Consider the following 57,671-nt stretch of genomic DNA (forward strand, 5'->3'; position numbering starts at 1 on the left):
GAAGTTCACTGAGTCGACGTGACGCATGCTTGGCGCCTTGTCTGCCAGTGCGGCGAAGGCCAGGTCGGCTTTCATGCCGGTGTACTTGTCGGTGTCGCTACCGTCGAAGGCAGGATCGTCACAGTTGACGAACTCACCCTTGTCTGAGCACATTGCCCAGCCAACGAAGGTAAAGGCGGTCTCGCTGTCGATACCGTTGGCACCTAGCTTAAGATCTTTGCTAGTGGTGTAAACCAGCTTGCCATCTTCCACTAGCGCCTTGGCATCGACCACGCCATTTTTCACGGCGTTGATAGAGTCTTTACCGCTATAACCTAGGGTCACATTGTTAGGACCTACGTTAGTCACGATCTCGACGCGCTGTACCATAGGCAGAATGGTGTTGATATCAACGGCTGCGCCGCTGGCATCGACCACTTGAACACTGATGGTGGCAGCAGTGCCTTCGGTGTTGATGGTTGACTCAACATTCAGGCCGTATTGATCGATAAGGGCTTTCTTATCGTTGCCAGCTTGAGTATGCAGCTCGGCAGTCCAGCTCGCGTTATGACAGGCAACACAGTTGCTGTTGTCGTTTTGCTGAGAGTGGCCTTTACCCGCCTCGAAGTCGATGTTGACGTGACAGCTGGTACAGGTTTCCATGGTTGGAATACGTGACCAGTTGCCCCACTCGGTGAGCTCGTCAGACTGAACGTGACAGGCTTGGCAGTTGTCCTGGACAATGTGGTGCGCAGTCTCGGCGCTCTTGTCCATGTTGCGGCCATACATCTTAGCGTCGTTGTGGACGTTGTGGATCAGATGGTTAAAGGCAACTTGTGGCTTACCTTTCTCATCGGCCATCTCTTGGGTGTGGCAAGATACACAGGTCTCTACGCTGGTGTAGCTGTGGTAGATCTTCTGTCCTTCGGCGTGACAGCTGTTACAGCTGGCGGTTGAGACCACATTCTTGGTGTAGAGTGGCTCATAACCTTCACCAGAGAAGTCTTCGGCGATCTCGGTTTGCGGCACCAGGGTGACGCCGTCGAGCAGTGTCGAGGCCTTGGCGACGATATTGTATCTTTGGGTCAGCTCTGGGTTGTAGCCTTCCACTTCGATGGTAAAGGTGTAGTTACCATTCTTGTGGTCGGTGAAGGCTTTTTGTGAACCGATATATTGCCATTCGGCGGCATTACCTGCACCGCTCGCGCCTTGTGGCAGCAGTTGAACCACTTTTTTCACTTCAAGGTCTTTCAGACCGATAACGGGAAGATCTTCCTCGTTGGTCGCAAAGACTGTGATTGTGGGTGTGCCGTTGTCGTATTCAACCTTGGTGACATCAAGGTGAAGTACTTCAATGGCATCGGCCGCTGGGCCACCTGGGTTGCCCGGATTACCATCACTACCGTCGCTGCCACCACAACCAGTGAGAGCCATGGAGACGGCACCTGCTGCGAGTAGCAGCTTAAATTTATTGTGTTGTACGTTCATCATTTTTTTCCCTGCATAGGTTTGGCATCGTCTTAAGTGCATGGCCTGTTAACAGCGCCGATTCTCGTTTATAAGTTGTGCGACCTAAGTCAATGCTGGAAATAGAAATCCCCAAGGAAATGCTAACGTAACAGACGGCTAAAATCTGCCTGACTGAGTCTAATGTGTGACCGAGATCTTTCTATTTCTAAAGGGGTAGCCCGGCGTGCGAAGAATGGGGTGGCTTGGGGGAAAAAATGTTGCAAAATGAAACAGTTTTGCGATTTTTGTTCTTATTTTAGCGTTCACTGTTCTACAGTAAAAACAAAGGGAGGCGAGTGCCTCCCTTCGAGGTAGATGTCGACCCACTAACCTTGAGAGTTAGTGGGTCAAACCTACTAGTGACCGTGCAGTTCCATCACCTTTTCAGGTGTGTGACAGGTCTTACAGGTTTCTGCTGCGCGAGTACGTACGTCATCGGCATCAACACCGTCTAAGATACCGCCGTTGGTCTCGATGTGAGACTTGGCTGCATCGCTCAGGTATTTCTGGTGACAGCTCATACAAGCACCTGCATCGGAAGATACCCAGATGTCTTCACCTGTTAACAGGTTGCCATAGCGCCATGTACGCTCAGGAGCGCGGCCCAGTTCGATACCGCCGTCTGTGTGACAGGTCATACAGTCGGTTTTCACAACAGTGCTAGAACCTACGCCAGCATATTTGAGGAAGTGACCCTCAGCTTCGTGTGCCTTGTAGGCGTAGCTGGTTGGTTTCTTCGCATTTGGATACTGCTCGCTGGCGTTAGCCTTAGTGGTCTTGTCAGAAGTGTGGCAAGTCTGACAGTTGTAACCATTGTTGTAGTGATGGTTTTCCTGGTTGTGGCAGCCCTGACACTTGCTAGGGTCAATGATGTCACGACGCTCAGCAGGTGTTGCGCTGTCGTCGATGGCGCCATCTTTCCAGACGAAGTGCATAGCTTCTTGTTTAGCTTCTACCTTACGTACACCTTCGGTTGCACAGGCGGTAGGCTTAATCTCGGCAACGCCATAGCCACCGTTGTTGAAGCAGACTTTCAGCGCTGACCAAAGCTCGAAGGTCTTGCCGTTGGCATCGGCAGGTAGATCAAACTTAGTACCTGTTAGGGTGTAAGTCTTAGTCTCGGCGTTGTAAACCCCTTCTTCAAGCGCGATACGACGATTGCTATAAGAGGCATCGCTGTAGGCTGGGAAGTCTTTGTCGATATCCCAGGCCACAACCACACGTGATTTCGGATCTAATAGCTCGCCATCCAGGGCGGCGCCATCGGCACCCAGTACCTGTACGTCGAAGACGAACTTACCATTAGCATCAACACCTATGTTGCTGAACTTAACGCTCATCGCCTCGGCATCTTGGTAGGCTTTCAGTACGTCGCCATGACGCTTGAAGGCGCTACCTGTGCCGCCGTATGGTTCGGTGCTGTTGTGACAGGCCATACAGTCTGTGCTGCTGTGGTGAGAAGATGGTTTCTCGCTGTGACAGGCGATACAGGCTGTGTTGCTCAGGTCTGCCTTGTAAAGGTCGGCATTTGCCGGTGCATTGCTGCCCTCGACGTGACAGGCGCTACAATCGGCCGCTGGTTTTTGTGGGAACATCACCTTGCCGTAGTCATGTACGCCGCCGCCATAGCCGATCACCTTGTAAGGTGCAGGCACCTGGTTGCCGTCGGCATCATAGGTGTGACGTTCTTCACCACGGTGAATGGCGTGGATCATGTAAGTGAAGTCGACGCTGTTGCCGGTTTCTGGATCGCCTGAGGTGGCGGTGTGGCAAGAGGCGCAGTTTTCGATGTTAATACGACGGCCACCATGCAGTGCCAGACTCTCTGGCTGGTGACAGGTGTAACAGGTCTCGATAGCAACCACGTTGCGGGTTTGAATGCCTTCAGTCGCGCCACTAGAAGGTTGGAAATCATAGTTGGCGTTAGCCGTGACACTAGGTTGTTCCAGCTCGAGCGTAATACGCTGAGTCGCATCGGCGTCATAGGTCACAGTGACAGGTGAGGTGACGTTGGCGATGTTGGTCTGGAAGGTATAGGTGTAGCTACCATCTTCGTTGTCGACCAGGCAGTCGTCGCACTTGGCGGCCTGCTCTACGTTGGCTTGGAACTGGTTAGACGGATTGATGTCGGTATCGCCCTCAGGTACCCAGTCTGGGTTAGGCGCTTTCTCGCTATTGATATAGGCCTGCCATTGGAAGCCGCGATCGGCGGTTTCGCCATCGGCTTTGGTTTCAACCACATGGGTCAGCTGCGCGACACCAAATCTCAGGTCGTGGTCTTTGGTGAGCCCAAGTACGGCAACGCCGTTTGCATCTTGAAGCTTGAAGTCGACCGTGACTTTACCTGCGTCGATTGTCGCATTGGTAAAGGTTGCCTGAAGGGTAGGTGTAGTGTCGATGTTGACACCAATGACGCCGTCCTTACCATCTTCGCCATCTTTACCGTCGCTGCCGCAACCGGATAAGGCGAGAGAGAGAAGTCCGGCACCTAATACAGCTTTTGTCGCTGCATTAACATTGAACTTTTTCATCATGATTATTCCCTGCAATAGTTTTAATCATCACTAATTGATTGTTCTTCAATAAAAACAAGGACTGAAATTGAGAACAGCATTTGTTTTGTCTACTGAAAACACCCGCTTAGTGTGTGGAATTAATTTCCACCTCTAAGGCTATCGAAATGGCAACTTTTTAGCAGGTGTTTCAGTCTGCTTATGTGATTGAGATCTGACTATTTCTTTAGAGGTAGGCAAAAAAATGCATTTTGGGTGAAATTTTTATTTTCAGTCAAGAAAGTCAGCCAGTTAAATCACATCCTGTTAATTTGCTGTAGCCGAAAATGTGGCGCCTTTGGGGGTATGTAGACCTTGTGTTTCCCTGAGTTTGCTCCATGCGCACCCGTAGTCTGCGGCAGATGGGAGATAAAGTGGAACTGAAAGCGGCGAAAAAAAGAGTGCCAGGCAATGCCTGACACTCTTAGCTTATTTTGAATGGGTCTTTAAAACAGTGGCGTCTGTTCTAGTTCTGCTTGTGCAGCTCGGCGACCTTCTCTGCGCTGTGGCAGGTGAGGCATGACTCGCTGTTTAGCATGGCCGCTTCATAGCTGCCGGCAACGACGCCGCCCATGCTCTCGATGTGAGATTTGGCCGAATCTTTACCACCGCCGATCTCATAGCTTGATGAGACGTGGCAAGAGGCGCACACACCGGCCTGTGGGCTGGAGTAGCTGGCATCGCCCTTGTTCCAGCGCATCGGTGTTGAACGTGCATTCTCTAGACCGAAGTTGAGATCGCTGTGACAGGCTGAGCAGTTGGCACTGCTGACCAGTTGATGCACATCGGCGCGGCCATGGGCTTTACCGAAGGTGCCGTGAACGCGCACCACCAGGCTGTTGTAGTCACCGGCTTCGTGACACTGGGCACAGGTGTGTACGTCGGCGTTGCGGTAGTGCGCGGCGCCTTTACGGGCCACCATGTCGTTGTTGTGACAGCTTGCGCAGTTCTCATAGTCCACGGCGCTGGCACGCACTGCACCAGGCGTTCCGTCAAGCTTAACGAACTCTGTCTTGGCCGCGTTGGCGCTTAACACGCCGGCGCAGTTGCCTTCGCCGTCAAGTTCAACCAAGGTTGAAGACTTGTTCTTAAAGCAGGTGCTAAAGCTTGAGGTGATCGCCAGATCTGCACCATTGGCAATAACCTCTGCCAGTGAAGGTAGGCCATAGTTAGGCTTAGACGCATCGACGGTCACCCTATAGCTGCCATCCGGGTTAGCGGTTGCGCTACCACTGGTGCGCGCCGCCAGGTAGGCGTCAGGTTTAACCGCATCGACGGCGTTAACATACACGGTAACGCGCGGTACATGTAGGCTGGTAACCGCCTCTTCACCTTTATTCAGGTTGAGCGTAAAGCTTAAGGTCGCGCTGGTTTCATCCCAGGCAATTTGGCTGTAGCTAGCACCGACTAAGATACCGGCCTGTGACGCGGCCTGGCTGCTGGCCTGCTGGTGACCGGCGAAGTGACGGAAGGCGCCACCACGGGTATTGCCATCTTGGCTGCTGTGACAGGTGACACAACCTACCATTGTTGCGCCTTCTTCACCCGGCGCCACCAGGTTGCTGCCTCTATGATATTCGCCATGACAGCTTTGACAGCTGGTCACATCTTTATCGCCAAACCAGGCCAGGGCGTGAGCGGTCAGGCCTTCTGGCAGCGTTTCTTCTGTGGTGGTGTAGCTTACATGACAGCTTTGGCAGTTGGCTGTCGAGGCCGGGAAGTTAAGCTCGGCCTTAGGATTGCCTTCGCTATCGAGCGCCGCACCATCAAACTCATAGGTAAAGGCTGGGTTGTTGGCATTGGCGATAACCGAGTTGAACTTGGCGAGCTCGCGGCGATCACTCTCTGTGATGCCTGTGTGCACGGCGTGAACCAGTCCCTTGATGGAGCCATCAAAGTTAAATTCGACCGTGTTGCCTTCACCATCGATACCTGAGCCGCTGTACTGTGTATAGTCTGTGTGGCAGAAACCACAGCCGTCGGCGGTATTACCATAGTTGCCGTGGCGGATATGATCCTGACCTACGTGACAACTGGTACAGGTATCCATCTCCAGCACTTTCTTAGGCGAAGAGACCGACTGCTCGGTCAAAGGATCCCAGTAGTAGGCTTCGACATTCTTTAGCTTGTTCTGTCCCACACCATAGGTGATCAGGTAGATACCATTGATACGGTTGGCATCATAGTCGTAGTCTAGGCCGTTGGTGTCGATGATTTCTGGCGCCGTGACCCGATAACGGCCTTCGCCTAGGTAGCTCAGGCAGCTCAGTCCTTCAGGGCAGTCACGAGTTGGACGCCAGTTGTTGGTGCCAGTCATAGGCACGCCGTTCTTGCTGGCGTTGCGGTAAGAGAGCCAGATTTCCTCGTCGCCATCGGCGCGGCCGGTGACCTGGGTGCCATCTTCCAGGCTGTAAGGTGTGAAGGCCTCGCTGCGGGTGCCTATACGACCGAAGGCGATGCGCAGTGGGTCGGTGAGCGCCTCTAATCCTGTGACGGCGACGCCATTAGGATTGGTCAGGCTAAATTCGAAGCTTAGGGTCTTGGCCGCCGCGTCATAGCTGGCGCTTTCTATTTTGGTTTGGACCGCTGTCGCGCTGTTGATATCGACCGCAATTTCACCAGGCTTGCCATCTTCACCATCTTTACCATCGCTGCCGCCACAGCCGACCAGCGCCAGAGACAAGGCTCCGACACCGAATGCTGCTTTGACTGCGGTACTGATTGAATACCGTTTCATCATTTTTCCCCTGCATGAGAATGAGAGTGATCTCAATTTTTTCTTTTTTGGTATGAACAAGGTGGCCAGAGTTATTGCTATTGCCTCAACAACTTGGCGGCACCTTATGGGCCATATTACTTAAAAGGGGGTAGGTGCAACGGCCCACCTGGCGCAAACGTGAAGCGGATCCATTAAGCTTGGTGTAAATTGATAAACTTGTTAAATCCAATATTTTACATGTACTTACAAGTGTTGCGTGAGGGCGTTTTTACTTCAGTGGCCTAAAAATAAGCCTTTTCTTAAATAAAGCTTAAGCGACAGGGGATTTTTTCATCGCAGTTTTGATCTAACGCAAGCATAGGCATTGGGGGATAGATCAATTTCGCCGGTGAAACACCCGGGTTTGTGGGCGGGATGTTATCGGTGTGTGAAGGGAGCGGCTAGATGGCGTGGCGTTTGGCGTCATGCATTGATGGCATGTATCGGTGTCAGGCGATAAAAAAGGAGGCCGTAGCCTCCTTTTATCAAGCGTATCACTCACCATCTTTTATAAAACGATGCTACTCCTGGTGAATGCCTAACAGCTGAGTCGGCGTATGACAGGTGGCGCAAGTCTCTGCCGCCCGGGCGCGTACATCGTCTGCGTCCATACCGTCTAAGATACCGCCGTTAGCCTGGATATGGGCTGCACCAGAATCTTTAAGGTATTTCTGGTGGCAGCTCAGGCAGGCGCCGGCATCGGATGAGACCCAGATATCGACTCCTGTGGTGGTATCGCCATAGCGCCAGACCCGGTCGCTGGCGCGGCCAAGTGTGATGCCATCATCTGTATGACAGGTGAGGCAGTCTGTTTTGAGCACTGTGCCCGACTGCACGCCGGCATACTTGAGGTAGTGACCCTCTGCCTCGTGGGCCTTAAAGGCGAAGCTGGTTGGCTTGCGGCCGCCGGGATAGCTGTCATCGCCACGAGTCGTCTTATCCGAGGTATGGCAGGTCTGACAGTTATAGCCATTGTTGTAATGGTGATTTTCCTGATTGTGGCAGGTCTGACACTTGCTGGTATCGACGATGGCGCGGCGCATGGCCACCTGGCCATCTTCGGCAACGCCTGTGCCGGACCAGATGAAACGATAGGGCGCCTCTTTGACCGCCACCGAGCGGGTATCATCGCTACAGGCGGTCATCACCACATCGGCAACGCCATAGCCGCCGTGGTTGAAGCAGACCTCTACGGCGGACCAGAGCTCGAAGGTCTTGCCCGTGGCATCCATTGGCATGTCGAAGCTGCTGGCCACTATGGTGAAGGTCTTGCTGGCATCGTCATAGGTGCCTTGGGACAGCCTGAAGCGACGATTGCTGTAGGAGGCATCCGTGTAGGCCGGGTAGTCTTTATCCACATCCCAGGCGACCACGACGCGGGTGCCAAGCTCGATAAATTCGGCAGCCACCGGATTGCCGGCAGAGTCGGTTACCTGGAGATCAAATTTCAGCTTGCCGTCGCCATCCAGGCCTATGTTGCTGAAGCTGACGCCCATGGACTGAGCCAGCGAGTAGGCCTTTAGCAGATCGCCATGGCGCTTCTCGGCGTTGCCTGTGCCCGGATAGGTATCTGTGGCGTTGTGGCAGGCGACGCAGTTGGTGCTTGAGTGATTCTGCGACGGTTTCTCGGTGTGACAGCTGATACAGGCGACGCTGGAGTTATCTGCCTTGAACAGTGCGGCGTCGCTTGGGGCGCCGTCCCCCTCTTTGTGACAGGCCGCGCAGTTGGCTGCTGGCTTCTGCGGGAACATCACCTTGCCATAGTCGTGCAGGCTGCCGCCAAAGCCCACTATCTTATAGGGGGCGGGTACAATGCCTTCAGGCGTGCTGGTGACCCTGTCCTGACCCTTGTGGATGGCATGGATCAGATAGGTAAATTCGATGCTGTTGCCGCTCTCGGGATCGCCTGAGGTCGCGGTGTGACAGCTGGCGCAGTTCTCAAGACTGATGCGGCGGCCACCGTGCAGTGCTAGGCTCTCCTCCTGGTGACAGTTAAGACAGGTCTCCTTACTTACCACATTGCGGGTTTGAATCCCGTCGGTCGAACCCGAAGAGGGCTGCCAGTCATGGTGCGCATTGGCGGTCGCCTGGGGCAGCTTCAGCTCCAGGGTGACCCTGTGGGTGTTATCGCCATTGTAGGTGATGGCCAAAGGCTCGGTGACATTGGCGATGTTTTGCTGAAATTTATAGGTGTAGCTGCCATCGAGATTGTCCGTCAGGCAGTCTTCGCAGGCGCTGGCGGCCTCGACATTGGCCTGATATTGAGGCGAGGGGTTAAGGCCTGAGGTGTCATCTGGCAATGAACCCGGCTGTCTTAGGCTGTTGATGTAGGCCTGCCACTGGTAGCCGCGATCGAAGCCTTGGCCGTCAATTGTCTCTGTTACCTGGGCCAGCTGGGCGATACCGAATCTGAGGTCATAGTCTTTGGTCAGGCCGAGAACGGCCACGCCGTTGGCATTTTCAAGCTTAAAGGTCACGCTGACCTGACCATCTTCTACCGATGCCTGGGTAAACTGGGCCATCACGCTTGGGGTATCTGTGATGCTGACGCCTATGACACCGTCGGGGCCGTCTTTACCATCCTTGCCGTCGCTACCACAGCCCAGTAACAGCGCGCTGCAGCTCAGGGCGATGAGGCTCCATTGATTCACCTTCTTCTTCATATCCATCATAGTGCCTTCCATTTCAGTCAATCTCTCAATGCGTTGTCGAATCGGCGCCAGTGACCTGGCGCCTTGTCCGGTTTATTTGATGGGATGCACCCTCAGCACATCGGCATCGGCGCCTTGTCGGTGACAAGTGCTGCAGCTCTCGGTGCCTGCGGTGGCATCGGACAGAGTGCCGCTGAACACTGCGCCTTGCTGGATCATATGGTTCTTGTTGGTCTCGCTGCTGTGGCAGTCGCTACAGATGGCGGCCGTTGGGCTGGTGTAGCTGCCATCGTCTATGGCCAGCGGTTTCACGCCGGGATCCAGCGGCAGGGCGACCGAGAGCACGCCATCTCTGTCGGCGTGACACTGGGCGCAGTTACCTATGTTGCCCGGGTAGTTGATCCCTTCGAAACCGGTGCGCTGACCACTATGAATACCGTGGATAAGATGCTTGAAGTCCGCCGTGGTGAGGGACGGATTGTCCGCGGCCTCGGCCTGCATGTTGGGGTTGTGACATAGCTGACACTGCCCCTCTAGATCGTTGCGCGAACCGTGGAAGTTCAGCTGTTGATCCCCGTGGCAGCTACCGCAGGTGTCGTTGCTGACCACCACGCGGCGGCCGCTATCGCTCAAGGCCTCCGTGGCGAAGAAGCGATGGCTGGATTTGATCACCACTTCGCTGTTGGCCTCATCACTACAGGCGCCCAGCACGCCGTTGGCGGCGCAGACTCTGCCTTGAATCGCTAGCGTGCCTTTATCCATCTCGCTACCTGCGGGGACCGTCAGCCCGGCTATCTGATAGTTGAAGCTGCCGTTGCTGCCGGAGATAGGCGCGGTTTCATGCACACGTATGGAGCGCGCCGAGCGGGTGGCGTAGTCGAAGCTGGTGCCCCAGTTGGCGTAGACGCGAAGATCGGAGACGAAATCGAGTTGGTCGGCGCTGGCCGTGTAGGGCTGACCCGTCGCAGGATTTTCCAGTGTCAGGGTAAAGGAGACGGTATCGCCGCTGCGCATGGCTTTGGTGATCACAGGTTTGAACTGTGCCAATGCCTGGGCGTTGCCGCCGTCGTTGTGGACGCTGGCGGTCCAATCTGGGTTGTGACAGGCGACGCAGTTGGCGTTGTTGAGCTGCGCCGGATGGCCTTCACCCTTCTTGAAGTCGATATAGGTATGACAGGCGCCACAGGCCTCCATGGTGGGCACCCGTGCCCAGTTCATCTGCTCGGTTAGGGTCTCATCTTCGGCATGACAGGTCTGGCAGTTTGCCAGCGAGCCGGGGAAGCCGGTCAGGTGTTTGCCGTGGATCATCTGCGGGAAGATGTTATCTGGATTGCTGACGCGATCGGCGTTGTGACAGGTCACACAGGTCTCAATCTGGTTATAGTTGCCGCGGTGAAAGGCCAGATCGCTGTGACAGCTGTTGCAGGTCTCTATCTTGATCAGGTTGCGGGTGTATACCGGATCGCTGCTGGTGCCGTCTTTGTCGCCCTGCCAGTCGAAGTGCTGATTGGTGATGGGCAGGCTGGTGCCGTCGGCCAGGCTGTCGCCGCCTAGCTTAACCACTATGCGCTGGGTGGCGCCGGCCTGATAGCCGACATCGTTTAAGCCGTCGAAGGCGGCGCTAAAGGTGTAGCTGTAGCGGCCATTCTTATGATCCACATACTCCCCAGGGCAGCTGTCGTTGCAGCTCTCTGAGGTGAAGTATTGCCACTGGGAGGCATTGCCCGCATTGGTGTAGCCCTGGGGCAGCAGCTGAGCGGCAATAAAGGTGGCGCTTGGGATCCCCACCACAGGTTCGTCATCCTGATTGGTGACGCGGTAGTTCACCGTGGCGACGCCTGATTGCATCTGCACGGGATCGAAGCTGACCACTAAGGAGTCGATCACCATGGCGGGTGGGCCGCCGGGCTCGCCAGGATTACCGGGTTTACCATCGTCGCCGCCACAGGCGGAGAGTAGCGAAACTAGCCCAAACAGGGCGGCATAATGGAAAGTTTTGTTCATCTTCATCATCGCTTCCTTGGCATAGGGGGCGCCAGAGTTACAGCTGGTAACTCAGGGTCACTCCAAAGTAGTGGGCGTTGTAATCATGGCTGAGGTCACCGAAGGTCAAGACGTTGGGGATGCTGTCTGGCATCAGGTTGTCGTTGGCCCAGTCGGCGTCTTGGTACTGCTCGAAGATCCAATCCAGCCGCAGCCCCAGGCTCTCGCTGAGATTAAAGTCGGCGAAAGCGTTGAGATTGTGCCGGGTGGCGTAATAGCTGCCGTATGGGCTGTGCAGACCCTGGCTGACCTCTGTGTCGCTCTGGCCGTCGCTATAGCTGTAGTTAAGGCCTAGTCGCAGACGGTTCTCCATCAAGGCGTCGTAATCGAACCCGGCACCGATAAGGGTCGCCTTATCCTTGGTGGTGGCAAACCAGTTGGCACTACCGAAGTTGTTACTGCCCGCCTGATCGCTGTCGCGCCAGTCCTGATTGATAAACGCGTTGAGGTTAATCTGCTCATTCAGGGCATAGTTGGCGGAGATATCATAGCCTTGGCTATCGACCTGGGTCAGACCTATCTGGGTGTCTGCGTAGTCATCCTGCATCAGGTGCAGGTTGAGCGTGGCGCTGAGTGCCTCGCCGTTATAGCTGGTGTAGAGGCCATAACGCTGGCGCTCACGATCGGCCAGATAGCTGCGCCTTAACAGCGGGTTGTTGGGGCGATTGTTGACGCTCGAGCCCAGATATTCGCTGCCACCGCGATCCTCAAATTCGGCCTTGAGCCAGGCTTGCCATTGGGAGGAGAGTCGATAGTGGAGCTTGGCCGTAACATCTGATGTCTGCAGGCTGTCGCGGTCGAGGGCGTTGTAGTTGTTATGCTCATACTGGTATTGCAGATCCAGATAGAGGCTGCGGGTAAAGCGGTACTTGGCTCCCAGATTCGCCTGTTGGCGGGTACGGTCATAGGCCAGATTAAGCTTATCGCCGCCGTAGTAGCTGTCGGTGATGATCTGCGGGTAACTCGCTATCTCAGATTTGTTGTCGCGATCGCGATAATCGTAGCCGGCCCTGAGGCTGAGCTCTGGGGTGAGACGCCCGAGATACTTAAGCTTCATCTCCAGTAGATCCACCTGGCCGTCGAGATTGGTCGCAGGCAGCATGGGTGAGGGACCGTTGATGGTGGCCGGCAGATAGGCCTGATCTTGGGTCATGCGGCTAAAACCCAGATGCATCAGCACCTGCTGCCCTGGGGCGGAGAATTGGCTGTGGGCCGCGACGCGATAGGCCTTGTTGTCGGGCGCTACAGCACTCTGGCCATAATAGGCGGCGCCAAAGGTGGGGCTGAAGGCGGATTGCCAGTGCAGGGCATTGATATCGTTCTTGTAATGACTGAGCTCTGCATCTATGCCGGTCAGCCACTGATCGCCGCGAAAGTAGAGTTTGCCTTCGATGCGATCGCTCTTGTCGTCGACAGGCTCCGCCAGCATGGTGCTGTTGGTGAGCAGGTTGGCGCTGGCACGGCGATTGCCCTGCCGCTGCTCATGTTGGTAGCCGAGGCTTGCCTCGTAGAAGCTGCCGGTATAGGCGGCGTCGAGACGGTAGCGGTCACGGGTTATCTTAAGCTCACTCGCCAATAGGCTATCGTTTAGGCTGCTCATCTGATCGGTTGTGGCGGCGCTCTGCCATTGGCTGGGGAGCTGCCAAGTAGCGGCCGTTAGCCGATAGGGGGTTAGCGCCGCGTTGTTGTCGAAGCGGGCAAAGCCTCGATAGCTGGCGGCTACTTCGTACTGGCCCTTGCGCCCCGTGGTTAGGCTGGCCGAGCCGGCGTCATAGCCTAGGCGGTCTGCCTTAAATTGGGTCTGGTAGCCAGAGGCCTTCTTGTGGGTTAGATCTGCCTCCAGGCTCGCCACGGCGCCATCTGTGTCTGTGCCCGTGGTGTTGCCAAAACGGCTATCACTGCCGTCGTTATAGGCGACGCCGACGCCTATCTCACCTGTGGTCGCATCTTTGAGCTCACAGCGCTGGCATTTCCAGGCGTCCATCTTCACCTTGCTGCGGTTGGCGGAGGCGAGATCGTACCCCTGGGCCGATGTCAGGCTGCTGAGGATAGAGAGGGTCAGCAGGCTGAGTGGCCAAGCGCGTGTTTGAGTCCCTTTAAGTCTGTTCATCGCTATGCTCCCTCATTAACGTTGCAGTAGTTTGCCCGATGGATGGTTAGAGCCATGCACCTGGTTGTGGCAGTTGAGGCAGCTTTGGCCGCCGTTGAAGGCATTAGGGCTGTTGGCAAATACCGGATTGGCCGCGTGACCGTCGCTGGCGTGGCACTGCTGGCAAAGCTGAGGGGGCTTGGCGATCAACATGGCCTCGTTGACCGTGCCGTGGGGATTATGACAGTTGGCGCAGTTGTCGGTGACCGGTGCATGTTCCCACAGCTTAGGCCCACGTTTCTCGGCGTGGCAGGCGTAGCAGTTGTCGTTGATGCTCATCTGTTTCAGGCTGGCCTCGCCCAGACCACCATGGGGATTGTGACAGTCGCTACAGATCATCTGTTGCCACTTGAGTGGGTGGCTGCTGCGCTTGTGCAGGTCGGCCTTTTGTTGGGTATGACATGTGGTGCAGACGGCGATCTCCTGGCTCTTGTCGCTTATGGGGTCATGACCTGTGTGTACCTGGTGACAATCGCTACAGGCGACATCGGCGTTGTCGTGGTGATTGCCGCTCCAGGCCATGCGCTGGTCGTCGTTATGGCAGCTCATGCAGACGCTGTTTTGTTTCTCGGCTGGCACGGGTGAGTTGGCGCCGAAGGTAATCATAGGCTCCTTGCCGCCGCGATTATGTTTGCCCATGGGGCCGTGGCAGGCTTCGCACTGCAGGTCGGCCATGGGGGAGCCTTTTACCTGGGGATTGCCATGCACGCCGTCAAATAGCGCCATGACTGTTTGGTTCTTGCGATGGCACATGAGGCAGCTATCGGCGCCTTTGGGGGAGTATTGACCTTCGGCGAATTTGCTATCGAGGATCTTCTCCACCTCGTCGGCGGGCATCTCGTCCCAGGGGGTTGCCTGAGCGAGCAAACTAAAGAGAGGGTATAGCGCGAGTAGAGCCGTTAGCCTAAGGGCACGCAGCCAAGTCGATTCCTTTTTCATCATCATCCATCCAAGCACAGTGTGGCGTTTAGTTGTTATCTTTATGAATTACTAATTTACCAAAGCTAAATAATAGGCAAGATTTGTGACGAATGTGTAAATTTTGTGGCGATAAATGACGGGTAAAAATGAAGTATTTGAGCGAATTAGCACTTTATGTGATCTAGATCACATTGCGCTCGTAAGTTGGGACGTAGAATTGCTCGCCAATGAAAATGGTTCTCATTTGATAATCTCGTTTACTGATTGAGATATCTGTCACATAATATAAAATACAATTGAAAATTATTATCGTTTCCAATCATAAATATTGATCTAGATAAAGTTATTGGAAGCCTTGCTCCGTTAGAATCTGGTGTAGTTCAGATTTATCGAGACCTGAAAAGGTAGAGTTGCAATATGAAATTAAGCGAATTAAAGCCTGGCGATAGTGCAGTGATCTCCGAGGTTGGCCAGATTAGCCTGCCTGCGGTGGTGAAACGCAAGCTTTTATCTATGGGGATCACCCCCAACACCTCTCTGACCCTGTTACGACGCGCCCCACTGGGCTCGGGATTAGAGTTGGCCATTCGTGGCAGTAAGTTATGCATGCGTAAGGACCTGGCTGAAGTAATTGAGGTGGAGCTGGCTCATGGCTAAACAATTTCATTGTGTGACCGTTGGTAATCCTAACGCGGGCAAGTCAACACTCTTTAACGCGCTAACCGGTGCCAACCAGCAGGTGGGTAACTGGTCTGGGGTGACGGTAGAGAAGAAGACAGGGGCCTTTACCCTGAACGATACCCAGGTACTGCTGACGGATCTGCCTGGTATTTACGATCTGTTGCCCGCCGGTAGCAGCTGCGATTGTTCTCTCGATGAACAGATTGCCCAGCAATACCTGGCCGAGGCGCAGATGGATGGCATCATCAACCTGGTCGATGCCACCAACATCGAGCGCCACCTGTATCTGACGGTGCAGCTACGCGAGCTTGGCATTCCTATGGTGGTAGTTATCAACAAGATTGACGCGGCCAAGGCCCATGGGATCGAGGTCGATGTCGACAAGATGAGTCAGCAGTTAGGCTGCCCCGTGATCGCCGTCTGCTCTCGCGATATGAATGATATCAAGCAGGTACAGGCCCAAGTGGTCGACCTGTTAGATGGTAAGGTGTCCGAGGCGCCTCTGGTGCTGGACTACGATGTTGAGATCGAGGCGGGTATCAAGGCGCTGTTTGAGCGTGATAGCCAGCTGAGTCGTGGCCGCGCCCTGGCGATGATGGGTAACGGTCTTGGCTGTGGCCAGTGTAAAAATGGTCAGATGCTGTCTGAGGTGTCCCAATGCTCCGAGCGCTTAGCGGCCCAGGGTAAGGATATCGAGATCATGGTGGCCACCACACGTTTCGATTTCGTGCAGCAGGTCTTTAACCAATCGGTGAAAGACAGCGACCAGCTTACCCTGAGCGACCGTCTCGATAAGCTGGTGTTACATCCCATCGCAGGTGTCCCGGTATTCCTGTTTGTGATGTACCTAATGTTTATGTTCAGTATCAATGTCGGTAGCGCCTTTATCGACTTTTTCGACATCACGGCCGGCGCCCTGTTTGTCGATCATCTCGGCGCCCTGATGACTAATATCGGTGCCCCAGCCTGGTTGGTGACCATAGTTGCCGGCGGTATGGGCCAGGGTATCCAAACCGTAGCCACCTTTATCCCAGTTATCGCCGCGCTATTCCTGGCACTGTCTGTGCTGGAAGGCTCGGGTTACATGGCGCGCGCCGCCTTCGTGGTCGATGGCCTGATGCGTCGTATCGGTCTGCCGGGTAAGGCGTTTGTGCCTATGATCGTCGGTTTTGGCTGCTCGGTACCGGCCATCATGGCGACCCGTACCTTAGGCAGCGAGCGTGAGCGTATCGTGACAGGTATGATGGCGCCTTTCATGTCTTGTGGTGCGCGTCTGCCAGTATATGCCCTGTTTGCGGCTGCCTTCTTCCCCGAGTCGGGTCAGAACCTGGTATTCCTGCTCTATATCATAGGCGTGTTAGCCGCGATAGGAACGGGCCTGTTGCTACGTTCGACCTTGCTACCAGGCAGCAGCAGCGCCGTGGTGATGGAACTGCCTAACTACGAGAAGCCGAAGCTTAAGGCGGTGATGGCCAGAACCGGTAAGCGTACCAAGAGCTTTATTCTGGGCGCGGGTAAGACAATCGTTATCGTGGTGACCCTGCTTAACTTTATCAACGCTATCGGTGTCGACGGCAGCTTCGGCCATGAGGACAGCTCTGAGTCTGTGTTGAGTGTGGCGAGCCAGAAGGTCACGCCGCTCTTCTCGCCAATGGGCATAGAGCAGGATAACTGGCCGGCAACCGTGGGTATCATCACTGGTATCTTCGCCAAAGAAGCCGTAGTCGGCACCCTGAATAGCCTCTACTCGACTGCGAGCGGTGAAGATGAAGCCTTGGCGCCACTGTCTGAGAGCTTTAGCGAAGCCTTGGCGACCATCCCTGAGAATCTGTTTGGCATCGCACCTGAAGATCCGCTATCTATCTCGGTTGGCGATATTCAGACCATTGAGACGGCATCGAGTGAGCTGGACGTCGATACCTCGACTTTCAGTGCGCTGCAGAGTGGTTTCAGTGGCGTGACGGCAGCCTTTGCCTACCTGCTGTTTATCCTGCTCTATACGCCGTGTGTGGCGGCCATGGGTGCTCTAGTGGGTGAGTTTGGCCCTCGCTGGGCAACCTTTGCGGCAACCTGGACCCTGGGCCTGGCCTATGGCACAGCGACCGTCTTCTATCAGGCGATGACCTTTGCGGCGCACCCGTTGCAATCTGGTCTGTGGATCGCCTTCTTCCTGGTCGCGCTGGTGGTCTTCTACCTCTGGCTAAAGCGTAAGGGACAGCGTGCTCAGACTATTATTCCGGTGATCAATGTGGTGACCGAGTAGATTTAAGCTTGATGTAAAACAGCTTGTTAAACCGAGAAAAGCAGCGATAAGTCGCTGCTTTTCTGTTTTTGCGCTAAATCATGGCAGTTTTTGCGATTTGGCCGTTGTAACGAAGCGAAATCTGTAGGAATATGCAGGTTTTCTCCCATTAGTCTCGAGCGGCACCTGTGCGCCCGATGAAATAGAGTTCGCAAAGAGGATTTCCATGAGTCATGTGGACACCGAAGTACGTCCCAGTAACTTCATTCGTAATATCATAGATGAAGATTTAGAGAGCGGTAAGCACACCCGTGTGCACACTCGTTTTCCGCCCGAGCCAAACGGCTATCTTCATATCGGTCACGCAAAATCGATCTGTTTGAACTTCGGTTTGGCGCAGGACTACAAAGGGCTATGTAACTTACGTTTTGATGATACCAACCCTGAGAAAGAGGATATCGATTACGTTAACTCTATTCAGGCCGACGTACACTGGTTGGGTTTCCAGTGGGATGGAGAGATCCGTTACTCGTCTAACTATTTCGATCAGCTGCACCAATACGCGGTAGAACTGATCAACAAGGGACTGGCTTATGTCTGTTTTCTCAATGGTGAGCAGACCCGTGAATACCGTGGCACCCTGAAGGAGCCGGGTAAGAACAGTCCCTATCGCGATACCTCTGTCGAAGAGAACCTTGAGCTGTTCGAGAAGATGCGTAAGGGCGAATTCAAAGAGGGCGAATGTGCACTGAGAGCCAAGATCGATATGGCGTCACCCTTCATGTGTATGCGCGACCCTGTGATCTATCGTATCCGTTTCGCCCATCACCATCAGACAGGCGATAAGTGGTGCATCTATCCGATGTATGATTTCACCCACTGTATTTCCGATGCGCTGGAAGATATCACTCATTCGCTCTGTACGCTGGAGTTCCAGGACAACCGCCGTCTGTATGACTGGGTGCTGGATAACCTGGACGATTTCCAGGCGCCAAACCGTACCCGTCAATATGAGTTCTCTCGCCTGAATCTGGAATACACCCTGATGTCTAAGCGTAAGCTTAACGACCTTGTGGTGCGTGGTCTGGTTTCGGGATGGGACGACCCACGTATGCCGACCATCGCCGGTCTGCGTCGTCGTGGCTACACGCCTGCGGCGATTCGCGAGTTCTGCCGTCGTATCGGTGTGACCAAGCAAGAGAATATGGTCGAAGTCAGCATGCTGGACGCCTGTATTCGTGAAGAGCTGAACGAGCACGCGCCTCGCGCCATGGCGGTGATCAACCCGGTTAAGGTGATCATTGAAAACTACCCAGAAGGCCAGGTAGAGAAGCTATCTGCACCGGCGCACCCGACTATCGAGTCTATGGGCGAGCGCGAGCTGGTCTTTGGCCGCGAACTCTATATTGATGCCGACGATTTCCGTGAAGAGGCCAACAAGAAGTACAAGCGCCTTATTCAGGGTAAAGAGGTGCGTCTGCGTAACGCCTATGTGATCAAGGCCGAGCGCTGCGATAAAGATGAGGCGGGCAATGTGACCACCATCTATTGTACCTATGACGATCAGACCCTGGGTAAGAACCCAGCCGATGGTCGTAAGGTGAAAGGGGTGATCCATTGGGTTGAGGCCACAAGTGCCGTGCCAGCCGAGTTCCGCCTGTATGACAGACTCTTTAATCAGCCGAATCCGGCGGCCGCCGAGACGGTTGATGAGGTGCTAAACCCTGAGTCATTGGTGGTTAAGCATGGTTTGGTCGAGCCGGGCCTGGTTAATGCTGAGGCCGAGAATGCCTATCAGTTCGAGCGCGAAGGTTACTTCTGCGCCGATAGCAAAGACTCATCGCCTGAGCATCTGGTGTTTAACCTGACGGTTGCCCTGCGAGATTCTTCTAACTAAGTGAATGCTTGGTATTAAAAAAGGCTTTAGGTGAACCCTAAAGCCTTTTTTGTATCTCGTGTTAGCCTATGCCGTTTACTGGTACATGGGGCCTAGGCCGAAGCTCCACAGGATGACGCTTGAGGCCATCAACGCGACCAATAGCACCAGGCCTGCGGTGACCACCGAGCTGGCATAGATGAAGCCTTTCTCTTCCGGGATATTCATGATGATAGGCACGCCAGTGTAGAGCAGGTACACAGAGTAGGTGAGTCCTACCAAACCTACGACCATTATGAACCAGAGCGCAGGGTACAGCGCCGCTAGGCCGACCATAAAGAGAGGCGTTGCGGTATAGGCTGCCAGCTCGATCGCCTGTGTGTAGCTAGGCTGAGCATCGAAAGTCTTTGCCATCCAGTAGGCCAGATAGGCCAGGGCGAAGACGCCGGCTATTAGGCCGAAATACATGCTGATGGACATCATCATGGCGCTTTGCTTGGTGAGGAAGAGGGGATCGGATACCCCTAGGTTCCAGCCGAACATGGTGGAGGCAAGATAGGTACAGACGGCCGGTATGAGGGCAATTAGCAAGACATGGCTGAGACTGCTTCTCAGCGCTTCGTGGTTTTTCTCAATTGTGTGCCACTCTTCTTTCGGATGAGTGTATAACCCCATTAAGTGATTTAATATCATTATAATTATCCTTGTTCAGCTTTCATATTGTGCTCGCCAAACTTCAGACGAACCCGCATTGCCTGTTGGTCTGCTACCCAATAGACCTTAGGCTCCCAAACAGCCCTGTGAGGACTGACATAGTTTATTTATTGAACATAAACTTAGACTAGTCAAGCTAACTTTCATCTGTTAGGCGGATGGATCTGCCCAAGGCTGGCTTTTATAGGTAAAATAGCCACCGTCTGTCCGTTTAACCCTCGAGTGTGTGATGCAAACCCTACTAGCCCCGATAAAGCAGTTCCTGCAATGTGAAACCCCAGATGAGTGGATAGCGCTCGCCAGTCAGCCGGAGCAGCTTGCTGCGCTGCTTATCGATCACTGTAACTGTGAGCTTAAGGCGGCGCAGACGGCGATGTTCTTGATCCGTAAGTATGCGGTGGATAAGGCGAGTGGCGATCAGCTGCTCGAGTGGGCCAAGCCCTATGAGGAGTTCGTCTATAACAAGTCGCGGGATATCGATGCCTTTTTGGCGCGGGATGTGAAAAAGAATGAGCTGGTGGGGGAATTGACCGCGAAGGATGGGGTCGGTTATGGCCAGGAGCTTATCGCCAAGATGGTGCGCCTGATAAAAGAGGAGTTTCACCATTTCGAGCAGGTGCTGGAGATCATGCAGGCACGGGGGATACCCTATCAGAATCTCACCGCAGGCCGCTATGCCAAGGGGATGATGCGCGCGGTGCGTACCCACGAGCCGGCAACCCTGGTAGATAAGCTTATCGTCGGCGCCTTTATCGAGGCGCGCTCCTGTGAGCGTTTCGCCAAGCTAGCGCCCCATCTCGATGAGGGCCTGAGTAAGTTCTATGTGTCGCTGCTGCGCTCAGAGGCGCGCCACTATCAAGACTATCTAGTGCTGGCCCAGGCGATATCGCCCGAGAATATCGATGAACGTGTAGCCCACTTTGCCAAGCTGGAAGCAGAGCTTATCAGCGCGCCAGACAGTGAGTTTAAGTTTCACTCGGGAAGGCCTGTTGATACAGGAAAAGCTTAACAGACCTTAGTTAGGGCGCACTGTAAACTAACGGGGGATTAGGCTGTTTAGGCTGGCCTATGCCTCTGTTTCACCAAAGGGCAGGCTATGCAGGTTCACTTCCTTGGGGCTAATTTTCAGCACGCTGCCTTGCTCATACCAGTCACCCACCACGATACGCTCAGCGTTATTGGCTAGGCGATGAATATCGGGTCTGTGGGTATGACCATGGATCATGCGCTTAGCTCCGGTCTCAGCCATTAATTGCTCGACCGCGCTCTGCTCCACATCCATGATGCTATAGCTTTTTAGCTGATTGCTCTGCTTACTCTTGCTGCGTAGCTTGTCGGCGATGGCGATGCGTTTCGACTTGGGCAGGTGATTGTAGATAAACTTGGCCCACGCCATGTTTCTAAAGCGGCGGAATCTTTGATAAGCCTTATCCAGGGTGCACAGGCTATCGCCATGGAGCAACACGCTGGGCTCACCATAGAGGTCGATGCTATAAACTTCGGGCAGCAGCGTCATGCCTGAGCGCTTGGCGTACTCTTTACCCAGCAGGAAGTCGCGGTTGCCATGGATAAAATAGATAGGCGTGTGCGCCGAGAAGGCTTTTAAACGCTCGGCGAGCTCGAGAGCGAAAGGCTCGGCGATATCATCTCCCACCCAGACTTCAAATAGATCTCCCAAGATATAGAGGGCGTCGCAATGGCTGGCATCTTGATTAAGAAATTGATGGAAGGCGCTGAGGATATCGGGGCGATCGGCACTGAGGTGCAGATCGCCCACAAACAGGGTGTAATTCAAGAATTGTTTACCCTGTGCTTACTCAGCAACGGTCACGCTTTCGATGACGACGGCTTCTAGCGGTACGTCTTGATGCATGCCGCGGTTGCCTGTGGCAACGGCCTTGATCTGGTTAACCACATCCATGCCTTCGGTTACCTTACCGAATACACAGTAACCCCAGCCTTGTACCGACTCAGATTTGAAGTCGAGGAAGGTGTTGTCGTTGATGTTGATGAAGAATTGCGCGGTGGCCGAATGTGGATCTGAGGTGCGGGCCATAGCTATGGTGCCTACAACATTAGATAGACCATTGTTGGCTTCGTTTTCGATTGCTTCATTGCAACGCTTTTGCGACATATCTTCGGTGAATCCACCACCCTGGATCATGAAACCATCGATTACGCGGTGAAAAATGGTGCCGTCATAGAAACCGTCTTTAGCGTACTTAATGAAGTTAGCGACGGTTACAGGGGCTTTTTCGGCATCAAGTTCAATTTTAATAACACCGTGGTTGGTTTGCATTGTGATCATATGACTGTATCTCATCATGGTTACTTATTCAGATAGCGCCAGATTCTAGCCTATTAACCAAGGCGCATAAAGGGATGGTGTGACTTTTCTCCCCCGGAGCAAGCTTAGCGGCGCGATAAACTCTCGCATTTTGGCCTATTCGACTAAGAGAATGTGCGGGGGCACAAAAAACGCTTTAGATTCACGCAATCACGCTGGAAGCGGCCGTTTGCAGGTGGTAGACTGAGCGGCCTATTTGTTGTCAATTATCTGTAGAGAATATCAATGTTGAAGCTATACAACAGTCTTACCCGCCAAAAAGAGGAATTTAAGCCAATACAGCCAGGTAAAGTCGGCATGTATGTCTGCGGGGTTACCATTTATGATTTGTGTCATATTGGTCACGGACGTACGTTTGTTGCTTTTGACATGATCGTCAGATACCTCAGATATATCGGTTACGATGTGAATTTCCACCGTAACATCACAGATGTCGACGATAAGATCATCAAGCGTGCCACTGAGAATGGCGAGAGCTGTGACGCCCTCACCGAGCGTCTGACCCAAGAGATGTATCACGACTTCGATGCGCTGAACATGAAGCGCCCTGACTTCGAGCCTCGTGCGACTCAGCATATGCCTGAGATCATCGAGATGGTTGAACGTCTGCTAGAGCGCGACCATGCCTATATCGCCGACAATGGCGATGTGCTCTTTAGCGTCGCGTCCTTCCCTGAATATGGTCGTCTGTCTGGTCAGAACTTGGATCAACTTCAGGCAGGTGCCCGCGTAGAAGTGGACGAGAACAAGCGCGATCCTATGGATTTCGTGCTGTGGAAGATGTCTAAGCCGGGCGAGCCAACTTGGGATTCGCCATGGGGCCCTGGTCGTCCAGGCTGGCATATCGAATGTTCGGCGATGAACAGCAAGCATCTGGGTGAGCATTTCGACATTCATGGCGGCGGTTCAGATCTGCAGTTCCCTCACCATGAAAATGAGATCGCTCAGTCATGCTGCGCCCACGACACCCCCTATGTGAACTACTGGATGCATACCGGCATGGTGATGGTGGACAAGGAGAAGATGTCTAAGTCGCTCAATAACTTCTTCACCATTCGCGACGTGCTCGCGCATTATGATGCCTCGACCGTGCGTTACTTCCTGCTGTCTGGTCACTACCGCAGTCAGCTGAATTACTCGGAAGATAATCTAAAGCAGGCTAAGGCGGCACTCGAGCGTCTCTACACTGCACTGAAGGGACTAGATTTGAGCGTCGAGGCAGCGCCTGCAAACGAGTATTTGGCTAAGTTTAAAGAGGCTATGGACGACGACTTTAATACGCCTGAGGCCTACTCAGTGCTGTTTGACATGGCCCGTGAGATCAACCGTCTAAAAGTTGATGACCTCGCGGCGGCTTCCGCCCTGGGGGTTAGCATGAAGCAATTGGGCGATGTGCTGGGGATCCTAGAGCAGGATGTCGATGGCTTCTTTAAGGGTGAGGGCAGCGACGATGAGGTGGCCCAGATCGAAGCCTTAATCGCCGAGCGTAACCGTGCCCGCGCCGAGAAGGATTGGGCTGCGGCCGATGTGGCGCGTGATGGCCTCAACGCCCTTGGGGTGATTCTGGAAGATGGCCCGGAAGGAACGACCTGGCGTAAGAAGTAAGGCGTTATGACGTTTGCCGTCACTTAAAAAGTGACAAGCGTAAAAAAGCCTGCATATTGCAGGCTTTTTTGTATCTGTCGCTTAGTGAATCAAGTCAGACGACTGATACTTATCGACATTTAGTCTTTGACGTTAGTCGAGATAGCTTAGTCGTGATAGCTAGTCGTGATAATTTTCCGCGGCGTACAGGGTGTTTTCCAGCAGGCTGGCGATGGTCATAGGACCGACACCGCCCGGTACTGGCGTGATATGGCTGGCGTGCTCGGCGGCAACATCATATTGCACGTCGCCCACGAGTTGACCGCTCTCTAAGCGGTTGATGCCCACGTCGATAACGATGGCGCCCGGTTTAATCCACTCGCCTGGAATAAAGTTAGGCTTACCCACGGCGACGATCAGCAAGTCTGCGCGGCGTACCTTATCTTCAAGGTCGCGGGTGAAGCGGTGGCAGGTAGTCGTGGTGCAGCCGGCTAATAGCAGCTCTAGTGTCATCGGGCGACCGACGATATTAGAGGCGCCAACGACCACTGCGTCCAGGCCGTAGGTGTCTACGCCGGTGGACTTGATAAGTGTCATGATCCCCATTGGCGTGCAAGAACGTAGTACTGGGATGCGCTGAGCGAGACGACCCACATTATAAGGATGGAAACCGTCGACATCTTTGTCCGGGCGAATACGCTCGATCACCTTCGACTCTTCGATATGATCCGGCAGTGGCAGCTGGACCAAGATACCGTCGATACTTGGATCTTCGTTGCACTTGTCGATCAGGGCCAGCAGATCGGCTTCCGACGTTTCGGTCGGCAGGTCAAAAGACTGTGATAGGAAGCCAACCTCTTCACAGGCGCGGCGCTTACTGCCTACATAGACCTGAGAGGCGGGATCGGCTCCCACTAAGATAACGGCTAATCCCGGTACACGTTTTCCGGCCTCTTTGCGGGCGGTTACTTTGGCACTCAGTTGTTTTCGAATGGATTGAGCAATCGCTTTGCCATCGATTATTTGTGCTGTCATGGGGGGTGGATTTCCTTAATATGGCGCGATAATAAAAAATCGGCGACATTTTAACAGGGGGGGCGGAAACTGTCATTGACTTAGCTCGATAACAGTCAGTTCTAATATATGGATAATATAGGATGGGGTTGGGATATGTCTCGCTACGCTTAAAAGGATATTTAGGGGGATGAAACTGATTAATCCCGTAGATATTTGCGCGAATTGCTTAATAAAGTTACGGATAGCTGCTTAAATAGTCAGGCACGCAGGCATTGCAAAAAAATCGTTGACGCTAACCATATGAGGGGATAATATGCGCTCCGTTCTCGACGACACCCAGAGTATGGTCGAGCAGTAAGATTCTCGGTGATTAGCGCAGTCCGGTAGCGCATCTGGTTTGGGACCAGAGGGTCAGAGGTTCGAATCCTCTATCACCGACCAAATTTTTAAATAACGTGGAGACGTTATTTGCCCTGTTAGGATATGAACCAAGTTCATAACGACGCGCCCGTAGCTCAGTTGGATAGAGCATCCGCCTTCTAAGCGGATGGCCGCAGGTTCGAATCCTGCCGGGCGTACCAAATCAGTGGTGATTGTAGCTCAGTTGGTAGAGCCCCGGATTGTGATTCCGGTTGTCGTGGGTTCAAGTCCCATCAGTCACCCCACTTCTTTCGAAGAAAATAAAAAAAGCGACCTCTGGTCGCTTTTTTTACGCCCGTAATTAGAGCTTTGAGGCTCGACTATGCCGAAAACCGTGGCTATAATGTCGCGTCTTGATAAATTTCAACTATGTGCGACGACTGCCAAACCCAGTTACCAAGGCATTTTAGTCGTTTTTTTAGATCAAGAAACGAATACCTTAATAGTTGATGATTCGGCTATTACAAAAGACGTTTGACATATTTCGAGGTAAAACAATGCAAGTTTCTGTAGAAACAACACAAGGTTTAGAGCGCCGCCTAACTATCTCTGTTCCTGCTGAGCAGATTGAAAAAGCCGTTTCTGATAGTTTGAAAAATGAAGCTAAGCGTGCACGTATTCCTGGTTTCCGTCCAGGCAAGGTACCTGTAAGCGTGATCAACAAGCGTTATGGTAAAGCGATTCGTCAAGAGATCACTGGTGAAGTGATGCAACGTAACTTCGTTGAAGCCATCATCGCAGAGAAATTGAACCCAGCCGGCGCACCAACTTTCGTTCCTGGTGAAACCGACGCTGAAAACTTCCAGTTTGTTGCTACCTTCGAAATCTACCCAGAAGTAGAACTAAAAGGCCTAGATGCGATTGAAGTTGAGCAACCAACTGCCGAAGTTACCGATGCAGACGTTGATGCAATGATCGAAACGCTGCGTAAGCAACACGCTACGTTCGAAGCAGTTGAGCGTGAAGCTGCCGAAGGCGACAAGGCGAAGATCGACTTCGTTGGTTCTATCGACGGTGAAGAGTTCGAAGGCGGCAAGGCTGAAGATTTCGAACTGCAACTAGGCAGCGGCCGTATGATCCCAGGTTTCGAGTCTGGTGTTGAAGGTCACAAAGCCGGTGAAGCATTCGATATCGACGTGACTTTCCCAGAAGACTACCACGCAGAAAACCTGAAGGGTAAAGTAGCTAAGTTCGCTATTACTTTGAAAGAAGTACAAGCGGCTAACCTGCCAGAAGTGAACGACGAGTTCGCTAAGCTGTTCGGTGTTGCCGATGGCGGCCTGGAAGCGCTGAAAGTTGAGATCCGTAAGAACATGAGCCGTGAGCTTGAGCAAGCGCTTAAAGCTAACGTCAAAGATCAGGTCCTAAACGGTCTGCTTGAGCAAAACGAAATCGACCTGCCTAAGGCGCTAATCGATGGTGAAGTTAACGTTTTGCGTCAACAAGCTATGCAGCGTTTCGGCAACCAAGCCGCTAACATGCCTGAGCTACCAGCAGACCTGTTCACCGAGCAAGCCGAGCGCCGCGTAAAAGTGGGTCTGCTACTTGGCGAAGTGATCAAGACTAACGAACTGAAAGCTGACGACGAGCGTGTTCAAGCGCTGATCGCTTCTATGGCTTCTGCCTACGAAGATCCACAGGAAGTTATTGAATATTACAATAACAACCAAGAGATGATGCAGAACATGCGTAACGTTGCGCTAGAAGAGCAAGCGGTTGAAGCACTGCTGAAATCTGCCAAGGTTACCGAGAAAGCAGTTCAATTCGAAGAATTTATGAACAAGGCTACCGGTCGCGCGTAACCTATGCTTGACTTAAATGGCTGTTAGCCATTTATAATGGCTCGTATGAGGCTCCTCATGCGGGCCGTTTTTATTTAGGGAAGTTAATAATGCAAAATGCGCCAGAATCAGTACTGAATGCACTTGTGCCCATGGTCGTTGAACAAACTGCCAAAGGGGAACGTTCATATGATATTTATTCTCGTCTGCTCAAAGAGAGGGTGATCTTTCTCGTTGGTCAGGTTGAAGAGCATATGGCTAACCTGATTGTGGCTCAGCTACTGTTCCTCGAGTCTGAGAGCCCAGATAAAGATATCTATCTTTATATTAACTCTCCTGGTGGCTCGGTCACTGCGGGGATGGCGATTTATGATACCATGCAGTTTATTAAGCCAAATGTCAGCACTGTCTGCATCGGCCAGGCCGCCAGTATGGGCGCCTTCCTGCTTGCCGGTGGTGCCAAGGGTAAGCGTCACTGTCTGCCTAACTCACGTGTGATGATCCATCAGCCATTGGGTGGCTTCCAGGGTCAGGCCTCTGATATCGCGATCCATGCACAAGAGATCTTGGGCATTAAGAATAAGCTGAACCAGATGCTTGCCGACCATACAGGCCAGCCGCTGGAAGTGATCGAGCGCGATACGGATCGTGATAATTTTATGAGCGCAACCGAGGCCGCAGAGTACGGATTGGTTGACTCTGTGCTCGATAAACGAGGCTGATATTTGTCGCTTGCTGAGCTATGATCAGTAAAAGGCGTAAGAGAAGAATTGTGCAGTGAGTGAAACTGCAAAAGAGGTAAACTAATGGGCGACAACAAAAGTAACGGTGATAGCGGGAAACTGCTGTACTGCTCTTTTTGTGGAAAGAGTCAGCATGAGGTTCGTAAGCTCATCGCCGGCCCTTCTGTGTATGTATGTGACGAGTGTGTAGAGCTTTGCAACGATATTATCCGTGAAGAGATACGTGAGATATCGCCAAAGCAAGATCAAGATAGATTACCTACGCCACATGAGCTCAGAGCGCATCTTGACGACTATGTCATAGGTCAAGAGAAGGCTAAGAAAGTCTTATCTGTTGCTGTATATAACCACTATAAGCGTTTAAAGAATGCTACGCCTAAAGATGGTGTCGAACTGGGCAAGAGTAACATCCTGCTTATTGGCCCAACCGGTAGTGGTAAGACGCTGCTTGCCGAGACCTTAGCTCGGTTCTTGAATGTGCCTTTTACCATGGCCGATGCCACCACCCTGACCGAAGCCGGTTATGTGGGTGAGGATGTCGAAAACATCATTCAGAAGCTGCTGCAGAAATGCGACTACGATGTTGAGAAGGCCCAGCGTGGTATCGTCTATATCGATGAGATCGATAAGATCAGCCGTAAGTCAGATAACCCATCGATCACCCGTGACGTGTCTGGTGAAGGTGTGCAGCAGGCCCTGCTTAAGCTGATTGAAGGCACAGTGGCTGCCGTACCGCCTCAAGGCGGCCGTAAGCATCCACAGCAGGAGTTCTTGCAGGTCGATACCTCTAAGATCCTCTTCATCTGTGGTGGCGCCTTTGCGGGCCTAGAGAAGGTGATCGAGCAGCGCTCTCATGTTGGTACCGGCATAGGTTTCGGCGCCGAGGTGAAAGGTGAGGCCGATAAGGCCACAATCTCTGACGTATTGCTGCAGGTTGAGCCTGAAGATCTGGTGAAATATGGTTTGATCCCTGAGTTCATCGGTCGTCTGCCTGTACTGGCAACCCTGGCGGAGCTGGATGAAGCGGCTCTGATCCAGATCTTGTCTGAGCCAAAGAATGCGCTGACTAAGCAGTTTGCCGCCCTGTTCGAGATGGAAGGGGTTGAGCTTGAGTTCAGAGAAGATGCGCTCAAGGCAATTGCCCTGAAAGCGATGGATCGTAAGACAGGTGCTCGCGGTCTGCGTTCAATCGTCGAAGGCATTCTACTGGACATCATGTACGACCTGCCATCAACCGAGAACGTGGCCAAGGTGGTTATTGATGAGTCTGTTGTTAAGGGCGAGTCCGCTCCTATCCTCATCTACGAAGCCAACGAGACGCAAGCCGCGGTGGCTGAACAATAATTCGGCTAACGCGAAGCGAAATAAACATAAAGGAGTCCACTGGGCTCCTTTTTTTATATTTGCCATTGAAACCCACTGAAACACCCCAATATACTCATTAATATTGTTACCAAACGGAATCGAGCTATGACCTTAGAGCGTGAAGCGCGAATCGAACTCCCGGTACTGCCATTGAGAGACGTGGTGGTTTACCCCCATATGGTTATTCCCCTGTTCGTCGGTCGGGAAAAATCTATTCGCTGCCTGGAAGCAGCGATGGAGCAAGATAAGCAGATTATATTAGTGGCCCAGCGCGATGCTGAATTAGATGAGCCGACCAGCGATGATATCTTCGAGGTCGGAACCGTCGCCTCTATCTTACAACTGCTCAAACTGCCTGACGGCACAGTGAAGGTGCTGGTCGAAGGTGGCCAACGTGCCCGTATCGACAAGTACACTCAAGAAACCGAATTTTTTGTGGCGACCGCCCAGTACCTCGAGTCGGAAGAACTTGCCGATAAGGAAGAGGAGGTGTTGGTACGTTCGGCCATCGGCCAGTTCGAAGGTTATATCAAGCTAAACAAGAAGATCCCGCCAGAGGTACTGACCTCGCTCTCGGGGATAGATGAAGCCGCGCGCCTTGCCGACACCATGGCGGCCCATATGCCGCTGAAGCTTGAAGATAAGCAGGCGGTGCTGGAGATGGTTAACGTCTCCGAGCGCCTTGAATATCTGATGGCCATGATGGAGTCGGAGATCGATCTGCTGCAGGTGGAGAAGCGCATTCGCTCCCGCGTGAAGAAGCAGATGGAGAAGAGCCAGCGCGAGTATTACCTCAACGAGCAGATGAAGGCGATACAGAAGGAGCTTGGGGATATCGACGAGTCTCACGACGAGTTTGAGACCCTGACCCGTAAGATTGAAGAAGCCGGCATGCCGAGCGAGGCCAAAGAGAAGGCTACCGCCGAGCTCAACAAGCTGAAGATGATGTCGCCTATGTCTGCCGAGGCCACAGTTGTGCGCAGCTATGTGGACTGGATGATCTCTGTGCCCTGGAAACAGCGCTCTAAGATCAAGCGCGATCTCGCCAAGGCTCAGGATGTGCTGGATACAGACCATTATGGTCTGGAAAAGGTTAAAGAACGCATCCTCGAGTATCTGGCGGTGCAGAGCCGTGTTAAACAGCTCAAGGGACCTATCCTGTGTCTCGTGGGGCCACCGGGTGTGGGTAAGACCTCGCTGGGACAATCTATCGCCAAGGCAACGGGCCGTAAGTATGTGCGCGTAGCGCTCGGCGGCGTGCGAGATGAAGCCGAGATCCGGGGTCATCGCCGTACCTATATCGGCTCAATGCCGGGTAAGGTGATTCAGAAGATGTCTAAGGTTGGCGTGAAGAACCCGCTCTTCCTGCTCGATGAGATCGATAAGATGAGCAGCGACATGCGTGGTGACCCGGCGTCGGCGCTGCTAGAGGTGTTAGACCCTGAGCAGAATGCGACCTTTAGCGATCACTATCTGGAAGTCGATTACGATCTCTCTGATGTGATGTTCGTAGCGACCTCTAACTCGATGAACATTCCTGGCCCGCTACTTGACCGTATGGAAGTGATTCGTCTGTCGGGTTACACCGAAGATGAGAAGCTCAACATCGCTAAGCAGCATCTGTTGCCTAAACAGATTGAGCGTAACGGCCTCAAAGCCAGCGAAGTCAACGTCGATGAGAGCGCCATTATCGGCATCATCCGTTACTACACCCGTGAAGCCGGTGTGCGTGCGCTTGAGCGCGAACTGTCTAAGATCTGCCGTAAGGTAGTTAAACAGATCCTGCTGGACAAGTCGGTGAAGCATGTGGATGTCAATCAAGACAACCTCAAGTCTTTCCTCGGCGTGCAGCGCTTCGACTATGGCAAAGCCGAGTCGAACAACCAGATTGGTCAGGTGACAGGCCTTGCCTGGACCGAAGTGGGGGGCGATCTGCTCACCATCGAAGCCACCTCTGTGCCGGGTAAAGGTAAGCTGACTTACACTGGCTCATTGGGTGACGTGATGCAGGAGTCGATTCAGGCGGCCATGACAGTGGTACGTGCCCGCGCCGAACAGCTGGGCATCAACCCAGACTTTTACGAAAAGCGCGACATTCACGTGCACGTGCCTGAGGGAGCTACGCCAAAAGACGGTCCTTCTGCCGGTGCGGCCATGTGTACCGCTTTGGTCTCTAGCCTCACAGGCAACCCGGTGCGTGCCGATGTGGCCATGACCGGTGAGATCACCCTGCGCGGTGAGGTCTTGCCAATCGGCGGCCTGAAAGAGAAGCTGCTGGCGGCCCATCGCGGCGGTACTAAGCTGGTGCTTATTCCTAAGGAGAACGAGCGTGACCTCGAGGAAATCCCAGCCAATATCGTGGCTGACCTTGAGATCAGACCGGTACGTTGGGTGGATGAAGTGCTTAAGCTGGCGCTAGAACGACCAATCGAAGGCTTTGAAGTTGTTAAAAATTTGGTCTAACGCAAGAAAATGCCTATTTGCATTAAAAAAAATGCAAAAAGGGGCTTTTTAAAATCTAAACCTGTGGTAGCCTAGGTCTGTGGATAGCATTTTAGCTGCAGCCCTTGGCGCTGCTGGTTTTAAGGCTTATTCCAATTTTATTTCTTAGGTTTTCCTATTTGGCTTGAACTTTAGTTTCAAGCTTGTTATAAAAAGCCTCCGCAGACCGCTCTAGAGAAGGATTTGGTTGCGGCGCAAAAATTAAATTCAAGGGGATGACATGAACAAATCTGAACTAATCGAGAAAATCGCTTCTGGTGCTGATATCTCTAAAGCGGCCGCTGGTCGTGCTCTAGATTCTTTTATTTCTGCTGTGACTGATGGCTTAAAAGATGGCGATAAAATCTCTCTAGTTGGTTTTGGTACTTTTGAAGTGCGTCAACGCGCAGAGCGTACTGGTCGCAACCCACAGACTGGTAAAGAGATCAAGATTGCTGCAGCAAACATTCCAGCATTCAAGGCCGGTAAAGCACTTAAAGACGCTGTAAACTAAGACACACTTAGTTAAGGTGGCCTTTGTAAACCTTACGAGTAGTTTGATAAGCACTGTTTAGACAGTGCTTTTTACGAGTAGGGGTTTTGATAATGTAACCCTCATTATCAAGCCGTTGGCCTAACATTACGCACTGTGTAAACTAGGTCTACAAATTACAAAAATGGCGCATCCTCCAATAGGTGATGCGCCTTTTTATTTTTATTGCAACGAGCGAGAAGTCTGATGTTAGAAAAGATTCGCGAAGGCTCACAGGGCGTGATTGCTAAAGGCATTCTCGTTCTTGTCATTTTGTCCTTTGCATTTACTGGCGTGAGTAGCTATTTGGGTTCATCTTCGGAGCCGAGCGCGGCTACGGTTAATGGTGAAGAGATCAGTAAATCTGCACTGGAGCAAGCCTATCAAAGCGAGCGTGCTCGATTAGAGCAGCAACTGGGTGATATGTACGACACCTTGGCCAGTAACGAAAGCTACCTGGCTAGCGTGAAGCAGAATGTATTAGAGCGACTGATCGCCGACAAGTTGGTGGATCAAGCCGCCGCCGACTTAGGACTTACAGTCTCCGATCAACAGATCAAAGCGGCTATCATGAATGAGCCCGCCTTCCAAACCGACGGTAAGTTTGACAACGACCGTTACCTAGCCCTGATCCGCCAGCTAGGCTATCAAGCCAACAGCTTCCGCGACATGATGCGTGGTGACATGACACGTCGTCAGCTAGTGGTGACCGTTGTCGGTTCTGAATTTGTGTTGCCTGGTGAAGCCGAGTATCTGGCAAAAATTCAGGGACAAACCCGTGACATTCGTTACCATGTGGTTGATGCCGAGCCTATGCTGGCCGCTGTAAGCGTGAGCGACGAAGAAGCGAATACCTATTATCAGCAAAATCAGTCGCTGTTCGTGCGTCCTGAAACCATTGCGCTGGATTATATCGAGCTAAGTGCCAATCAGTTAGCGTCGGCGATTCAGGTAAGCGATGAAGAAGCTAAGACCTATTACGACGAGAACAAGGCGCAGTACCTGCAGCCTGAGAAGCGTCTGGCCGCCCATATCTTGGTGAGCCTGGGTGATGATGAAGATGCCGCTAAGGCTAAGGCCGAAGCGATCATGACTAAGCTCAAGGCGGGCGAAGAATTTGAAGCGCTGGCCAAGAGTGATTCAGATGACAGCTTCAGCGGTGAGCAAGGTGGCAAGCTGGATTGGTTCGAACAGGACGTTATGGAAGCACCTTTCGATCAGGCACTATTCGCGCTGGAAAAGGGTCAGTATTCAGACATAGTGAAGACCAGCTTTGGTTACCACATCATCAAGCTGCTCGATCTACAAGCGGCATCGACCTCGCCATTCGAGGCGGTCAAAGACAAGATCGTTGCTCAGATCCAGCAAGACAAGGCCGTTAACGAGTTTTATACCCTGCAACAGCGCCTGTCTGACGTGAGCTACGAAGTGCCTGATACCCTGGCCGAAGCGGCTAAAGAGGTGGGCGTTGCGGTCAAGACCAGCCCAGTATTTACCCGCGACAATGCACCAGATCCACTAAACTCTGCCGATGTGCTTAAAGCGGCCTTCTCTAACACGGTTCTGCTCGATGGCATGAACAGTGATGTGATTGAGCTGGGTGACAACCATGTGGTCGTGGTGCGTGTGAACAAGCATGCTGCGGCGGGCACCATGGAGTTTGCCGAGGTGAAGGCGACCATTGTAGAGCGTCTCAAGCAAGACAAGGCTAACGAGCTGGCGCGCGACAAGGCGCAAGAGATGATGGCAGCCATCAAGGGCGGTGAGATCCCGGCCGAGATGATCACTCGCACTCAGCTAAGCCGTGGCGAGCAAGGTATCGATACCTCTATCGTTAGCAAGGCATTCGAGATGGCCCAGCCTGCCGAGCAGTTTGTGGTTGATACCGCGGCCCTGGCTAACGGTTATGCCGTGGTGATCCTGGATAAGGTGAATCAAGCCGAGAGCGTCGATGAGAGCCTGGTAACAGCGCTTAAGCAACGTTTGAACTCTCAGTACAGTGAGAACGACTACCGCGCGCTTATCGCCGCGCTGAAGACTCAGGCGGAAGTGGTTTACACGCCAGCCGAATAATTTATCTTGAGAATAAGATGAGTTGCCAAAAGCCAGTCCTAGTGACTGGCTTTTTTGTTGCTAAGGTTTGGCCAGAGGCCATTCAATTCGGTTTGCCTGTGAGTACAGAGTGGCAATCCGACTGAGGAGGAGATCAGCCTGAGTTGCTGCATAGAAGGCATTTTCGCCGTTTCATTAGGGGAGGTGGGTGTCGATAACGGCCTTTCTATCGAGTGTATGGTCTAGGCTTCTAGCCAGTAGCGATCAGCATCTGCTTTTGCAGTTACCACTCTGGATTGTCTTCTATGGGGGATTGGTAGGGAGATGGTCTTTAGCCTACTCATAATGCCGCTTAGAAGAGATGAGTAGAGAGAAGGCAACTTTTATTGGGGCTTGTGGCAGGTTTCACCAATCGCGGCCTGATAGTGCCTCTGAGGCGCTTCAGGGAAAATAGCCTGAAAACAAAAAGCCACGGCAATGGCCGTGGCTTTTTATCGATGAGCGAGTGGTTTAGAACTGCTCGACGTCGAAGTTCACCTCTGGGTTCACATCGGCATCATAGTCTACAGACTCGATACCGAAACCGAATAGCTTGAGGAACTCTTCCTTGTACTCACGGTAGTCGGTGAGTTCTCTGAGGTTCTCTGTGGTGATGGTCGGCCATAGGTCGCGGCAGTGCTGCTGAATTTCGTCACGAAGCTCCCAGTCGTCCAGACGCAGGCGGTTAGCCTCGTCGACTGCTGGTGCTGCACCGTCGGCGCGATAGAGGCGCTCGTGGAACATACGGTTGATCTGCTCCTGACAGCCCTCGTGCAGACCCTCTTCGCGCATCTTCTTAAATACCATGGCGATGTAGAGTGGCATTACAGGGATGGCCGAACTTGCCTGAGTAACCACACTCTTAAGCACAGCAACGTTGGCGCTGCCACCTGTGGCCGATAGCTTGTCGTTGAGTGCGTGCGCGGCGCGGTCAAGGTCCATCTTGGCCTTGCCCAGGGCACCGTGCCAGTAGATAGGCCAGGTCAGCTCTGTGCCTATGTAGCTGTAGGCAACTGTCTTACAATCTGGAGTCAGTACGCCAGCCTCGGCCAGGGCATTGATCCACAGCTCCCAATCCTGACCACCCATGACGGTAACAGTATCTTCAATCTCTTGCTCTGTGGCCGGCTCAACGCTGGTTTCGATGATCAGATCTTTGTTGGTATCAACCGCAGTAGACTTGTATGTCTCGCCAATTGGCTTCAGTGAAGAGCGTACCAGCTCGCCGCTGTCAGGCAGTTTTCTTACTGGAGAGGCCAGTGAGTAAACTACCATGTCAACCTGACCCAGATCTTGCTTGATCAGCTCGATAGCTTTTTGCTTGGCTTCATGGCTGAAGGCATCACAGTTCAGGCTCTTAGAATAGAGACCGTCTTGCTTCGCAAACTTGTCGAAGGCCGCTGAGTTATACCAGCCAGCCGTACCAGGCTTAGTCTCGGTACCTGGTTTTTCAAAAAAGACGCCGAGGGTTGCCGCGCCGCTGCCAAAGGCTGCCGCAATGCGCGAAGATAGACCATAGCCACTTGAAGAGCCGATCACTAATACTTTCTTAGGGCCGTTGGCGACAGGGCCTTTTGCCTTAGTGATGTTGATTTGCTCTAGTACATTTGCTTCACAGCCAACCGGATGAGTGGTGGTACAAATAAAGCCACGTGTTTTGGGTTTGATTATCATGTTTCTGCTTCTCTTGAAAAAGTGCCATAAGGATAATTAAACCACGCTGAAATGGCACACCTTTTTTAATAATAAGACGTTAATGTTCCAGTGGTTGGAGCAGTTTAACGCTTGTAGGAAAACATGGTCTGTTCCTGAATAAGCCGCTGGGTGTATTCATGCTCGGGGGCATTAAACAGCTTCTCTGTGGTGGCTTTTTCCACCATCTTGCCCTGGTGCAATACCATGATCTTATCGCTGAAATGGCGAATGATATTCATGTTATGGGACACGAAGATGTAGGAGAGTCCCATCTCCTGCTGCAGCTTGAGCAGCAGGTTAAGAATTTGCGAGCGCACAGAGAGATCCAGCGCCGTTAACGCCTCGTCGGCAATGATAATTTTTGGGTTTAACATCAAGGCCCTGGCCACCGCGACCCGCTGCTTCATTCCCTCTGAGATCATGTGAGGGTAGAAGTCGGCGTGCTCTGGCAGCAGGCCGACCTTGCGCAGGGTATCCACCACCTGAGCGAAGCGTGCCTGCTTGTCCAGATCCGTATTGAACCTTAAGGGCTCATCCAGCAGCTCACCCACAGTCAAGCGCGGGTTGAGCGAGGTGTTGGGGTCCTGAAAAATCATCCGAATGAGCCTGCAACGCTGCTTCAGGTTGCGGCTTTCCAGCGCTTCGCCCTCAAATAAGATCTCACCATCGGTGCGCTGCTCGGCGCCTACTAAGATACGGGCCAGGGTGCTCTTGCCCGAGCCCGTCTCGCCTACTATCGCCAGGGTCTCGCCGCGATTCAGCTCGAAGGAGATGGGCTCGAGGGCATGGTTATACTGGCGCTTAAATCCCTTATAGCCGGCGAAAAAGGTTTTACTGAGTCGATTAACTTTTAGTAAGGGGCTCTTCATGGCATGGCTCATTGTGATAAGGGAAATGACAGGCAAAATAGCGGTCTTTCTGGTGACAAAGGCTAGGCTGGTTGACGCAGAGTTTCTGTGCCTGGGGGCAACGCGGGCCGAGTCTGCACCCTATGGGAAGATGCTGTAGTGCCGGCGCCGAGCCTGGCAACGTCTGCATCATGGTCTTGTGGTGCTCGGGATTGGAGTAATCGGGAATATTATCCAAAAGCGCCTTGGTGTAAGGGTGATAGGGATTGGCGATAACATCGCTGGTCACTCCCGATTCCATCACCTGACCGCTATACATCACGGTTAAACGATCGCACCACTGAGAAAGTGTCTCTAACTCGTGGCTAATCAATAGGATAGATACGTTCTGCAGCTGATTGAGTTTACTCAGCAGACGGAAAATCTGTGCCTGGGTGCGCACCTCCATCGAGTTGGTGGGCTCGTCGGCAATCAGCAGCCTAGGCTGATTGGCCACGGCGATGGCGATCATCACCTTCTGGCACTCGCCGTCGGAGAGCTCCCAGGCGTAGCTGGACATGATCTTCTGGGTCTCTTTTATACCCACCTTATGCAGCCACTGCTGGGCCTTCTTGCGCTTGTCGCTGCCGCGCTTCCACCAGGGCAGTTCTTTGTTTTCCGGCATCGCCTCGATGATCTGGGTGCCGACAGCAATGGCCGGATCTAAGCTGCTGATGGGGTCTTGAAAGATCATCGCCATCTCGCTGCCCATGAGCACGCGGCGCTCGCTGGGGGACATGTCCATCAGGTTCTGTCCATCCCACATCATGCGATCCGCCTGTATGGTCCAGTTGTGACCCGGGATCCCTAAGATAGCCTTGGCCAGCAAGGTGCGGCCCGAGCCCGACTCGCCCACCAGGCCGTGAACCTCGCCCGGGTTGAGGGTAAGGCTCACACGCTCCAGGGCCTTGACGCGGCCGTGGGGGGTATCGAGTTCTATGGTGAGGTTTCTAATGTCCAGTAATGGCATAGCTGCGTCTCGTTAGGAGCGAATCGGCGAGAGGGCAGAGCGCAGTCCGTCTCCCACCAGGTTAATGGCTAGCACGCTACAGAGGATGGCGACGCCGGGTATGGTGACCGTCCAGGGAGCGGTGAGCAGATTATCTAGGCCTTGAGACACCATGGCGCCCCATTCTGGGCTAGGGGCCTGGGCCCCCAGGTTGAGGAAGCCCAGTGCGGCGATATCAAGGATAGCGGCTGAGATCCCTAAGGTGGTCTGAATGATCATGGTATCCATGATGTTGGGCAGGATCACATACCAGAAGATCTGCAAACTATTGGCACCATCGAGTCTGGCGGCGGTGACATACTCTTTCTGTAACTCTTCGTGCACCGCCTGGTGAATGGCGCGGACAAACTGTGGGGTGAGCGCGATGCCCACGGCCCAGAAGACGTTGCCAAGCCCTGGCCCTGTGACCGCCACCACCAGAATCGCCATCAGCAGCGAGGGGATCGACAGCAGCGCATCAAGCAGATGGCTCAAGATACTCGACTTGAGGCCCTTCATCATGCCCGAGATGGAACCTATGATGAAACCCAGCAGCAGGGCGGTGATAACGATTGCCAGTGCCATGCCGAAGGTGAGATGGGCGCCATGGAGCAGGCGGCTGAAGATGTCGCGGCCCAGATCGTCTGTGCCGAGGAAGTGTTCCACCGTGCCGGTGGGCTCCCAGGAGGGCGCGAGCAGAAGCGCTAAGGGGTCTTGATGTTCAGGGCTATAGGGTGCGATAAGCGGGCCAAACAGGGCCAGAAGCAGCAGACAGCAGACAGCCCAGAGCCCGGCGAAGGCGAACGGGTTATCGGTAAAGGCGGACCAGATCCGGCTCAAGGGCGAGGGGATGTGATCTTCCTGATAAATTTTAATTTGCGGCATAGAGCTCTTTCCTGCTGAGGGGGTTCATTGCCGTATGGATCACCTCGATAAGGATACTTAAGAAGATGATGATTAAGGCGACGGCGAGGATCCCGCCCTGTATCACAGTATAATCCCTTTGATAGATCCCAGAGACCAGCCAGGCGCCCACGCCAGGCCAACTAAAGATCACCTCTACCACCATAGCATAGCTGGCGAAGGCGCCCAGCATGAGGCCGAGGTTTTTCAGCACGGGAATAAAGGCGTTCGGCAGTGCGTGGCGCAGCACTATGATGCTGGTGTGAAGGCCGCGGGCCTCGGCGGCTTTGATATAGGTCTGATCCATGATGGATATCATCGCCGCGCGGGTGATACGCACAACTACGGTAAAAGGCAGTACTGCCAGGGTCACCGCAGGCAAGATGATATGCAGCAGGGCGTCGATAAAGGCCGAGGTGGCGTATTGCGAGTCCGACAGCAAGGTATCGATCAGCAGAAAGCCAGTGACCGGGCGTATGTCATACAGCAGATTGATCTGCCCCGAAATCGGCAGCCAGCCAAGCTGCACCCCAAACCAGAGCGACAGTGACAGGCCGAGCCAGAACACGGGAATGGAGTAACCGGTCAGGGTGATCGCCATGATGGTGTGCTGAGTGATCTTATGCTTGCTCAAGGACGCCAGTACTCCCAGCGGCAGACCCAACACCAGGGCGATCAGTCCGGCGACAATCCCCAGCTCAAAACTGGCGGGCAACACGGCGGTGAGCTCGTCGATCACCGGGTTCTGTGAGGTGGCCGATATGCCCAGGTTACCCGACAGGCGCTGCTGCAGGTAGGCGAGAAACTGATGTGCCTGCGAGCTATCGAGTCGATAATCTTGCTTAATCTGCGTCAGCTCCTGGGCAGTTGGCGATTGCAGGCCCGTTAATGCAAAGGTGTGCGCGACGGGGAACTTACCGGTAGCGATAAACATCACCAGGAAAAGCACCAGTGAGGTCGCCAGGAAAAGATTTAACCTACGGATCAGGTATCTGGCCATCAGTTACTCTCCTTGTTGTCGCTGGCAAGGCGAGGCTGGGCAGACGTCTTGGTGAAGGAGATGCCGCCAAAGGGGGTCAGCTTAGCTTCGGTCACCGATTTCTGTTTTACCACCATACGGGTAGCGTGGGCGAAGGGCAGCATAGGTACATGCTCGGCCACATACTGCTCGGCCTCTTGATAGAGACGCGCCCGCTTCTCTCTGTCTGTGGTGGACTTGGCCGCGTTGAGGATATGGTCGAAGGCGGGGTCGCACCAGCGCGAACGGTTACTGTTTGAGCCCACCGAGGCGCAGCTTAAAATGGGCGTAAAGAAGTTGTCGGGGTCGCTGTTGTCGGCGTTCCAGCCGATGAGCACCGAGTCGTAACCATGCTGGCTCAGCTTTTGATTGAAGACGCTCCAGTCGTAGTTGACGATGTTGACCTTGACGCCAATGTTGGCCAGATCCGCCTGGATAAGCTCGGCGGTTTTATGGGCGTTGGGGTTGTAGATGCGGGCGACCGGCATGGCCCAGATATCTATGGTGAGGTTTTTTACCCCAGCCTCGTCGAGTAGCTCGCGGGCTTTCTCTGGGTTGTAGTCGATCATCTTCTCGTTGGCCGAATAGGCCCAAGAGAGTGGCGGCAGCAGGCCCACCGCCTCTTCGGCCGTCTTCTGATACACAGCCCTGAGGATGTTCTCTTTATCTATGGCGTGGGCCAGTGCGCGGCGCACCCTGACATCGTTAAAGGGGATCCGCTCGGTATTAAAGGCCCAGAAGGCGACGTTAAATCCGGGGAGCGACTCCACCTCGAGATCTTCTTTCTCGATCACCACCGGCAGCTCACCGGCCTTAGGCAGGGCCGAGACGTTACAGTCACCGGTGATCAGCTTAGCCAGGCGGGTGGTACTCTTTGGTGTGATATCAAACACCAGCTGATCGACCTCTGGGGTCAGGCGCCAGTAGTAGGGGTTGCGGTAGTAACGAATAAAGTCGTTCTTGACGTAATCGATCAGCCTGAAGGGGCCGGTACCTATCGCCAGTTTGTCCAGCAACTCTTCCTGGCCCGTGCGCTGTAGTTGGTCGGCATACTCTTTAGAGAGGATCACCGCGAAGCCTGTCGCCAGGTTAGAGAGGAAAGAGGCATCCTTATGCTTAAGATGAAAGGCGACATGGTAGTCATCTATCTTCTCTATGTCGTCGATAAGCTCGGCAAAGCCGATACTCTGGAAGAAGGGATAACCGCTTTTAGAGACAAAGTGATAGGGATTGTCGGTATCTATGATGCGGTTGAAAGAGAAGAGCACATCGTCGGCATTAAAGTTGCGACTCGGGGTAAAGATGTCGGAGCGATGAAATTGCACGTCCTGGCGAAGCTCGAAGGTGTAGACCTTCTCATCATCGCTGAGGTGCCAGGAGGTGGCGAGAGACGGGGTCATCTCACCGGTTCTGGCGTCGTAATCCACCAGACCGTCGTAAAGCTGCTGTGAGGTCGCATCGACCGTGGTACCAGAGGTGACCAACTGGGGGTTGAAGGACTCAGGGTTGCCTTCAGAGCAATAGACCAATCCCGAGGGCACTCGAGTCGGTCCACAGGCCGACAACAGTGTCACGATACAACAAAACGCCGAACCTAACGTGAGACGTTTGAGCAGCTCTTTCATCAGCAGATGTAATAGTTATTTGAATGAAGGGGTTTATTTTAACAGTGGTCTGGAGTTAGGGGCAAACATCATCTGCCCCTGGTGCGCTTATTTATCCAGTAAGTTGTACTTTTTTAAGATCCCTCGCAACTGGTGATAGCTGAGTCCGAGTAGCTCCGCCGTCTTCTTCTGGTTGTATTGCCCCGATTCCAGCGCCTTCTTAAGCAGCATGATCTCCTGCTGCTCACAATGTTCTTTAAAGTCCAGTGGGAAGCTGATATCTAGGCCGTTAGCCTTGCTGGCTGATTCGGTAGCGGGCGTCGCTGGGCTCTCCTGCTCAACGGCCTGTTCACTCTGCACCTGACGGGACTTGGTCTTGACGCGGTTGGTCGGCCTATAAGGGGAAGCAAAGGGATCTATGATAATGCTGTCGATCGGTTCTTCTAGATCCGTATTCCGGTAGACGGCGCGCTCGACCACGTTCTTCAACTCACGGATATTGCCCGGCCAGTGATAATCCAGTAATTGCTCGATGGCATTGCGACTAAAGCCGTCAAATTGCTGCTGTTTCAGCTGGCGAGCCATGCCGATGGCGAAATATTCGGCCAGGGGCATAATATCTTCCGGGCGATGACGCAGTGGTGGCAAGGTGATCACATCAAATGCCAAGCGGTCGAGCAGGTCGGCCCTAAATTCCCCAGCTTCGGCCAGTGAGGGGAGATCTTCGTTGGCAGCGCACACCAGGCGCACATCTGTCTGTACCGTCTTGCTGCCCCCCACACGTTCAAACTCGCCATATTCGATGACGCGTAGCAGTTTCTCTTGGATCAAACCTGAGGTGTTGGCTAGCTCGTCTAAAAATAGGGTGCCGCCATCGGCGCGCTCGAACCGTCCTTCGTGCTTCTTGTTGGCGCCGGTGAAGGCGCCTGCATCGTGGCCGAAGAGCTCGCTCTCCAATAGATTTTCACTGAGCGATGAACAATTTAGCTTAATAAAGCTTTGATCCCAGCGTTTGGAGAGATAATGTAGGCGCTCGGCGATCAACTCTTTACCGGTTCCGCGCTCGCCAATAATTAAGACCGGCTTAGATAAGGGTGCAATTTTTGAAACGTGCTCAAGGACTTCCAGTAGAGCGTTTGACTGACCTATGAGGTTGTCTTGTTGAAATTGATTGGCCACTTTATTTTTTAGTCTTTCACGCTAATTATTGGTGAAAATTATAATATGTGCCCTGTGAAATAAAATAAAGAAAAAGTTATAAATATGTTTAACTGATTGTTTTTAATCGGTATAGTTAAGTTGGCACACTTAATGTATTAATCTAGGCGAAACCAACATAAATTTGAGGACAGTATTATGGGAATTTTCTCTCGCTTTGCAGATATTATTAACTCGAATATCAGCGCATTACTCGATAAAGCAGAAGATCCAGAAAAAATGGTTCGCCTGATCATCCAAGAGATGGAAGATACGTTAGTAGAAGTTCGTTCTACCTCAGCCAAGGTACTGGCAGAGAAGAAAGAGATCATTCGCCGTATCGCTAAGGTGCAGGAGCAGGTTCAGGATTGGCAGGACAAGGCGGAACTGGCACTGTCGAAAGACCGTGAAGATCTAGCTAAGGCTGCTCTGCTTGAAAAGCAAAAGGCCAGTGAGCTGGCAAGCACCCTAGAGCAGGAGCTAGTCGTTGTCGAAGAGCAGATCGCACGCCTGAAAGAGGAAGTGAACCTGCTGCAAGAGAAATTGGCCGACGCTAAGGCACGTCAGAAGACTATCATTATGCGTAAGCAGACTGCGTCTTCGCGTCTTGAGGTGAAGCGTCAGTTGGACTCTAGCAAGATAGACAATGCCATGAGCCGTTTCGAGCAGTATGAGCGTCGTGTCGAAGGTCTTGAATCTCAGGTGGAAGCCTATGATCTGGGTAACCAGAAGACACTGAACGATGAATTCGCCGCGCTGGAAGCTGAAGATGCCGTTAGTGCAGAGCTAGAAGCCCTGAAGGCTAAGGTAAAAGCAGCGAAAGCCAAGAAACAGACTAAATAACAACAATTCTGAGGTGAGTTATGGATTTGGATTTATTAATAGCCCCAATTATTATCTTTATGGTAGTGGTGGCGCCCATCTGGCTGATTCTGCACTATCGTAGCAAACGCCAAGTGAGCCAGGGACTCACTGAAGAAGAGTATGCTCAGCTGAATGAGCTAATCGGCAAAGCTGATAAAATGGCCCAACGCATAGAGACATTGGAAGCGATTTTAGATAGCGAGGCCCCGCAGTGGAGGAATCGAGATGAGCGAATCTAAGGGACGACCCTTATATCGAATCCCCGAGTCAGGCAAGATAGCTGGAGTGTGCGCAGGGATAGCGGACTACTTCAACTTCGAAACCTGGTTGGTCAGAGTGGTCGCCGCATCGATATTTTTGCTTGGGGGATCGGGGGTTATTCTTATCATCTACGTACTACTCTGGATGATCTTGGATATCAAACCCGGCAGCGCAAAGAACAAGCAACAACACAAGGAGATCGAGGTGAAGAAGAAGGTATGGCAGGCAGGAGAGCCGGCTAAGGCAGCCTTAAGAGACGTCAACAACCAGTTCCGCGATTTAGAACTCAGGTTGCAGCATCTTGAAAGGCACGTCACCTCAGATAGCTTCGATCTTAAACAGCAGATCAACAATCTTTGAATCCTTTCAATGGGCGGTGTATACCGCCCTTAGCCGTATTAAGGTAAGAAGCCCTTAACCGTAACGCTCTTAGCCATAAAGCCCTTAGCCAATAGTAAAAGCAAATGATGAATTCATTTAACCGATCACTTCGTCAACTCGGCCATCACTCCAAGTCACTGGTTAAACGCACCACGGACAATCATGTTCGCCTGGCGGTAACCGGCTTATCGGGCGCAGGCAAGACTGCCTTCATTACCGGATTGGTCAATCAACTGCTGCATGCCGGTGTCGGTCAGCGCCACAACGCATTGTCGCTGCTGCAGGTCTCCCGTGAGGGGCGGTTACATGGGGTGAAACGTGCCCTACAGCCGGATCTGACCATAGCGAGTTTCGACTATGAGGGCGCCTTGAGCGCCTTGTGCGGAAAGACGCCTGCCTGGCCACAATCGACCCGCACCATCAGCGAGCTGCGCCTCGCCATTCGATATCAGCCTGCTGCAGGCTTTAGGGCGAAATTTACCGACAGCGCGACGCTTTATTTGGACATAGTGGATTACCCAGGCGAGTGGCTGCTGGATCTGCCTATGCTCAAATTGAGTTTTAAGGACTGGTGCCAGGTGCAGGCGCGCCGCGATGCTGTGTTGTCACAGAGCGCCCATTATCAGGCATTCGTCGCGGCTTGTCGGGAGCTAGACCTCAAGCAAAGCGCCGATGAGCTTAAGTTAAAGCAGATCGCTGGGCTTTATCAGGCGTTGCTGGTGGATCTCGTCGAGGAGCAAGGCTTCTACCATGCTCAGCCCGGGCGCATGCTGCTGCCGGGTGAGCTTGCAGATACCCCCATACTGGCATTCTTTCCCCTGCTGCATCTGAGCGAGGCCGAGCTGGACGCCGCAGAAGAGAGTCCAAAGCATTGCTACTATCAGGTATTGAAGCAGCGTTATCACAGCTATGTTAGCCAAGTGGTGAAACCCTTCTATCGTGACTATTTTGCCAAGTTCGACCGCCAGCTGGTGCTGGTCGACTGCCTGACGCCGCTCAATCGCGGTAAGGCGCAGTTTGATGATATGACGGGGGCGCTCGATGCCATCATGGAGAGTTTTCATTTCGGGCAATCGAATCTGCTGAGACGCTTGTTTGCCCCGCGGATAGACAAACTCTTATTTGCCGCCAGTAAGGTAGATCACATCACCCGGGATCAGCAGGGCAATGTCTTGTCGCTCTTGTCTCATTTGGTGAAACGCAGTCAGCAACATGCCCAGTTTGAAGGCTGTGAAGTCGAGGTGATGGCGATCAGTGCCATCAAGGCGACTCAGCACGGCATGGTGCAGAGCCAGGGGAAATCGGTCGAGGTGGTGAAGGGGATAGAACTTGCCTCAAACCAAGAGGTGACCATGTTCCCGGGCGAAGTCCCCACTCACTTACCCGGCGGCGATTTCTGGCGAAAGCAAGGATTTGAGTTTGTCGATTTCGCCCCGCCGCGACTGGCCGAGTCTGGCCACCAGGCGCAGTTTGAGCACATACGCCTGGATCACCTGTTGCAGTTTTTGCTCGGCGACAAGCTGAGTTAAATCGGGCACAAGAGTGCGGAGAGATAGCGGTTAGAAAGCATGCATTGCAATGTAGGGCACCGAAAAGCGTTATGAGTAAAGCCGATATGCAGATTGAAAAGAAGCAAGTGTTCGAGCCAGAGCAGGCGTTAAGCGTTACCGAGCTTAAGGCGGCAGAGCGCTTCGATGACCAGGTGGTGTTCGAGGATGCCGAGACAGGCGAACTGGACGAAGCGGCGCTCCAGGCGCTGGTGCCTGAGCTTGATGGTATCGTTAGCAAGTCGCCGTCTGGCGCGCGTCGGCGCTCATGGTCATGGCTTGCCAAGGCGTCCTTGCTCGGGATTGGTAGTATCTTGCTGGTGGAGCTCGGGTTGACTCTAAGGGAAGCGTGGGCTCAGAGCCCTTGGCTGTTTGGTCTCTATGGTAGCGTGACCGCCATCGTGAGTCTTTGGGCAGTCACCATAGGCGTGAAGGAGTGGCGCCAACTGCGCAGACTACGCGCGGTAGAGGAGGCGCAGGCGGTGAGTGAGCGCTTATCTCAGAGCATGCAGAGGGGCGAGGCGGACAAGTTTATCGACAGACTCATCTCAAACCTACCAGAAGAAATTGACACCAATAGTTATTACCGCCTGGTGCACGAGGAGCATAACGACGCCGAACGCCTGATACTGTTCGAGAGCAGCGTGCTGCCGCAGGTCGATGCCAAGGCAAAGAAACTGGTGCATCGCTATGCCAGCGAATCGGCACTCTTGCTGGCGGCCAGTCCTATCGCCGTGCTGGATATGGCGATCATACTCTGGCGCAATCAGAAGATGATAGCTGAGCTGGCGCGCTGCTACGGCATAGAACTGGGTTACTGGAGCCGCATCAAGCTTATCCGGTCGGTGATAACTAACATCATCTATGCCGGCACGAGCGAGATTGTCACCGATATCGGGACTCAGCTGTTTTCACTGGAGATGTCAGGTAAGATCTCTGCGAGACTGGCACAGGGGCTGGGCGGCGGCCTGCTCACGGCGCGTTTAGGCTATCAGACCATGCGGCTGTGTCGCCCCGTGGTGTTTACCCCAGACTCCCGACCTAAGCTGAGTAAGATACATACGGCCCTGCTTGGCGAGCTGAAAGACTTCTCCGTTAGCGTCTTAGGTAAAACAACTGTTCGTAACAAAGATTTTACATCCAAATAGGAGATAATTTCGCTAAGCAGGTTTACTCCGCGTCCCTAAACTGGGCAAGTTAATGCATCGCTGCCACGCTAAACCAATAAATATAAGCCAACAATAATAGGCTGCGAGTATGACGGAGAAAGTGTATGCAAGATAAATGGAAACTTGCCACTCAGGTGATCCATGCAGGGCATGAGGCCAATCAGCACGGCGCCTTGGTATCCCCTTTGGTGCAAAGCGCCACCTTTACCTTTGAGACAGTCGAGCAGGGCGGTGATTGCTTTGCCGGCGAACAACAAGGCTATATCTACACTCGCCTTGGCAATCCCACTACGGCAGAACTAGAACGTAAGATGGCGGTGCTGGAAGGCAGCGAAGCCACAGCGGCGACCGCATCCGGCATGGCGGCGGTATCTGCGGCCCTGCTGACCAATCTAAGCCAGGGCGACCACCTGGTCGCTTCCAAGGCTGTCTATGGCTGTACCTTTGCCCTGATGACGGAGCAGTTTAAGCGTTTCGGCATTGAGGTGACCCTGGTGGATTTCTGCGAAGTCGCCAACATAGCTCAGGCCATTCGCCCCAACACTAAGGCGTTGTTTTGCGAGACGCCTGTTAACCCACATCTGGATGTCTATGATCTTGAGGCTATCGCGGCGCTGGCCAAAGAACATCAGCTGGTGAGCATAGTCGATAACACCTTCATGACGCCGCTGTTGCAGCGCCCGCTGAGCATGGGGATCGACATGGTGATCCACAGTGCGACTAAGTATCTCAACGGTCATGGTGACGTGATCGCGGGCATCGTCTGCGGGACTGAGGAGATGATCACTAAGGTGAAACTCGAGGTGCTTAAGGATATCGGTGGAGTGATCTCTCCCCATGATGCCTGGCTGATCCTGCGAGGACTCAAGACCTTAGATGTGAGACTGGCGCGCCATTGCGATAACGCCGAGCGGGTCGCCGCATATCTTGAGCAGCATCCTGAGGTGGCCAGAGTCTATTACCCTGGCCTCAAGGGACATTCTGGGCATGCTTTGCTGGGTAAACAGATGCGTCGAGCCGGCGGCGTGGTGGCCTTCGAACTTAAAGGCAGTTTCGACACTGCCAAGGCGTTCGCTAATAGACTCAAGCTGTTTAAAATCGCGGTCAGCCTGGGGGACGCCGAGTCTTTGATCCAGCATCCCGCCTCGATGACACATTCGCCCTATTCGCCAGAGGCGAGAATGGATGCCGGCATAGGCGATAGCCTGCTGAGGATCTCCCTGGGCCTTGAAGATAGTGAGGATATTATTGCCGATCTGGCTCAAGCCTTCGAGGCTTAGATCGACAGCTAATTTGACGACTAATTTGGAAGTTAAAGCCTAGAGCCTTATGTGAGTCCTTAGATAGAAGAATAAAAAAGCCTGCAGTTGCAGGCTTTTGTGTTTTTAGATGGTCCAGAACAGATGGGCGATCACATAGAGCGCCAACATACTGATGAAGTTGATGATCACCCCGGCGCGCATCATCTCCGATTGCTTGATAAAGCCAGAGCCGTAAACGATGGCGTTTGGCGGTGTGGCCACTGGCAACATGAAGGCGCAGGACGCGGCGATACCTATAAGCACAGAGAGCATCACAGGTGACAGGCCTAACGCCTCGGCGATGGCGGCAAACACAGGCACCAGGAGCGCGGCGCTGGCGGTGTTACTGGCAAATTCGGTAAGCATCACCACAAAGAAGATCACCGCAAAGGTAAACAGCGCCATATGGGTGTTGCCGAAGATATCTGTGACCCAGTGGGCCAGGAAGACGCTGGTGCCCGTGGTTTTGAGGATGGCGCTGAGTGTGAGGCCGCCACCGAAGAGGATCAGCACGCCCCAGTCAGTAGTTTTCTCAATCTTCTTCCAGTCGACCAGGCCAAGCCCGGCGAGCATGACGACTGAGCCCAGTGCCACTATGGTATCGAACTGTTTAATTCCCCCCAGTGCGGTGGAGATAGGCTTGCTGAAGATCCAGCAGCACACAGTGGTAAGGAAGATAAGCAAGGTGAGTTTACCCTGCAGGGCGAGATGTTCGTTGCTCTTGGGGATCTCACACACCACATTGAGGTTGGGTTTTAGGTAGATATAGAGAGCAATCAACATGCTAGGCAGCATGAGTGCTACGGTAAGCAGACCAAACTCTAGCCAGTCGGCGAAACTCAGGCCGACCTGGGCTGCGGCGATCGCGTTCGGCGGGCTGCCCACCAGGGTGCCGATGCCGCCAATGTTGGCCGAGTAAGCGATGCCCAGTAGCATGAAGAGATAGGTGCTTCTGTGCTCCTTGAAATCCAGTTGCCTGAGGATCCCAAGGGCCAGAGGCAGCATCATGGCCGCCGTGGCCGTGTTGCTGATCCACATGGAGAGTAGCGCTGTGATCCCAAATAGCAACATGCAGGCGATGCTGAGTTTGCCCTTGGAGGCGGTCAATACCTTTTGGGCGATGCGTCTATCAATGCCCTGATGGTTGAGGGCTGCGGCCAGCACGAAGCCACCGAAGAAGAGATAGATGATAGGGTTGGCGAAGTTGCTCATGGCTGCCTTGGTTTCAAAAACCCCTAGCAAGACGCCCATGATAGGGATCAGTATGGCGGTGACGCTGATGTGAATCGCTTCGGTCAGCCAGAGCACGGCGGCGAAGACGAGAATAGCGATGCCGGTATTCACCCCTGGCTCGAAAGGCAGAAAGTTATAGAGCAAGGCGAACAGCACTATATCGCCGAACAGAATCGGCAAGTTGGTTTGGGCTGCCTGCTTTGGCGGTGCGGCGAGTGCCTCTTGTGTGGTGTCGAGGGACATAGGGGTTCCTTAATTATTATTTTGGCGCTCTACACTAGCCTAGCGGTTGCGGGGCGCAACCAAATTTTTTCTGTGGCAAAACTACATTTCATACTTATTTGGGTGTGATTCAGATCGCTTTTTTGTGGCTGTTTGCTGTGTTGATCACGCTGTAGTGACGTCTGGCGATCAATTTTTTTTACGGCGGCTGGGTAACGGGGCGCTAATTAATAACAGACTGAAATAAATTAATATAATTTATTTTGTGATCTATCTCTCGCGGCGGTCGGCTCGGTATATTTGTCGGTCACGAATTGGCGAAATTTTTGAAGCTGTTCTATGTTTTCGAGGTGGCCGAGGAAAATGGATTGTTGGCCATGAACAGCATAAGGATATTTAAGGAGAGCCCCAATGAAGAACCTACTTTTAGCTGCGTTCGTCGTAGCGTCATTTTCCCTCTTTCCCGCTCTGGCTGCCGAACAGGTTTCGATACCTGCCGACACGGCCCAGGCGAGCCTAAGTCAGGTTAATATCAATACCGCAAGCGCCCAGGAGCTGACTCGGCTCAAGGGGATCGGTGAAGCTAAGGCGTCGGCCATAGTCGAGTACCGAGATGCTCACGGTAAATTCAACAGCATTGAAGAATTAACCCAGGTAAAGGGTATCGGCCCTAAGGTGATCGAACAGAACAAGGCGATACTGGCTCTGTAGACACCATGAACGTCGATGGAATTTGGCCCGCACTCGCGGGCTTTTGTTTATAGAATGGGCAGTTAGGCCTATTCTGGCGATTACTCTTGGTTATTGACTTGATTGCCGGGCTGCCATAGTAGATAATGCACGCCGTCTTAAGGATTTAATTGCTTAAGAATCTGTGGTGACCCTAGGGTCCCCCCGCAATGATAACTTGTGAACTCGGCCAGGCCCGGAAGGGAGCAACCGCAGCAGGCGACTCATGTGCCGGGGTGTTGGCTCTAGGGGAACCTCCAATCCTAACTATTATCAACGAGTTAACTCAGAAATACCTCAGGTGATACACTTGGTGGTACACTCGATGATAAATGGTTTATCTAAAAATCCTCCTTATCTGTTTCAATCTCGTCCATACATCAGTCATTTGGTTTGCGTGAGTGTCGTGCTCTAGGCTCAGCTACTTTGGGCTTAGCTACCAATGGTTTAGCAAGGTATTCTGCCCATTTATTCTGGGGAAGTGTGATAGCAGAAAGTCGCTCACCACCAGAGAAAGTTTCCGGCGGTTGGTTTTGCATATGACGGCGATGCACCAGGACTGTCTGACGTTTCCCTTGGGCTATTCTGCCTGAATCTGCTCTTCCGGTAGTTTTGACTTTAAGAAGGCGCGCGATTTTTCCAGTGCGGTCTGGATCTCTTCCTTCATCTGTTTGAGTTCGTTGTAGTCTTCGAAGAAATAGGTATCCACCAGGTGACGTATATAGCGCACCGGCAGTTGGTTTAGGGTCACGCAGCAGAGATCGGCTAAATAGTCTTCGGGTAGCTCGTCAAATAATCCTTCATCAGACAGTAACTCCATCAACAGCACTTCGTAATAATTGCGAATTTCCAGTTGCATAGGTCTCTCCCTCAGGCTCCGTTGTGGTTTAACTAAGCATAATCTAGTTTGCTACCATATGGCATGAGCGGCAATAAAAACTTGCGCGTGGCGCTCGGCGAGCACCTCTATCTCCTTGCTGTACCCCCCGCCGACGACGCAGGCGATGGGAATACCGGCCGCCTTGGCGTTTTCCAGCACCAGCCTGTCCCTTTGGTAGATCCCTTCTGTGGTAATATTGAGGTGGCCTAGCCTGTCTTCCTGATGCACATCGACCCCGGCGTCATAGATAATCAGATCCGGCTTATAGAGGCGAATTGCGAGCGCTAAGGTTTGAGCGACAGCCTCGAGATATTCCTCATCACCGACACCGCGGCTCAACTCCAGATCGAGATCTGAGGTCTGTTTGCGGGCGGGGAAGTTTTCCTGGCAGTGAATGGAGCAGGTGTAGAGGTTGTCATAGACCTGGCCCATGGCGGCGGTACCATCGCCCTGATGCACGTCGCAGTCGAAGATGAGCACTGTCTCTATCCCCTCCAGGCTCTGGGCATGCAGGGCGGCGGAGATCAGGTCGTTAAATACGCAGTAGCCGCTACCAAATTGATAGTGGGCGTGGTGATAACCGCCGCTCAGTTGCAGGGCTACGCCATGTTTGACCGCCAGCTCGCAGGCAAGATGGCTGCCGCCGACGGAGTAGAGTGTCCGCTGAGTCAATCGCTCGCTAAGGGGAAATCCCAGTCGGCGCACCGCTTTATCTGGCAGACGCTGCTCGATAAACTGCTTTACATAGTCGGGACAATGGATCGATTTCAGCCACTCTAGGCTGACCGCCTCGGGGGAGTGAAATGCCGCCGGGTCGACGATCTGTCTGTCCAGCAGGTATTGGTAGAGTGCCTGGTATTTAGTGATGGGAAATCTGTGGTGGTGAGGTAACGCCAGCTGTGAATAGCTGGCGTGATAGACAAGTGGAACCATCTAAAAGTTACAGCTGTTTGATTGCCCAGCTCATAAATTCTTTACGTGTCTTGTCGTCGGCATGTAGCCACCAGTATTGCAACATCTGCTGAGCATGATCGGCATCGCTAGCAGTTGGATTGGCCGGTAGCGTCGCGGGTAGGGTAACGGCTTCGACGGTGCCAGCTGGTTGTACTGGCGCAGTTGCATGGGCGGCGACGGCTGTACCTGTCGCGGCGGCGGCTGCGGTTTCGATATCCTGACCCGAGTTGCCGTTAAACAGCTTGCTGACGAAGCTGTCTTCAGTGAGCTCGGTGTGAGTCACCTTGTAGTTGACCGCGCCGCCATCGATACGGCTGATCACTACCGCTGGTGATTTGGCGAATGACTTGGGCTTCTTGATGATTTCGCCTTCGGCCGGCTGCAGGCGGTAATCATAGTCGCCGTCAACCGCCAGGGTCACGATGAAGGGAGATGATTTTACAAAGCTTTCGCTGTCGCTGAAGTCGTCTTGCACCATGTCATGGTAACGGATAGCGATTTTATGCGTACCTTGGCTTAGCTCAAGATCAGATTTGTGATTAAACAGGCTGCCTTCTACCTTCTTGCCATCTAGGGCAAGGTATTCGAATGCCATGGGGATGGAGAGATTGGCAGCCATTGCCGATGAGGCACCAAGCAGAGCGATTAAAGCGGTGATTGGCTTGATTGATTTCATTGTTGCTCCTTAACGATTCTGATGCTTGTATGGGCGTTCGAACGCCTGAATACGATCTTCTATATAGCTGATAGCTTGTCGGCACTTGCCTAAGCGGCGATGAACCAAAAGTATTTCATTTTGCAGTGCAATTTTGTCAGCACTATGACAGTTTTCAAGCTTAGATTGCAAATGCGCAATTTTTTGTTCAAAGGTGTGAACCCAGTTCATATGTTTGTTCAATTCTTCATAGAGCTGGTGGCTGTTATTCATCACGCCGGCCGCGATCCAACTAAATCCGCTCTGGGCATGGCTCTTCTGTCGCCGCTTGCGCGCGTGGGCGATGCGAGACGCCTTCTGTTGCTCGGCCGACTTTACCCCAAGCGCCGTGGTATTCAACGCGCGCCTTAGGGCGGTAAACCTGTCCTGAATACCTTCGCAGGCTAGGGCGATGGTGGTCGCCGAAATATTTCCCTGGAGCAACTTCTCAAGCTGAGCAATCTTCTTACTGAGCTGATCTATGCAGGGGCCAAGCTGAGCACCCGCCTGATTAAACAGATTGTCGTTAAATCGCTCGGTTTCTTGCAGCAGCTTGCGCTGCCCCTTAGGCAATTGGCTGTCGTGTTGCAGCACCTCTTGCTCTAACTGTTTCAGTTGGACTCGCAGGCGGTGGATAAGTTCATTTGTCTTCATGCCCAGGCTCCCCAGGCCAGATTAATGGCGATGAGTATCACTATGCTAATAAACAGGGGGCGGATAAAAGGCACGCCAAATTTGATGGCGGTGCGGGCGCCGATAAATGACCCTAGCATCATACACAGCCCCATCGACAGTCCAACCATCAAGTTCACCTGGCCTAATGCCAGAAACACACTCAGTGAGGTGAGGTTGCTGATCAGCGTCATGGCTCTGGCAAGGCCGCAGCTATTGAGCACCGGCAGCTTATATTGAGACACGCTGCTGATGGTCCAGAAGGCGCCGGTCGCTGGACCGGCAAATCCGTCGTAGAAGCCAAGCGGTAGCCCTTGGCGCCACTGCTTGAACTTCGAGGGCGCCTTTACCGGTGGCTCATAGGTGGGGCAGCCCATGGCGTTAGGTTTGAGTAGTGTATAAAGGGCAACGGCGATGATAAACAGCGGCAGCCACTTTTCGAGCCACTGATTGTCGATAAGATAGACCACAAAGGTACCTATGACAGCGCCGATAAAGGTGGCGATGGAGGCGTGATACCAAAACCTGGGAGTGAAAAACTGCTTGCGGTAGTAGGTAAAGGCCGCCATGGAGGAGCCGAAGCTGGCCGCCAGCTTGTTGGTGCCCAGCGCCGTATGGGGTGGAATGCCTATGGTGAGCAGGGCCGGGATCGACAGCAGGCCGCCGCCACCGGCGACGGCATCGATAAAACCTGCGATAAAGCCGGTCGCAGCCAGAATCGCCCAGCTACCTGGGTCGAGTAATAGATCCAATGGTTATCCTATTCGGTTGCTTTCTATTAGATAGCTTTTTATTCAATGACTTGACGAAAGGGAGGCAGGGCATCCAGTAGGGATTTGCCGTAGCGTTTGGTCACTAAACGGCGATCCAATATGGTGATTCTGCCATAATCCTCTTCTTTACGCAGTAATCTACCACAACTTTGGATCAGTTTACGCGAAGCATCTGGGATCGTCAGCTGCAAGAAAGGATTTCCTCCCTTTGCCTTAATGTATTCTGCGTGTGCCTGTTCCACCGGTGAGGTGGGCACGGCAAAGGGTAGTTTTGTGATAATCAGGTTCGTCAGGTAGTCGCCGGGAAGGTCGAGACCCTCAGAGAAACTGCCGGTACCGAAGATGATGCTGACCTCGCCATTATCGCAGCGCTGCTTATGATCTTGCAGCAGCTGCTGACGGGAGGCTTCCCCTTGAATAAGCAGCGGCGACTTAATCTTGCTTCTGACCAGATCGGCCACCTTCTCCATCTGCCAGTAGGAGGCAAATAGCACCAGGGTCGCCATCTCACCGTCGATAAGCGTGAGGATCTGTTCCGCCAGCTCGTCGGTATAGCGATCGTCCGTAGGTTCGGTGCGCATCTTGGGCAGGTAGAGGGTGGCGTTTTGCTGGAAATCAAACGGGCTGTCCATGGCCAGATAGCGACTGCCATCGTTGATAGAGAGTCCCACCTGATGAGTAAAGTGGTTGAAGTTGTTCAGTGCCCTCAGGGTCGCGCTACAGAGCACCACGCCGGCAGCCTTCTCCCATAGGAGGTTCTCGAGCATATAACCCACCTCGATCGGCGAGACATTAAACAGATAGTCGCTCTGCTTACCCACCAGATGCTCGACCCAGCGAGCCATGGGCGCGCCCTTGGCGCTGTCTTCCTTGGCCATCATCTTCCACAGCTTCTGCAGATTCTCCAGGCGCTGTAACATGAAGCCGGTTTCGCTTAGTAGCTGCTCAGATTGATGCTTAGGTAGCTCGCCATCCTTAATCGCCTCGTTGAGCAGTGCCAGCATCTTGTTAAATTGCTTGAGCGCACTGCTCGACGCCGTGGCCAGGTTTTCCGCCAGCATGGTTAAGGCCGCCGGTAGCTTGCCGTGTTCGAAGCGGATGCGCCGCTCGGGGTTATCAAATTTGGACGCCTGGCCGTCGCAATATTGGGCGACGCTGGTTAGTAGGCTGGTGAGATCGTTGATGTGATCTAGCATGGCCTGGGCGGGGGCTATGATGTTGTTGCTCTTGAGCTGGTTCTGCAGCTTGGCGCTGGTCTTGCCGACTTTTTCAAGCCAGTCGATGGCGCCCCTGAGGGTTGCCTGAGCGCTTGAGAAGTCTCTGGCCACTATCGGTAGGTGATGGGCCTCGTCGATCACATAATAGAGTTCTTCCGGATCTGGCAGAATCACCCCGCCGCCCAGTTCGAGATCGGCAAACAGCAGGCTATGGTTGGCAATTAGTACGTCCCATGTGTCTACATCTTCACGGGCCTTATGGAAGGGGCAGTGTCTGTGGCTGGCGAGTTGTCTGTGGCAGCTGTGTTTATCGCAGGCGATCTGCTGCCAAAGGTGATCGGGCAGCTGCTGAGACAGTGTGTCGCGCTCGCCGTTCCAGCGTCCTTCGTGAAAATCTTTCAGCAGGCCTTGTAAGAGCTCGACCTGGCTATGGTCAGGTTTGGTCTGCCACATGGCCATCTGAGTGCCGTCATCGCCGCCGATCAGCATCTCAAGCTTAGAGAGACAGACATAGCGCTGACGCCCCTTTACCAGGCCGAAGGTGAAATTAAGCCCTGATAGCTTGGAGAAGAAGGGTAAGTCCTTGTTGAGTAGCTGCTCCTGCAGGGCAACCGTGGCGGTGGCGATACAGACCTTCTTCTTACTCGCTAAAGCCAGAGGAATCGAACCTAAGATATAAGCCAGCGACTTACCTATGCCTGTGCCTGCCTCGACCACTATGATGCGTCTATGCTTGTCATATTCACCAGCGAGTGTCTTGGAGATCTCGGCGACGATATAATTTTGTTCCCGGCGCGATCTAAAGTTAGGCAGGGCGGCGGCAATCTCTTTGTAAATCGTTCGGATCTGGGTTTTAACGTCGGCAGATAACATGAAGGCTTAGTGCTGGCAAATAATGCTGTACATAATAACAGTGATTACATAGCCTAAGAAGAGTAGAAGTAAGGAATTCACGACTTATTTGTTGTCGTGTCATCTAATATGTTGAAATTAATTGGATAATAGCCAGGCTTGCATGATTTAAACACCCCGCTGGTGAGCGTAGAAGGGCGGATCTTAACCCGTCACCACCAAGGCAGCGAATTACATTATTACCTTAGTACGGCCGAAGGGCCGGTTCGGGTCATTGTGCCCAATGGCGAGCGCATCTGTTTTTGTCGTACTCAGGATGAATTGAGCCTGCTCGGGGGCAACCATGAGAGTGGTGTGCGCAGCGAAGCACTTAACTTAACCACCTTTGACGATGAGCCGGTCAGCGCCCTCTATTTCGCCAATAATCAAAGTTTTCGTCATCTTAGCCGTATTGCCACGGATAAGGGGATCTCCCTTTATGAGTCTGAGCTCAGGGCAGAGCAGCGTTATCTCATCGAGCGTTACATCGCCTTGGACGTAGAGTTTATCGGCCGCTGGCAAAGCCAAGCACTAGACACGCCCACGCTCATCGCCGAGAGGGCCAGACGGAGTGAGCTAGATGTTAATCGAGAAGTTAAGCTGGCTGTGGTCTCGCTGGATTTCGAATGTGCCATGGATGGAGAGCTTTTTAGTGTCGGGCTGTACGGCCAATCGGCCAGCGGCGAGCCCTATCAGCAGGTGATCATGGTGGGGGAGGCGTGTGACTCGCCGCCTGAGTATCTCTCGCTTGTGCCCAATGAGGCGGCATTAATTAAGGCGCTGCTGGATTGGTTTAAGCTCAATGATCCCGACATCATCATAGGCTGGGCGGTTGTGACCTTCGACCTGGCGCTCTTGTATCGCAGGGCCAAGGCGCTCAATGTTCCGTTAACGCTTGGCAGGCTAGGCACGCAGCTTTCCTGGCGTGTCGATAACAAATACCGACCCGAGACCTTAATCTTGCCTGGCCGTGTGGTGCTCGATGGCATCGACTGGCTCAAGGCGGCCTTCTATCAGTTTGACAGTTTTAGCCTTGAGTCTGTCGCCAGAGAGCTACTCGGCGAGGGGAAGGCGATTCACAACGTCAGTCACCGCGCCGAGGAGATAGCGATCCTGTTTCGTGAGGATAAGGCGGCGCTGGCCCATTACAATATT

44 protein-coding genes, 3 tRNA genes and 1 other RNA gene (2 of these 48 cut by a window edge) are annotated in these 57,671 nt (G+C 53.2%); 23 read left to right on the forward strand and 25 right to left on the reverse strand.

The window, feature by feature from the left end:
* From K0H81_RS07000 to K0H81_RS07030, 7 genes are all read right to left on the reverse strand, one after another.
* A protein-coding gene (locus tag K0H81_RS07000) for an OmcA/MtrC family decaheme c-type cytochrome (protein ID WP_220060369.1) crosses the window boundary here: on the reverse strand, positions 1-1,470 show its 5' portion. The gene continues 501 nt to the left of window position 1, outside the view; the window shows 1,470 of its 1,971 coding nt (coding positions 1-1,470); its start codon is at positions 1,468-1,470; the stop codon falls past the left edge of the window.
* A 374-nt stretch (positions 1,471-1,844) separates the two neighbouring features.
* Positions 1,845-4,022 (reverse strand): OmcA/MtrC family decaheme c-type cytochrome, encoded by a 2,178-nt coding sequence (locus K0H81_RS07005; protein WP_220060370.1) that lies wholly within the window; start codon positions 4,020-4,022, stop codon positions 1,845-1,847.
* 484 nt (positions 4,023-4,506) lie between these two features.
* Entirely contained in the window at positions 4,507-6,777 is a 2,271-nt protein-coding gene (locus K0H81_RS07010) for a multiheme c-type cytochrome (protein ID WP_220060371.1), read from the reverse strand.
* A 542-nt stretch (positions 6,778-7,319) separates the two neighbouring features.
* The gene (locus K0H81_RS07015; protein WP_220060810.1) at positions 7,320-9,467 is read right to left on the reverse strand and encodes an OmcA/MtrC family decaheme c-type cytochrome; all 2,148 of its coding nucleotides are present in this window, start codon (positions 9,465-9,467) and stop codon (positions 7,320-7,322) included.
* Between the two features lie 75 nt (positions 9,468-9,542).
* Positions 9,543-11,453: an OmcA/MtrC family decaheme c-type cytochrome gene (locus K0H81_RS07020; RefSeq protein WP_220060811.1), complete on the reverse strand. Its 1,911-nt coding sequence runs from the start codon at positions 11,451-11,453 to the stop codon at positions 9,543-9,545.
* Positions 11,454-11,490: 37 nt separating this feature from the next.
* Positions 11,491-13,602 carry an MtrB/PioB family decaheme-associated outer membrane protein gene (locus K0H81_RS07025; protein WP_220060372.1) on the reverse strand — a complete coding sequence of 704 codons (2,112 nt, stop codon included), beginning with the start codon at positions 13,600-13,602 and terminating at the stop codon, positions 11,491-11,493.
* Between the two features lie 15 nt (positions 13,603-13,617).
* On the reverse strand, positions 13,618-14,586 hold the full coding sequence (locus K0H81_RS07030; RefSeq protein WP_220060373.1) for a DmsE family decaheme c-type cytochrome: 969 nt from the start codon (positions 14,584-14,586) through the stop codon (positions 13,618-13,620).
* A gap of 393 nt (positions 14,587-14,979) precedes the next feature.
* Between K0H81_RS07030 and K0H81_RS07035 the strand changes: the two genes are divergently transcribed.
* From K0H81_RS07035 to glnS, 3 genes are all read left to right on the forward strand, one after another.
* Complete coding sequence (locus tag K0H81_RS07035; RefSeq protein ID WP_011866315.1) at positions 14,980-15,219, forward strand: FeoA family protein; 240 nt, start codon at positions 14,980-14,982, stop codon at positions 15,217-15,219.
* Positions 15,212-17,506 (forward strand): Fe(2+) transporter permease subunit FeoB, encoded by a 2,295-nt coding sequence (gene feoB / locus K0H81_RS07040; protein WP_144200477.1) that lies wholly within the window; start codon positions 15,212-15,214, stop codon positions 17,504-17,506. The genes K0H81_RS07035 and feoB overlap by 8 nt, the downstream gene beginning before the upstream one ends.
* Before the next feature lie 205 nt (positions 17,507-17,711).
* A complete protein-coding gene (glnS, locus tag K0H81_RS07045; RefSeq protein WP_220060374.1) occupies positions 17,712-19,382 on the forward strand; it encodes a glutamine--tRNA ligase in 1,671 nt (556 codons plus the stop codon).
* Positions 19,383-19,457: 75 nt separating this feature from the next.
* On the opposite strand, the gene K0H81_RS07050 is transcribed toward glnS, so the two are convergent.
* Entirely contained in the window at positions 19,458-20,054 is a 597-nt protein-coding gene (locus K0H81_RS07050; protein ID WP_144200481.1) for a Yip1 family protein, read from the reverse strand.
* Between the two features lie 250 nt (positions 20,055-20,304).
* Between K0H81_RS07050 and miaE the strand changes: the two genes are divergently transcribed.
* Entirely contained in the window at positions 20,305-21,084 is a 780-nt protein-coding gene (gene miaE / locus K0H81_RS07055) for a tRNA isopentenyl-2-thiomethyl-A-37 hydroxylase MiaE (RefSeq protein WP_144200483.1), read from the forward strand.
* Positions 21,085-21,141: 57 nt separating this feature from the next.
* Here miaE and K0H81_RS07060 read toward each other — a convergent pair whose 3' ends face one another.
* Together K0H81_RS07060 and K0H81_RS07065 are read right to left on the reverse strand one after the other, a co-directional pair.
* Complete coding sequence (locus tag K0H81_RS07060) at positions 21,142-21,870, reverse strand: UDP-2,3-diacylglucosamine diphosphatase (protein ID WP_220060375.1); 729 nt, start codon at positions 21,868-21,870, stop codon at positions 21,142-21,144.
* 18 nt (positions 21,871-21,888) lie between these two features.
* The gene (locus K0H81_RS07065) at positions 21,889-22,383 is read right to left on the reverse strand and encodes a peptidylprolyl isomerase (RefSeq protein WP_220060376.1); all 495 of its coding nucleotides are present in this window, start codon (positions 22,381-22,383) and stop codon (positions 21,889-21,891) included.
* A 264-nt stretch (positions 22,384-22,647) separates the two neighbouring features.
* Between K0H81_RS07065 and cysS the strand changes: the two genes are divergently transcribed.
* A complete protein-coding gene (cysS, locus tag K0H81_RS07070) occupies positions 22,648-24,027 on the forward strand; it encodes a cysteine--tRNA ligase (protein WP_220060377.1) in 1,380 nt (459 codons plus the stop codon).
* 159 nt (positions 24,028-24,186) lie between these two features.
* Here cysS and folD read toward each other — a convergent pair whose 3' ends face one another.
* Positions 24,187-25,041: a bifunctional methylenetetrahydrofolate dehydrogenase/methenyltetrahydrofolate cyclohydrolase FolD gene (gene folD / locus K0H81_RS07075; protein WP_011866307.1), complete on the reverse strand. Its 855-nt coding sequence runs from the start codon at positions 25,039-25,041 to the stop codon at positions 24,187-24,189.
* Positions 25,042-25,387: 346 nt separating this feature from the next.
* On the opposite strand from folD, the gene K0H81_RS07080 reads away from it, so the two are divergent.
* From K0H81_RS07080 to K0H81_RS07120, 9 genes are all read left to right on the forward strand, one after another.
* Positions 25,388-25,464, forward strand: a tRNA-Pro gene (locus K0H81_RS07080).
* 63 nt (positions 25,465-25,527) lie between these two features.
* Positions 25,528-25,604: transfer RNA gene (locus K0H81_RS07085), tRNA-Arg, on the forward strand.
* 8 nt (positions 25,605-25,612) lie between these two features.
* Positions 25,613-25,688 (forward strand) — tRNA-His (locus K0H81_RS07090).
* Between the two features lie 252 nt (positions 25,689-25,940).
* Positions 25,941-27,245 carry a trigger factor gene (gene tig, locus K0H81_RS07095; protein ID WP_144200491.1) on the forward strand — a complete coding sequence of 435 codons (1,305 nt, stop codon included), beginning with the start codon at positions 25,941-25,943 and terminating at the stop codon, positions 27,243-27,245.
* 89 nt (positions 27,246-27,334) lie between these two features.
* Positions 27,335-27,946 carry an ATP-dependent Clp endopeptidase proteolytic subunit ClpP gene (gene clpP / locus K0H81_RS07100; protein WP_011866305.1) on the forward strand — a complete coding sequence of 204 codons (612 nt, stop codon included), beginning with the start codon at positions 27,335-27,337 and terminating at the stop codon, positions 27,944-27,946.
* An 84-nt stretch (positions 27,947-28,030) separates the two neighbouring features.
* On the forward strand, positions 28,031-29,311 hold the full coding sequence (gene clpX / locus K0H81_RS07105) for an ATP-dependent protease ATP-binding subunit ClpX (protein ID WP_011866304.1): 1,281 nt from the start codon (positions 28,031-28,033) through the stop codon (positions 29,309-29,311).
* 126 nt (positions 29,312-29,437) lie between these two features.
* On the forward strand, positions 29,438-31,795 hold the full coding sequence (lon, locus tag K0H81_RS07110; protein WP_220060378.1) for an endopeptidase La: 2,358 nt from the start codon (positions 29,438-29,440) through the stop codon (positions 31,793-31,795).
* Positions 31,796-32,054: 259 nt separating this feature from the next.
* Entirely contained in the window at positions 32,055-32,327 is a 273-nt protein-coding gene (locus K0H81_RS07115; protein WP_011866302.1) for an HU family DNA-binding protein, read from the forward strand.
* A gap of 225 nt (positions 32,328-32,552) precedes the next feature.
* Positions 32,553-34,418 (forward strand): SurA N-terminal domain-containing protein, encoded by a 1,866-nt coding sequence (locus K0H81_RS07120; RefSeq protein ID WP_220060379.1) that lies wholly within the window; start codon positions 32,553-32,555, stop codon positions 34,416-34,418.
* 489 nt (positions 34,419-34,907) lie between these two features.
* Here the strand turns inward: K0H81_RS07120 and fabV are convergent, their stop codons facing one another.
* The 7 genes from fabV to pspF all read right to left on the reverse strand — a co-directional run bounded on the left by fabV (position 34,908) and on the right by pspF (position 42,710).
* On the reverse strand, positions 34,908-36,110 hold the full coding sequence (fabV, locus tag K0H81_RS07125) for an enoyl-ACP reductase FabV (protein WP_220060380.1): 1,203 nt from the start codon (positions 36,108-36,110) through the stop codon (positions 34,908-34,910).
* A gap of 104 nt (positions 36,111-36,214) precedes the next feature.
* Positions 36,215-37,000, reverse strand: coding sequence for a peptide ABC transporter ATP-binding protein (locus K0H81_RS07130; protein ID WP_011866299.1), 786 nt, complete (start codon positions 36,998-37,000; stop codon positions 36,215-36,217).
* The gene (locus K0H81_RS07135) at positions 36,975-37,988 is read right to left on the reverse strand and encodes a peptide ABC transporter ATP-binding protein (protein ID WP_011866298.1); all 1,014 of its coding nucleotides are present in this window, start codon (positions 37,986-37,988) and stop codon (positions 36,975-36,977) included. Before K0H81_RS07135 ends, K0H81_RS07130 begins: the two co-directional genes overlap by 26 nt.
* A gap of 12 nt (positions 37,989-38,000) precedes the next feature.
* Positions 38,001-38,891: an ABC transporter permease subunit gene (locus K0H81_RS07140; protein ID WP_011866297.1), complete on the reverse strand. Its 891-nt coding sequence runs from the start codon at positions 38,889-38,891 to the stop codon at positions 38,001-38,003.
* A complete protein-coding gene (locus K0H81_RS07145; protein ID WP_220060381.1) occupies positions 38,878-39,909 on the reverse strand; it encodes an ABC transporter permease subunit in 1,032 nt (343 codons plus the stop codon). The genes K0H81_RS07140 and K0H81_RS07145 overlap by 14 nt, the downstream gene beginning before the upstream one ends.
* Positions 39,909-41,552, reverse strand: coding sequence for an ABC transporter substrate-binding protein (locus tag K0H81_RS07150; RefSeq protein WP_220060382.1), 1,644 nt, complete (start codon positions 41,550-41,552; stop codon positions 39,909-39,911). Before K0H81_RS07150 ends, K0H81_RS07145 begins: the two co-directional genes overlap by 1 nt.
* 87 nt (positions 41,553-41,639) lie before the next feature.
* Positions 41,640-42,710, reverse strand: a complete 1,071-nt coding sequence (gene pspF, locus K0H81_RS07155; RefSeq protein WP_220060383.1) for a phage shock protein operon transcriptional activator — start codon at positions 42,708-42,710, stop codon at positions 41,640-41,642.
* Positions 42,711-42,887: 177 nt separating this feature from the next.
* On the opposite strand from pspF, the gene pspA reads away from it, so the two are divergent.
* From pspA to megL, 6 genes are all read left to right on the forward strand, one after another.
* Positions 42,888-43,571 carry a phage shock protein PspA gene (pspA, locus tag K0H81_RS07160; RefSeq protein ID WP_011866293.1) on the forward strand — a complete coding sequence of 228 codons (684 nt, stop codon included), beginning with the start codon at positions 42,888-42,890 and terminating at the stop codon, positions 43,569-43,571.
* A 20-nt stretch (positions 43,572-43,591) separates the two neighbouring features.
* On the forward strand, positions 43,592-43,831 hold the full coding sequence (gene pspB, locus K0H81_RS07165; protein ID WP_011866292.1) for an envelope stress response membrane protein PspB: 240 nt from the start codon (positions 43,592-43,594) through the stop codon (positions 43,829-43,831).
* Positions 43,818-44,213, forward strand: a complete 396-nt coding sequence (pspC, locus tag K0H81_RS07170; RefSeq protein ID WP_144200503.1) for an envelope stress response membrane protein PspC — start codon at positions 43,818-43,820, stop codon at positions 44,211-44,213. The genes pspB and pspC overlap by 14 nt, the downstream gene beginning before the upstream one ends.
* A 107-nt stretch (positions 44,214-44,320) precedes the next feature.
* Positions 44,321-45,763, forward strand: a complete 1,443-nt coding sequence (locus tag K0H81_RS07175) for a YcjX family GTP-binding protein (protein WP_220060812.1) — start codon at positions 44,321-44,323, stop codon at positions 45,761-45,763.
* A gap of 71 nt (positions 45,764-45,834) precedes the next feature.
* Positions 45,835-46,929, forward strand: a complete 1,095-nt coding sequence (locus tag K0H81_RS07180; protein WP_220060384.1) for a TIGR01620 family protein — start codon at positions 45,835-45,837, stop codon at positions 46,927-46,929.
* A gap of 125 nt (positions 46,930-47,054) precedes the next feature.
* Entirely contained in the window at positions 47,055-48,230 is a 1,176-nt protein-coding gene (gene megL / locus K0H81_RS07185; protein ID WP_220060385.1) for a methionine gamma-lyase, read from the forward strand.
* 105 nt (positions 48,231-48,335) lie between these two features.
* Here megL and K0H81_RS07190 read toward each other — a convergent pair whose 3' ends face one another.
* A complete protein-coding gene (locus tag K0H81_RS07190; RefSeq protein WP_144200510.1) occupies positions 48,336-49,727 on the reverse strand; it encodes a DASS family sodium-coupled anion symporter in 1,392 nt (463 codons plus the stop codon).
* A gap of 390 nt (positions 49,728-50,117) precedes the next feature.
* Here K0H81_RS07190 and K0H81_RS07195 point away from each other — a divergent pair, with 390 nt between their 5' ends.
* Together K0H81_RS07195 and ffs are read left to right on the forward strand one after the other, a co-directional pair.
* Positions 50,118-50,417, forward strand: a complete 300-nt coding sequence (locus K0H81_RS07195; protein WP_144200512.1) for a ComEA family DNA-binding protein — start codon at positions 50,118-50,120, stop codon at positions 50,415-50,417.
* Between the two features lie 172 nt (positions 50,418-50,589).
* Positions 50,590-50,687, forward strand: an RNA gene (gene ffs, locus K0H81_RS07200) — signal recognition particle sRNA small type.
* Between the two features lie 328 nt (positions 50,688-51,015).
* On the opposite strand, the gene K0H81_RS07205 is transcribed toward ffs, so the two are convergent.
* From K0H81_RS07205 to dinG, 6 genes are read right to left on the reverse strand one after another with little or no spacing between them, the layout of a single operon-like run.
* Positions 51,016-51,294, reverse strand: a complete 279-nt coding sequence (locus tag K0H81_RS07205; RefSeq protein ID WP_144200513.1) for a late competence development ComFB family protein — start codon at positions 51,292-51,294, stop codon at positions 51,016-51,018.
* 51 nt (positions 51,295-51,345) lie between these two features.
* Positions 51,346-52,248, reverse strand: a complete 903-nt coding sequence (locus tag K0H81_RS07210) for a histone deacetylase family protein (RefSeq protein WP_220060386.1) — start codon at positions 52,246-52,248, stop codon at positions 51,346-51,348.
* A 7-nt stretch (positions 52,249-52,255) separates the two neighbouring features.
* Positions 52,256-52,945, reverse strand: coding sequence for a DUF2057 domain-containing protein (locus K0H81_RS07215; RefSeq protein ID WP_220060387.1), 690 nt, complete (start codon positions 52,943-52,945; stop codon positions 52,256-52,258).
* A 9-nt stretch (positions 52,946-52,954) separates the two neighbouring features.
* The gene (locus K0H81_RS07220) at positions 52,955-53,617 is read right to left on the reverse strand and encodes a primosomal replication protein (RefSeq protein ID WP_220060388.1); all 663 of its coding nucleotides are present in this window, start codon (positions 53,615-53,617) and stop codon (positions 52,955-52,957) included.
* Complete coding sequence (locus K0H81_RS07225; protein ID WP_144200521.1) at positions 53,614-54,387, reverse strand: sulfite exporter TauE/SafE family protein; 774 nt, start codon at positions 54,385-54,387, stop codon at positions 53,614-53,616. Before K0H81_RS07225 ends, K0H81_RS07220 begins: the two co-directional genes overlap by 4 nt.
* A 38-nt stretch (positions 54,388-54,425) precedes the next feature.
* Positions 54,426-56,498, reverse strand: coding sequence for an ATP-dependent DNA helicase DinG (gene dinG / locus K0H81_RS07230; RefSeq protein ID WP_220060389.1), 2,073 nt, complete (start codon positions 56,496-56,498; stop codon positions 54,426-54,428).
* Positions 56,499-56,636: 138 nt separating this feature from the next.
* On the opposite strand from dinG, the gene K0H81_RS07235 reads away from it, so the two are divergent.
* On the forward strand, positions 56,637-57,671 hold the 5' portion of the coding sequence (locus K0H81_RS07235; RefSeq protein WP_258406411.1) for a DNA polymerase II. The gene runs 1,377 nt beyond the window's last position; 1,035 of the gene's 2,412 nt are visible here — the first part of the coding sequence; it begins with the start codon at positions 56,637-56,639; its stop codon lies beyond the right edge, outside the window.

It is taken from the genome of Shewanella halotolerans (assembly GCF_019457535.1).
Lineage (GTDB): Bacteria > Pseudomonadota > Gammaproteobacteria > Enterobacterales > Shewanellaceae > Shewanella > Shewanella halotolerans.

Coding starts and splice junctions, on each gene's coding strand:
- K0H81_RS07120 (WP_220060379.1), top strand. CDS start 32,553: ATGTTAGAAAAGATTCGCGAAGGCTCACAGGGCGTGATTGCTAAAGGC.
- K0H81_RS07180 (WP_220060384.1), top strand. CDS start 45,835: ATGAGTAAAGCCGATATGCAGATTGAAAAGAAGCAAGTGTTCGAGCCA.
- pspB (WP_011866292.1), top strand. CDS start 43,592: ATGGATTTGGATTTATTAATAGCCCCAATTATTATCTTTATGGTAGTG.
- feoB (WP_144200477.1), top strand. CDS start 15,212: ATGGCTAAACAATTTCATTGTGTGACCGTTGGTAATCCTAACGCGGGC.
- K0H81_RS07035 (WP_011866315.1), top strand. CDS start 14,980: ATGAAATTAAGCGAATTAAAGCCTGGCGATAGTGCAGTGATCTCCGAG.
- K0H81_RS07145 (WP_220060381.1), bottom strand. CDS start 39,909: ATGGCCAGATACCTGATCCGTAGGTTAAATCTTTTCCTGGCGACCTCA.
- K0H81_RS07015 (WP_220060810.1), bottom strand. CDS start 9,467: ATGGATATGAAGAAGAAGGTGAATCAATGGAGCCTCATCGCCCTGAGC.
- K0H81_RS07050 (WP_144200481.1), bottom strand. CDS start 20,054: ATGATATTAAATCACTTAATGGGGTTATACACTCATCCGAAAGAAGAG.
- tig (WP_144200491.1), top strand. CDS start 25,941: ATGCAAGTTTCTGTAGAAACAACACAAGGTTTAGAGCGCCGCCTAACT.
- K0H81_RS07005 (WP_220060370.1), bottom strand. CDS start 4,022: ATGATGAAAAAGTTCAATGTTAATGCAGCGACAAAAGCTGTATTAGGT.
- lon (WP_220060378.1), top strand. CDS start 29,438: ATGACCTTAGAGCGTGAAGCGCGAATCGAACTCCCGGTACTGCCATTG.
- K0H81_RS07135 (WP_011866298.1), bottom strand. CDS start 37,988: ATGCCATTACTGGACATTAGAAACCTCACCATAGAACTCGATACCCCC.
- K0H81_RS07065 (WP_220060376.1), bottom strand. CDS start 22,383: ATGATCACAATGCAAACCAACCACGGTGTTATTAAAATTGAACTTGAT.
- glnS (WP_220060374.1), top strand. CDS start 17,712: ATGAGTCATGTGGACACCGAAGTACGTCCCAGTAACTTCATTCGTAAT.
- K0H81_RS07205 (WP_144200513.1), bottom strand. CDS start 51,294: ATGCAACTGGAAATTCGCAATTATTACGAAGTGCTGTTGATGGAGTTA.
- K0H81_RS07030 (WP_220060373.1), bottom strand. CDS start 14,586: ATGATGATGAAAAAGGAATCGACTTGGCTGCGTGCCCTTAGGCTAACG.
- K0H81_RS07010 (WP_220060371.1), bottom strand. CDS start 6,777: ATGAAACGGTATTCAATCAGTACCGCAGTCAAAGCAGCATTCGGTGTC.
- K0H81_RS07140 (WP_011866297.1), bottom strand. CDS start 38,891: ATGCCGCAAATTAAAATTTATCAGGAAGATCACATCCCCTCGCCCTTG.
- K0H81_RS07020 (WP_220060811.1), bottom strand. CDS start 11,453: ATGAACAAAACTTTCCATTATGCCGCCCTGTTTGGGCTAGTTTCGCTA.
- K0H81_RS07220 (WP_220060388.1), bottom strand. CDS start 53,617: ATGAAGACAAATGAACTTATCCACCGCCTGCGAGTCCAACTGAAACAG.
- fabV (WP_220060380.1), bottom strand. CDS start 36,110: ATGATAATCAAACCCAAAACACGTGGCTTTATTTGTACCACCACTCAT.
- K0H81_RS07190 (WP_144200510.1), bottom strand. CDS start 49,727: ATGTCCCTCGACACCACACAAGAGGCACTCGCCGCACCGCCAAAGCAG.
- pspC (WP_144200503.1), top strand. CDS start 43,818: ATGAGCGAATCTAAGGGACGACCCTTATATCGAATCCCCGAGTCAGGC.
- K0H81_RS07175 (WP_220060812.1), top strand. CDS start 44,321: ATGAATTCATTTAACCGATCACTTCGTCAACTCGGCCATCACTCCAAG.
- K0H81_RS07150 (WP_220060382.1), bottom strand. CDS start 41,552: ATGAAAGAGCTGCTCAAACGTCTCACGTTAGGTTCGGCGTTTTGTTGT.
- K0H81_RS07210 (WP_220060386.1), bottom strand. CDS start 52,248: ATGGTTCCACTTGTCTATCACGCCAGCTATTCACAGCTGGCGTTACCT.
- megL (WP_220060385.1), top strand. CDS start 47,055: ATGCAAGATAAATGGAAACTTGCCACTCAGGTGATCCATGCAGGGCAT.
- folD (WP_011866307.1), bottom strand. CDS start 25,041: ATGACAGCACAAATAATCGATGGCAAAGCGATTGCTCAATCCATTCGA.
- clpX (WP_011866304.1), top strand. CDS start 28,031: ATGGGCGACAACAAAAGTAACGGTGATAGCGGGAAACTGCTGTACTGC.
- miaE (WP_144200483.1), top strand. CDS start 20,305: ATGCAAACCCTACTAGCCCCGATAAAGCAGTTCCTGCAATGTGAAACC.
- K0H81_RS07130 (WP_011866299.1), bottom strand. CDS start 37,000: ATGAAGAGCCCCTTACTAAAAGTTAATCGACTCAGTAAAACCTTTTTC.
- K0H81_RS07215 (WP_220060387.1), bottom strand. CDS start 52,945: ATGAAATCAATCAAGCCAATCACCGCTTTAATCGCTCTGCTTGGTGCC.
- dinG (WP_220060389.1), bottom strand. CDS start 56,498: ATGTTATCTGCCGACGTTAAAACCCAGATCCGAACGATTTACAAAGAG.
- clpP (WP_011866305.1), top strand. CDS start 27,335: ATGCAAAATGCGCCAGAATCAGTACTGAATGCACTTGTGCCCATGGTC.
- pspA (WP_011866293.1), top strand. CDS start 42,888: ATGGGAATTTTCTCTCGCTTTGCAGATATTATTAACTCGAATATCAGC.
- cysS (WP_220060377.1), top strand. CDS start 22,648: ATGTTGAAGCTATACAACAGTCTTACCCGCCAAAAAGAGGAATTTAAG.
- K0H81_RS07115 (WP_011866302.1), top strand. CDS start 32,055: ATGAACAAATCTGAACTAATCGAGAAAATCGCTTCTGGTGCTGATATC.
- K0H81_RS07195 (WP_144200512.1), top strand. CDS start 50,118: ATGAAGAACCTACTTTTAGCTGCGTTCGTCGTAGCGTCATTTTCCCTC.
- K0H81_RS07025 (WP_220060372.1), bottom strand. CDS start 13,602: ATGAACAGACTTAAAGGGACTCAAACACGCGCTTGGCCACTCAGCCTG.